General features: G+C 65.4%; 57 protein-coding genes and 1 tRNA gene (1 of these 58 cut by a window edge). 40 read left to right on the top strand and 18 right to left on the bottom strand.

Annotated elements, in window-relative coordinates:
• The 3 genes from AC3WLY_RS20605 to AC3WLY_RS20595 all read left to right on the top strand — a co-directional run.
• Positions 1 to 352, top strand: partial view of a group II truncated hemoglobin gene (locus tag AC3WLY_RS20605; RefSeq protein ID WP_017331548.1) — the 3' portion only. Its footprint begins 59 nt before the window's first position; only the last 352 of its 411 coding nucleotides appear in the window; the start codon falls outside the window, past its left edge; its stop codon occupies positions 350 to 352.
• A gap of 105 nt (positions 353 to 457) precedes the next feature.
• Positions 458 to 1,189, top strand: coding sequence for an alanyl-tRNA editing protein (locus AC3WLY_RS20600; RefSeq protein ID WP_175962873.1), 732 nt, complete (start codon positions 458 to 460; stop codon positions 1,187 to 1,189).
• On the top strand, positions 1,186 to 1,803 hold the full coding sequence (locus AC3WLY_RS20595) for a DUF924 family protein (RefSeq protein ID WP_175962874.1): 618 nt from the start codon (positions 1,186 to 1,188) through the stop codon (positions 1,801 to 1,803). Before AC3WLY_RS20600 ends, AC3WLY_RS20595 begins: the two co-directional genes overlap by 4 nt.
• Before the next feature lie 164 nt (positions 1,804 to 1,967).
• On the opposite strand, the gene AC3WLY_RS20590 is transcribed toward AC3WLY_RS20595, so the two are convergent.
• The 11 genes from AC3WLY_RS20590 to AC3WLY_RS20540 form a co-directional block, all read right to left on the bottom strand.
• Entirely contained in the window at positions 1,968 to 3,860 is a 1,893-nt protein-coding gene (locus AC3WLY_RS20590) for an ArnT family glycosyltransferase (RefSeq protein WP_492310008.1), read from the bottom strand.
• A 228-nt stretch (positions 3,861 to 4,088) separates the two neighbouring features.
• Positions 4,089 to 4,850 (bottom strand): SDR family oxidoreductase, encoded by a 762-nt coding sequence (locus AC3WLY_RS20585; RefSeq protein WP_492310009.1) that lies wholly within the window; start codon positions 4,848 to 4,850, stop codon positions 4,089 to 4,091.
• Positions 4,851 to 4,872: 22 nt separating this feature from the next.
• Positions 4,873 to 5,454, bottom strand: coding sequence for an LOG family protein (locus AC3WLY_RS20580; protein WP_034184865.1), 582 nt, complete (start codon positions 5,452 to 5,454; stop codon positions 4,873 to 4,875).
• The gene (locus AC3WLY_RS20575; RefSeq protein ID WP_492310010.1) at positions 5,451 to 6,209 is read right to left on the bottom strand and encodes a TetR/AcrR family transcriptional regulator; all 759 of its coding nucleotides are present in this window, start codon (positions 6,207 to 6,209) and stop codon (positions 5,451 to 5,453) included. Before AC3WLY_RS20575 ends, AC3WLY_RS20580 begins: the two co-directional genes overlap by 4 nt.
• A 206-nt stretch (positions 6,210 to 6,415) precedes the next feature.
• Entirely contained in the window at positions 6,416 to 6,952 is a 537-nt protein-coding gene (locus AC3WLY_RS20570; protein WP_034184867.1) for a diacylglycerol kinase, read from the bottom strand.
• Positions 6,949 to 7,983 (bottom strand): glycosyltransferase family 4 protein, encoded by a 1,035-nt coding sequence (locus AC3WLY_RS20565; protein ID WP_310138616.1) that lies wholly within the window; start codon positions 7,981 to 7,983, stop codon positions 6,949 to 6,951. Before AC3WLY_RS20565 ends, AC3WLY_RS20570 begins: the two co-directional genes overlap by 4 nt.
• Positions 7,984 to 8,012: 29 nt before the next feature.
• Positions 8,013 to 8,951, bottom strand: coding sequence for a UDP-2,3-diacylglucosamine diphosphatase (locus tag AC3WLY_RS20560; RefSeq protein ID WP_175962879.1), 939 nt, complete (start codon positions 8,949 to 8,951; stop codon positions 8,013 to 8,015).
• Positions 8,952 to 9,175: 224 nt separating this feature from the next.
• Positions 9,176 to 9,682: an RDD family protein gene (locus AC3WLY_RS20555; protein WP_175962880.1), complete on the bottom strand. Its 507-nt coding sequence runs from the start codon at positions 9,680 to 9,682 to the stop codon at positions 9,176 to 9,178.
• A 6-nt stretch (positions 9,683 to 9,688) separates the two neighbouring features.
• Positions 9,689 to 10,450 (bottom strand): DUF3106 domain-containing protein, encoded by a 762-nt coding sequence (locus tag AC3WLY_RS20550; RefSeq protein WP_175962881.1) that lies wholly within the window; start codon positions 10,448 to 10,450, stop codon positions 9,689 to 9,691.
• Positions 10,451 to 10,476: 26 nt separating this feature from the next.
• Complete coding sequence (locus tag AC3WLY_RS20545; protein ID WP_175962882.1) at positions 10,477 to 10,917, bottom strand: DUF3619 family protein; 441 nt, start codon at positions 10,915 to 10,917, stop codon at positions 10,477 to 10,479.
• Entirely contained in the window at positions 10,914 to 11,477 is a 564-nt protein-coding gene (locus tag AC3WLY_RS20540) for an RNA polymerase sigma factor (protein ID WP_175962883.1), read from the bottom strand. Before AC3WLY_RS20540 ends, AC3WLY_RS20545 begins: the two co-directional genes overlap by 4 nt.
• A 355-nt stretch (positions 11,478 to 11,832) precedes the next feature.
• On the opposite strand from AC3WLY_RS20540, the gene AC3WLY_RS20535 reads away from it, so the two are divergent.
• The 6 genes from AC3WLY_RS20535 to AC3WLY_RS20510 all read left to right on the top strand — a co-directional run bounded on the left by AC3WLY_RS20535 (position 11,833) and on the right by AC3WLY_RS20510 (position 18,844).
• Positions 11,833 to 13,596, top strand: coding sequence for an acetolactate synthase 3 catalytic subunit (locus tag AC3WLY_RS20535; RefSeq protein ID WP_175962884.1), 1,764 nt, complete (start codon positions 11,833 to 11,835; stop codon positions 13,594 to 13,596).
• Positions 13,597 to 13,708: 112 nt separating this feature from the next.
• Entirely contained in the window at positions 13,709 to 14,200 is a 492-nt protein-coding gene (ilvN, locus tag AC3WLY_RS20530) for an acetolactate synthase small subunit (RefSeq protein WP_006750445.1), read from the top strand.
• Positions 14,201 to 14,304: 104 nt separating this feature from the next.
• The gene (gene ilvC, locus AC3WLY_RS20525) at positions 14,305 to 15,321 is read left to right on the top strand and encodes a ketol-acid reductoisomerase (RefSeq protein ID WP_047898620.1); all 1,017 of its coding nucleotides are present in this window, start codon (positions 14,305 to 14,307) and stop codon (positions 15,319 to 15,321) included.
• A 127-nt stretch (positions 15,322 to 15,448) separates the two neighbouring features.
• Positions 15,449 to 16,093, top strand: a complete 645-nt coding sequence (locus tag AC3WLY_RS20520) for a phosphatidylserine decarboxylase (RefSeq protein ID WP_034184876.1) — start codon at positions 15,449 to 15,451, stop codon at positions 16,091 to 16,093.
• Between the two features lie 15 nt (positions 16,094 to 16,108).
• On the top strand, positions 16,109 to 16,981 hold the full coding sequence (pssA, locus tag AC3WLY_RS20515) for a CDP-diacylglycerol--serine O-phosphatidyltransferase (RefSeq protein ID WP_072440710.1): 873 nt from the start codon (positions 16,109 to 16,111) through the stop codon (positions 16,979 to 16,981).
• A 318-nt stretch (positions 16,982 to 17,299) separates the two neighbouring features.
• Entirely contained in the window at positions 17,300 to 18,844 is a 1,545-nt protein-coding gene (locus AC3WLY_RS20510) for a 2-isopropylmalate synthase (RefSeq protein WP_047898617.1), read from the top strand.
• 72 nt (positions 18,845 to 18,916) lie between these two features.
• Here the strand turns inward: AC3WLY_RS20510 and AC3WLY_RS20505 are convergent, their stop codons facing one another.
• The 3 genes from AC3WLY_RS20505 to AC3WLY_RS20495 form a co-directional block, all read right to left on the bottom strand.
• Entirely contained in the window at positions 18,917 to 20,467 is a 1,551-nt protein-coding gene (locus AC3WLY_RS20505; RefSeq protein ID WP_492310011.1) for a SulP family inorganic anion transporter, read from the bottom strand.
• Positions 20,468 to 20,504: 37 nt separating this feature from the next.
• Complete coding sequence (locus tag AC3WLY_RS20500; RefSeq protein WP_310138589.1) at positions 20,505 to 21,146, bottom strand: carbonic anhydrase; 642 nt, start codon at positions 21,144 to 21,146, stop codon at positions 20,505 to 20,507.
• Positions 21,147 to 21,527: 381 nt separating this feature from the next.
• Positions 21,528 to 22,040: a hypothetical protein gene (locus AC3WLY_RS20495; protein WP_175962887.1), complete on the bottom strand. Its 513-nt coding sequence runs from the start codon at positions 22,038 to 22,040 to the stop codon at positions 21,528 to 21,530.
• A 169-nt stretch (positions 22,041 to 22,209) separates the two neighbouring features.
• Here AC3WLY_RS20495 and AC3WLY_RS20490 point away from each other — a divergent pair, with 169 nt between their 5' ends.
• The 28 genes from AC3WLY_RS20490 to AC3WLY_RS20355 all read left to right on the top strand — a co-directional run bounded on the left by AC3WLY_RS20490 (position 22,210) and on the right by AC3WLY_RS20355 (position 49,014).
• Entirely contained in the window at positions 22,210 to 23,469 is a 1,260-nt protein-coding gene (locus AC3WLY_RS20490; protein WP_310138585.1) for a branched-chain amino acid ABC transporter substrate-binding protein, read from the top strand.
• Between the two features lie 106 nt (positions 23,470 to 23,575).
• The gene (rpsO, locus tag AC3WLY_RS20485) at positions 23,576 to 23,845 is read left to right on the top strand and encodes a 30S ribosomal protein S15 (protein WP_006398792.1); all 270 of its coding nucleotides are present in this window, start codon (positions 23,576 to 23,578) and stop codon (positions 23,843 to 23,845) included.
• Positions 23,846 to 24,145: 300 nt separating this feature from the next.
• Positions 24,146 to 26,293, top strand: a complete 2,148-nt coding sequence (gene pnp / locus AC3WLY_RS20480; protein ID WP_492310012.1) for a polyribonucleotide nucleotidyltransferase — start codon at positions 24,146 to 24,148, stop codon at positions 26,291 to 26,293.
• Positions 26,294 to 26,441: 148 nt separating this feature from the next.
• Positions 26,442 to 27,461, top strand: coding sequence for an NAD(P)H-quinone oxidoreductase (locus tag AC3WLY_RS20475; protein ID WP_347065425.1), 1,020 nt, complete (start codon positions 26,442 to 26,444; stop codon positions 27,459 to 27,461).
• Between the two features lie 142 nt (positions 27,462 to 27,603).
• Positions 27,604 to 28,359, top strand: a complete 756-nt coding sequence (gene tpiA, locus AC3WLY_RS20470) for a triose-phosphate isomerase (protein WP_492310013.1) — start codon at positions 27,604 to 27,606, stop codon at positions 28,357 to 28,359.
• Between the two features lie 72 nt (positions 28,360 to 28,431).
• Positions 28,432 to 28,809 carry a preprotein translocase subunit SecG gene (gene secG / locus AC3WLY_RS20465; protein ID WP_034184886.1) on the top strand — a complete coding sequence of 126 codons (378 nt, stop codon included), beginning with the start codon at positions 28,432 to 28,434 and terminating at the stop codon, positions 28,807 to 28,809.
• Between the two features lie 111 nt (positions 28,810 to 28,920).
• Positions 28,921 to 29,005: transfer RNA gene (locus AC3WLY_RS20460), tRNA-Leu, on the top strand.
• 154 nt (positions 29,006 to 29,159) lie between these two features.
• Positions 29,160 to 29,519, top strand: a complete 360-nt coding sequence (locus tag AC3WLY_RS20455; protein ID WP_006398798.1) for an NADH-quinone oxidoreductase subunit A — start codon at positions 29,160 to 29,162, stop codon at positions 29,517 to 29,519.
• Between the two features lie 62 nt (positions 29,520 to 29,581).
• On the top strand, positions 29,582 to 30,061 hold the full coding sequence (locus AC3WLY_RS20450) for a NuoB/complex I 20 kDa subunit family protein (RefSeq protein ID WP_006398799.1): 480 nt from the start codon (positions 29,582 to 29,584) through the stop codon (positions 30,059 to 30,061).
• Positions 30,062 to 30,082: 21 nt separating this feature from the next.
• The gene (locus tag AC3WLY_RS20445) at positions 30,083 to 30,685 is read left to right on the top strand and encodes an NADH-quinone oxidoreductase subunit C (protein WP_006478264.1); all 603 of its coding nucleotides are present in this window, start codon (positions 30,083 to 30,085) and stop codon (positions 30,683 to 30,685) included.
• Positions 30,686 to 30,694: 9 nt separating this feature from the next.
• Positions 30,695 to 31,948, top strand: coding sequence for an NADH-quinone oxidoreductase subunit D (locus AC3WLY_RS20440; protein WP_111016514.1), 1,254 nt, complete (start codon positions 30,695 to 30,697; stop codon positions 31,946 to 31,948).
• A gap of 174 nt (positions 31,949 to 32,122) precedes the next feature.
• Positions 32,123 to 32,608 carry an NADH-quinone oxidoreductase subunit NuoE gene (nuoE, locus tag AC3WLY_RS20435; RefSeq protein WP_006756903.1) on the top strand — a complete coding sequence of 162 codons (486 nt, stop codon included), beginning with the start codon at positions 32,123 to 32,125 and terminating at the stop codon, positions 32,606 to 32,608.
• On the top strand, positions 32,605 to 33,915 hold the full coding sequence (gene nuoF / locus AC3WLY_RS20430) for an NADH-quinone oxidoreductase subunit NuoF (RefSeq protein ID WP_034184889.1): 1,311 nt from the start codon (positions 32,605 to 32,607) through the stop codon (positions 33,913 to 33,915). The genes nuoE and nuoF overlap by 4 nt, the downstream gene beginning before the upstream one ends.
• Positions 33,916 to 33,997: 82 nt before the next feature.
• Complete coding sequence (gene nuoG / locus AC3WLY_RS20425; protein WP_492310014.1) at positions 33,998 to 36,328, top strand: NADH-quinone oxidoreductase subunit NuoG; 2,331 nt, start codon at positions 33,998 to 34,000, stop codon at positions 36,326 to 36,328.
• Positions 36,329 to 37,396, top strand: coding sequence for an NADH-quinone oxidoreductase subunit NuoH (gene nuoH / locus AC3WLY_RS20420; protein WP_072440695.1), 1,068 nt, complete (start codon positions 36,329 to 36,331; stop codon positions 37,394 to 37,396).
• 12 nt (positions 37,397 to 37,408) lie between these two features.
• A complete protein-coding gene (nuoI, locus tag AC3WLY_RS20415) occupies positions 37,409 to 37,897 on the top strand; it encodes an NADH-quinone oxidoreductase subunit NuoI (protein ID WP_006478270.1) in 489 nt (162 codons plus the stop codon).
• A gap of 103 nt (positions 37,898 to 38,000) precedes the next feature.
• Positions 38,001 to 38,651, top strand: a complete 651-nt coding sequence (locus AC3WLY_RS20410) for an NADH-quinone oxidoreductase subunit J (RefSeq protein ID WP_034184892.1) — start codon at positions 38,001 to 38,003, stop codon at positions 38,649 to 38,651.
• Between the two features lie 17 nt (positions 38,652 to 38,668).
• A complete protein-coding gene (gene nuoK / locus AC3WLY_RS20405; RefSeq protein WP_004185739.1) occupies positions 38,669 to 38,974 on the top strand; it encodes an NADH-quinone oxidoreductase subunit NuoK in 306 nt (101 codons plus the stop codon).
• A 17-nt stretch (positions 38,975 to 38,991) separates the two neighbouring features.
• Positions 38,992 to 41,046, top strand: coding sequence for an NADH-quinone oxidoreductase subunit L (gene nuoL, locus AC3WLY_RS20400; RefSeq protein ID WP_072440691.1), 2,055 nt, complete (start codon positions 38,992 to 38,994; stop codon positions 41,044 to 41,046).
• Positions 41,047 to 41,064: 18 nt separating this feature from the next.
• Entirely contained in the window at positions 41,065 to 42,555 is a 1,491-nt protein-coding gene (locus tag AC3WLY_RS20395; protein WP_175962895.1) for an NADH-quinone oxidoreductase subunit M, read from the top strand.
• Between the two features lie 39 nt (positions 42,556 to 42,594).
• A complete protein-coding gene (nuoN, locus tag AC3WLY_RS20390; protein WP_262542864.1) occupies positions 42,595 to 44,049 on the top strand; it encodes an NADH-quinone oxidoreductase subunit NuoN in 1,455 nt (484 codons plus the stop codon).
• Positions 44,049 to 44,345 carry a DUF2818 family protein gene (locus tag AC3WLY_RS20385; protein WP_175962896.1) on the top strand — a complete coding sequence of 99 codons (297 nt, stop codon included), beginning with the start codon at positions 44,049 to 44,051 and terminating at the stop codon, positions 44,343 to 44,345. The genes nuoN and AC3WLY_RS20385 overlap by 1 nt, the downstream gene beginning before the upstream one ends.
• Positions 44,346 to 44,385: 40 nt before the next feature.
• Positions 44,386 to 44,976: an NUDIX domain-containing protein gene (locus tag AC3WLY_RS20380; protein ID WP_175749713.1), complete on the top strand. Its 591-nt coding sequence runs from the start codon at positions 44,386 to 44,388 to the stop codon at positions 44,974 to 44,976.
• A 136-nt stretch (positions 44,977 to 45,112) separates the two neighbouring features.
• Entirely contained in the window at positions 45,113 to 45,535 is a 423-nt protein-coding gene (locus tag AC3WLY_RS20375; protein ID WP_043188814.1) for a DUF1178 family protein, read from the top strand.
• 152 nt (positions 45,536 to 45,687) lie between these two features.
• Positions 45,688 to 46,884, top strand: a complete 1,197-nt coding sequence (locus AC3WLY_RS20370; RefSeq protein ID WP_492310015.1) for an acyl-CoA dehydrogenase family protein — start codon at positions 45,688 to 45,690, stop codon at positions 46,882 to 46,884.
• A 24-nt stretch (positions 46,885 to 46,908) separates the two neighbouring features.
• The gene (locus AC3WLY_RS20365) at positions 46,909 to 48,042 is read left to right on the top strand and encodes an acyl-CoA dehydrogenase family protein (protein ID WP_492310016.1); all 1,134 of its coding nucleotides are present in this window, start codon (positions 46,909 to 46,911) and stop codon (positions 48,040 to 48,042) included.
• Positions 48,043 to 48,079: 37 nt separating this feature from the next.
• Positions 48,080 to 48,541: a MaoC family dehydratase gene (locus AC3WLY_RS20360; RefSeq protein WP_034184920.1), complete on the top strand. Its 462-nt coding sequence runs from the start codon at positions 48,080 to 48,082 to the stop codon at positions 48,539 to 48,541.
• Positions 48,538 to 49,014, top strand: coding sequence for a MaoC family dehydratase (locus AC3WLY_RS20355; protein WP_425131091.1), 477 nt, complete (start codon positions 48,538 to 48,540; stop codon positions 49,012 to 49,014). The genes AC3WLY_RS20360 and AC3WLY_RS20355 overlap by 4 nt, the downstream gene beginning before the upstream one ends.
• 47 nt (positions 49,015 to 49,061) lie before the next feature.
• On the opposite strand, the gene AC3WLY_RS20350 is transcribed toward AC3WLY_RS20355, so the two are convergent.
• Both AC3WLY_RS20350 and AC3WLY_RS20345 read right to left on the bottom strand, forming a co-directional pair.
• Complete coding sequence (locus AC3WLY_RS20350) at positions 49,062 to 49,754, bottom strand: glutathione binding-like protein (RefSeq protein WP_072440936.1); 693 nt, start codon at positions 49,752 to 49,754, stop codon at positions 49,062 to 49,064.
• Between the two features lie 257 nt (positions 49,755 to 50,011).
• Positions 50,012 to 50,803 carry an oxepin-CoA hydrolase, alternative type gene (locus tag AC3WLY_RS20345; protein ID WP_492310017.1) on the bottom strand — a complete coding sequence of 264 codons (792 nt, stop codon included), beginning with the start codon at positions 50,801 to 50,803 and terminating at the stop codon, positions 50,012 to 50,014.
• 203 nt (positions 50,804 to 51,006) lie between these two features.
• On the opposite strand from AC3WLY_RS20345, the gene AC3WLY_RS20340 reads away from it, so the two are divergent.
• Positions 51,007 to 51,663, top strand: a complete 657-nt coding sequence (locus AC3WLY_RS20340; RefSeq protein WP_492310018.1) for a glutathione S-transferase family protein — start codon at positions 51,007 to 51,009, stop codon at positions 51,661 to 51,663.
• A 50-nt stretch (positions 51,664 to 51,713) separates the two neighbouring features.
• Here the strand turns inward: AC3WLY_RS20340 and AC3WLY_RS20335 are convergent, their stop codons facing one another.
• Both AC3WLY_RS20335 and AC3WLY_RS20330 read right to left on the bottom strand, forming a co-directional pair.
• Positions 51,714 to 52,886, bottom strand: coding sequence for a pyridoxal phosphate-dependent aminotransferase (locus AC3WLY_RS20335; protein WP_347065354.1), 1,173 nt, complete (start codon positions 52,884 to 52,886; stop codon positions 51,714 to 51,716).
• A gap of 33 nt (positions 52,887 to 52,919) precedes the next feature.
• Positions 52,920 to 53,417, bottom strand: coding sequence for a putative toxin-antitoxin system toxin component, PIN family (locus AC3WLY_RS20330; protein WP_175962905.1), 498 nt, complete (start codon positions 53,415 to 53,417; stop codon positions 52,920 to 52,922).
• 57 nt (positions 53,418 to 53,474) lie between these two features.
• On the opposite strand from AC3WLY_RS20330, the gene yaaA reads away from it, so the two are divergent.
• A complete protein-coding gene (gene yaaA / locus AC3WLY_RS20325) occupies positions 53,475 to 54,257 on the top strand; it encodes a peroxide stress protein YaaA (RefSeq protein ID WP_105393868.1) in 783 nt (260 codons plus the stop codon).
• A 137-nt stretch (positions 54,258 to 54,394) separates the two neighbouring features.
• The gene (locus AC3WLY_RS20320; protein ID WP_492310019.1) at positions 54,395 to 55,549 is read left to right on the top strand and encodes a M14 family metallopeptidase; all 1,155 of its coding nucleotides are present in this window, start codon (positions 54,395 to 54,397) and stop codon (positions 55,547 to 55,549) included.
• The last annotated feature ends 141 nt before the right edge of the window (positions 55,550 to 55,690 follow it).

Genomic DNA, 55,690 nt, shown 5'->3' with positions numbered 1-55,690 from the left:
CGAAGCCCGCGTGCGCGAAATGGTGGACCGCTTCTACGACCTGATGGACCTCGAGCCCGAGTTCGCGCAGATTCGCGCGCTGCACCCGGCATCGCTCGACGGTTCGCGCGACAAGCTGTTCTGGTTCCTGTGCGGCTGGCTCGGCGGGCCCGACCACTACATCGACCGGTTCGGCCATCCGCGGCTGCGCGCGCGGCACCTGCCGTTCCCGATCGCGTCGGTCGAGCGCGACCAGTGGCTGCGCTGCATGGCGTGGGCGATGGAGGATGTCGGGCTGCCCGAGCCGCTGCGCGAGCGGCTCATGCATTCGTTCTACGACACGGCCGACTGGATGCGCAACCGGCCCGGTTGATCGACCGGTACGCCGCTGCCCACGCGCGGGACGATCTGCGTCTGGGCGCGCGCGCCGCGCGGCGCGACACTGGCGGTTTCCCGCAATCGATACGAGGCTCGCCCGATGACGACACAAGCGCTGTTTCGCGAAGACGCGTATCTCACGCGGTGCGACGCGATCGTTCAGGCCGTCGGCGACGACGGCATCCGGCTCGACCGCACCGTGTTTTATCCGCTCGGCGGCGGCCAGGCCGGCGACACCGGCACGCTGACCCTGCCCGACGGCAGCACGATCGGGATCGCCGATACGCGCAAGGCAAAGTTCGACGGCGCGACGCCCGACGACGCCTTGCACGTGCCGGCACCGGGGCAGGAGGCGCGCGTCGCGACGCTCGTGCCCGGCACGCGCGTGGTCGCGGAGATCGACTGGCTGCGCCGCTACCGGCACATGCGCCTGCATACGGCCGCGCACCTGATGTGCGCGGTGCTGCCGTACGCGGTCGACGGCTGCAGCGTGACGGCCGACTATGTGCGGCTCGATTTCGCGACGTCCGAAGCGATCGACCGCGACGACGTCGAGCGGCGCCTCGCCGGCCTGGTCGCCGGCGCGTATCCGGTCACGACCGAATGGATCACCGACGACGAGATGGCCGAGCGGCCCGAACTCGTGCGCACGATGAGCGTGAAGCCGCCGATGGGCCTCGGCCGCGTGCGGCTGCTGCGCATCGAGCAGGTCGACCTGCAGCCGTGCGGCGGCACGCACGTGCGCAACACGTCGGAAATCGGCGACCTGCGCGTCGCGAAACTTGAAAAGAAGAGCGCGCGAACGCGGCGCCTCGTACTGGAGTTTGCATGACGATCGACACCGGGGCGGCGGGCGCGGCGGCGCTGGATCCGCAAGCGCGCGAGATTCTGGATTTCTGGTTCGGCGAACCGGGCTCGGCCGAATTCGGGCAGGAACGCAAGATCTGGTTCAACGGCGGCGCGGCGTTCGACGACGTGCTGCGCACGCGCTACGGCGCGCTGCTCGACGCTGCGTGCGACGGCGCATGCGATCACTGGGCCGGTTCGCCGGAGGGTGCGCTTGCGTTGATCGTCGTGCTCGACCAGTTCTCGCGCAACATCCATCGCGGCACGCCGCGCGCGTTTGCCGCCGATCCGAAGGCACTCGCGCTCGCACGCCGCGTTGTCGCGGCCGGCTGGGATGCGCAACTGCCGAGCGGCCATCACCGCGCGTTCGCGTATCTGCCGTTCGAGCACGACGAGTCGATCGAGAGCCAGCGCGAGGCCGTGCGCCTGTGCGCGGGCATTCGCGGCGAGGCAGGGTGCGAGAGTTATCACCGCTTCGCGTTGCGGCATGCAGCCGTGGTCGAGCGCTTCGGCCGCTTTCCGCACCGGAACGCGATTCTCGGCCGCGAGTCGACCGATGAGGAGACGGCGTTTCTTCGCGAACCCGGTTCGTCGTTCTGATGATCCGGGCGGTCGCATGAGTGACGAGGAGGGGGCAAGCCAGCAGATTCGCGCGGTTGCATTGGCGATCGGCGAAACTGGCCGGCGGCGCTGCTCGGGCGGCCGGTCTCAACCTTTTTGCCGGAGATGAAAGCAGGCAAGACGGCGCGCCGCGCCGTCCTGCGTCACTGCAGGTGCTGTTCGGGCGTGCGCACGTAGACGCGCAGCAGTTCTTCGTTGTCGCCCGGGCGCGCGCCCGTCCAGAACAGTTTCCATTCGCTGCCTGGCGCCGGATCGACGGCCCGCACGCCCTGGACGATCATCCACGTGCAGCGCGTCGTCTTCGCGTCGTCGATCGGCGTGTGCTGGATGCCGGAGAAGTAGTACAGCATCGGCGCTTCCGATTCGCCGAGCCCGTGCAGGCTCGCCATGCAGTCGCCGTCGTTCCATTCGAGCGCGAGATGCGCGTTCAGGTCGTCGAACACCGAGCGGTAGCTCTTCGCGACGTCGAGCCACGGCAGCAGCAGCGTATAGATGAGCCCCCACGCGACGACTGCGCCGGCGCCCCACGACAGCGCGCCGCGCCAGAGGCCCGTCGTGCGCAGCTTCGGCAGCAGCGTCAGCCAGCCGACCGTCAGCGCGAGCGCACCGACCACAAGCGCGGGCTCGATCGGCATCGTCCAGTCGAGCGGCAGCCAGCGGCCGAGCAGCGCGAGATCCGCGCGCGACGCAGCCGGATCGGCCATCACTGCCCAGATGCCCCAGGCGAGTGCGGCGGCCGTACCGAACAGCACGCGGCTGAAGTAATCCCACGCGAGATGCAGTGTGCGCGGAATGCGTTCGATCGCCTGCGCGGCGACCAGCGCGAGCGGTGCGAAGAACGGCAGGATGTAGAGCTGGCGCGACGTTGCGGACACCTGCAGCACCACGAGCCCGACGCCGGCGAACAGCAGGGGCAGCGCGATGCGCGGCGTGCGCCAGTCGCGCCACGCACCGCGCGCGAGCGCGACGATCGCGAGCGGCGCGACCGGGAAGCCGACGAGCAGGAATGCACGCAGGATAAAGAAGGGCTTGTCGTTTTCCGCGCCGAGTTCGGGGACGGAGAAGCCGAAGAAGCGGCCGACGTTGTTGTCCCAGAACCACGTCATGAACAGCGTCTCGGAACGCAGGAACAGCGCGGTCGGCCAGATCAGCGCGAACGGCGCGAACACGAGCGCGGCGACGCCGAGTGCGCGCGCGAACGAGCGGGTGCGGCAGGCCGGGTACAGCACCAGCGCGCCGACGAGCGTGGCCGCGAACACGAGCGGCACGAACAGCCCCTTCGCCATCAGCGCGATGCCGACGCCCGCGCCGAAGACCGGCGCAGCCCAGCGGCCCGACGGCCGGACCGGCAGCCCGTGCCGCATCTGCTGCGCGTGCGCGACGTGCCGCATCACGAGTTCGAGCAGCCCGCAGAAGCCCATTGCCGTGCCGGCGAACAGCGCGACGTCCGTCATCATGTCGTGCATGTGCTTGATGACGACGAGCGTGCCCGCGCTCAGCACGACGGGACCGATCACACGCAGGTCGAACCAGCTGTCGGCGCGGTTGGCGATGCGCGCCGCGCGCGCGATGAAGCCGAACGCGAGTACGGCGAACAGCGCGCTCGCGAGCCGTGCCGCGTCGTGCAACGGCATCACGCGCTGCAGCAGCCACGCGAGGCTGGTCGCGACCCACGCGTAAAGCGGCGGTTTTTCCATGAACGGCAGGCCGGCATTGGTCGGCACGACGAAATCGCCGGTCTCGAGCATGTGCTGGATGATGCCGAACGTGTAGGTTTCGTCCTGTTTCCACGGATCGTGGCCGAGCACGCCGGGCAGCACATACGCGCAGACCAGTGCGGCGGCGAGCAGCCACACGCGCCAGCCGAGCAGGAGCGAGCGGTCGCGCGTGGTGCTGGTCGCGGCGGTCACGGCCATGACGGGCGTGCCGGCGGCTTCAAGCGTCGCGGTGAGGTCGGCGTCGGCGGTTGAACGGGTGTGCGGGGCCGGAGCGGGCACAGACGTGCGTCGCCGGCCGGGCGCTGCGGTTCCAGGCATGGAAAAGATCTCGGGTCGAGTCGAGCCGGTTCGGCGACATGGGCCGGACCGATAAGGGCCGCATCGTGGCGGCAAGAAACAGGCGTTTACGGCGCCTGTCTGGCTGGCCGCTAGTAAATCACGGAACTGTTACGAATGTTTACTGAAGCCGTCACGAAATTGTGGAGATTTGTGGCGCCGTGACGACAGGTCGCTTCGGGTGACGGTTTTGATGTGCCGCGCGTGCGGTTACCGGCCGCCGCCGACGTCGAGCAGGGCGCCCGTCGTGTAGGACGCCGCGTCGCCGAGCAGCCAGACGATCGCTTCGGCGATTTCGTGCGCTTCGCCCGCGCGGCCGAGCGGCGTCTGCGCGCCGAGGCGGGCAGCACGGCCCGGCTGACCGCCGCTCGCGTGGATTTCGGTCTCGATCAGGCCGGGGCGCACCGCGTTGACGCGCACGCCGTGCGGGCCGAGTTCCTTTGCAAGACCGATCGTCAGCGAATCGACCGCGCCTTTCGAGCCCGCGTAGTCGACGTATTCGTTCGGCGAGCCGAGCCGCGAGGCGATCGACGAGACGTTGACGATCGCGCCGCCCTGGCCGCCGCGGTCGGTGGACAGCCGGCGCGCGGCTTCGCGCGCGCACAGGTACGCGCCGAGCACGTTGGTGTCGAACATCCGCCGCAACCGGTCGGCCGGCATGTCGGCGAGCGGCATCGACGGCGCAACGATGCCCGCGTTGTTGACGAGCGCGTCGAGGCGTCCGAACGCGGCCGCGACGGTGTCGAACATCGCGACGACGTCGGCTTCGTTCGCGACGTCGCCCGCGATGACGCACGCACGGCCGCCCGCATCGCGGACGGCCTGCGCGGTGCGTTCGGCTGCCGCCGCGTCGCGCGCGTAGTTGATGCCGACGTCCCAGCCGTGTTCGGCCGCGAGCACGGCGGTCGCGCGGCCGATGCCGCGGCTCGCGCCGGTGACGAGGACGGCCTTGCGGCCGGACGGTGCGGTCATCGTGTGCGGCTCCCTGGGACGGTTACTTCGCTGCGTCGGGCGCCCACTTGTCGCGGGCGGGCGGTTGATAGCGGCGCAGCCGCTCGATCAGTTCGACCGGTTCCGAATCGACGCACAGCGCGTCGAAATAGGCCGGGCGCATGAAACCCTCGTCGACCGTATGACGCAGCAGCGCGATCAGCGGATCGTAGAACGAATCGATGTTGTAGAGCGCGACGGGCTTGCGGTGATAGCCGAGCTGCGCCCACGTATAGACCTCGAAGAGCTCCTCGAGCGTGCCGGCGCCGCCGGGCATCGCGACGAACGCGTCCGAGAGGTCGGCCATCATTTTCTTGCGGTGGTGCATGTCGGGCACGACGTGCAGTTCCGACAGCCCCGTATGGCCGACTTCCTTGTCGACGAGCAGTTCGGGAATCACGCCGACCGCACGGCCGCCGGCCGCCATCACTTCGTCGGCGATCACGCCCATCAGGCCGACACGGCCGCCGCCGTACACGAGCGTCAGGCCGGCACCGACGAGCGCGCGGCCGAATGCGCGCGCGGCGTCGGCATAGACGGGCCGCACGCCGGACGACGAGCCGCAGTAAACGCAGACTGCCTTCATTGCTTGGAATCCTTGGCGGGGGCCTGCCCAACGGCGACCGGCCCGCCGGGGGGGCGCGGCGACCCGTCGCGCGGCGGCAGGTAGTCGGTGAACTGGCGCTTCGGCAGCTTGCCGGAGACCAGGTCGTCGAACAGCTGGCGCGAACGGCCGCGCAGGTACGGCGCCATCACGGAGATCACGTGCATGCTGACCTGGTGCAGTTCCTCGCGAATCGCGTCCTGGTCGTTGTACTTGCGCGGATGCATCACGTACTGATACGACAGCCAGTACGTCGAAATGACGGCCATGTTGGTGGCGATGACTTCGATCTCGGCGGGCGTCGCGACCATCTCGGCGTCGGACACGAGCAGCTCGCACATCTCGCGCGCGAAGCGCACCTTGTGGCTGATGATCTGCTTGAAGTGCGTCTCGAGCGTGCGGTTGCGGGCGAGCAGGTCGTTGAGGTCGCGATACAGGAACCGGTAGGTCCACATGAAATCGGCCATGTACTGCAGGTACGACCAGGTTTCGTCGATCGTCGGACGATGATCTTCGGGAAAGCGCAGCCGCCGTTCGATCTGCTGCTCGAACTGCGCGAAGATGCTGTTGATGATGTCGTCCTTGTTGCGGAAATGGTAGTACAGGTTGCCTGGACTGATTTCCATTTCCTCGGCGATCGTCGTGGTCGTGACGTTCGGCTCGCCGATCTCGTTGAAGAGTTTCAACGACAACTCGAGAATCCGTTCGCGGGTGCGGCGGGGAGGTTTCGCTTCCATGTCGTCCGGCCCTGTGTGTGCCGGACTGGCGGGCGCTGCAATCGATGCTGCGGGATTCGTCCGGCGCGGGTTGCTGTTCTATGTCTGGCGGACGATTATAAACCGGGGTTTCGCCACATCGGGCGCATTTCGTGATCGCGGCCCCGTGCGACGGATGGTGCAGCGCCGCACGCGGGCGATGCGCAACGCGCGCGGCGGGCCGCCGGCTAGAAGCCGAGCCAGTGCGCGACGACCGGGCCGAGCACGAAGCCCCAGGTCGTCACGCACGCGAACAGCGCGACCGTCACGGCCGCGCTGCCGAGGTCCTTCGCGCGTTTGGAAAGTTCATGGCGTTCGAGCGAGATGCGGTCGATCGCGGCCTCGACGCTCGAGTTCAGCAGTTCGACGATCAGCACCAGCAGCACCGAGGCGATCAGCAGCGCGCGCGATGCGGCCGGCACCGGCGCGAACGCGCCGATCGGGAGCATCAGCGCGGCGAGCGTGAGTTCCTGGCGAAACGCGCTCTCCTCGCGGATCGCGACACGAAAGCCGTTCAGCGAATGCTTGAGCGCGTACCATGCGCGCGTGATGCCGCGGTGGCGCTTGTACGGATTCGGCGGCAGCGGCGTCAGTTGATCGTCGGGGCCGAGCGGCTCGGACGCGTGCGCATCCGTGTCGCCATGCGGCTCTTCCTCGTCGAACGGGCGATGCCGTTGCTGTGTCGCGGCGGGGGGAGGGGTCTTGTCGTTCAGGTCTCGTTTCAAACGGCGGCACCTTCGGCTGGCGAGTACGCGGTTTTCGGCAGCGGCTTCAGATGCGATGCGAACTGCTCGGACGCCGCGCGCCACGAGAAGCGTTCCGCCCACGCGCGCGCGGTCGTGCGTTCGATCTTCAGCGCTTCGAGGCAGGCTTCCTGCAGGTCCTCGTGCATCGCACCGGCGTCGCCGCCGCTGAGCACGTCGATCGGGCCCGTGACGGGATACGCGGCAACCGGCGTGCCGCACGCGAGCGCCTCGAGCAGCACGAGGCCGAACGTGTCGGTGCGACTCGGGAACACGAACACGTCGGCCGCAGCATACACCTTCGCGAGTTCGGCCTGCGACAGCACGCCGAGATAGTTCGCCTCCGGATAGCGCGACTTCAGCTCGGCGAGCGCGGGGCCTTCGCCCGCGACCCATTTCGAGCCGGGCAGGTCGAGACGCAGGAACGCCTCGACGTTCTTTTCGATCGCGACACGGCCCACGTACAGGAAGATCGGCCGCGCGGTGTTGAGCACCTTCGACTCCATCGGGCGGAAGATGTCGAGATCGACGCCGCGGGTCCACAGCACGACGTTCGTGAAGCCGAACTTCTCGAGGTCTTCCTTGACGACCGGCGTCGGCGCCATCACCGCAAGCGACGGGCCGTGGAACCAGTGCAGGAAGCGGTAGGTCGCGGCCAGCGGAATGCCGAAGCGCGCCTGCACGTATTCCGGAAAGCGCGTGTGATACGCGGTCGTGTACGGCAGTTTGCGCGAGCGCGCGTAGCGTCGCGCGGCGAGGCCGAGCGGGCCTTCGGTCGCGATGTGCAGCGCGTCCGGTGCGAACGCGTCGATCCGTGCGCGCAGCTTGCGGTACGGCAGGATCGACAGGCGAATCTCGGGGTAGGTCGGGCAGGGCACCGTGCGGAATTCCAGCGGCGTCAGCAGTTCGACGCGGTGGCCGAGCGCCGCGAGTTCGCGCGACGTGCTCTTCAGCGTGCGCACGACGCCGTTGACCTGCGGTTCCCACGCGTCGGTGACGATCATGATCTTCATCGCGGCATTGTCCTGTAAGTAGGGTTGTGTCAGGCAGTGGCCTTGGCCTTGCGCGACGTGGTCTCCGACGGTGCGGTGCGCATCACCGTCCAGTAGACGATCTTCAGTTCGCCTTCCATCGTTTCGACGAGCGCGGACAGGCTTTCGACCCAGTCGCCGTCGTTGCAGTACAGCACGCCGTCGATATCGCGGATCTCCGCCTTGTGAATGTGACCGCACACGACGCCGTCGCAGCCGCGGCGGCGCGCCTCGTCGGTCATCACGGTCTCGAATTGCGAGATGAAGTTGACCGCGTTCTTGACCTGGTGCTTCAGGTACTGCGACAGCGACCAGTACTGGAAGCCGAGCCGGCTGCGGATCCGGTTGAACCAGCGGTTCAGCACGAGGATCAGCGTGTAGAGCGTGTCGCCGAGATACGCGAGCCATTTCGCGTGCTGGATCACGCCGTCGAACAGGTCGCCGTGCACGATCCACAAACGTTTGCCCGCGAGCGTCGTGTGGAACGCCTCGCCGCGCACCTGGATATCGCCGAACGCGAGGTCGCAGAACTGCCGCGCGCCTTCGTCGTGGTTACCGGGGATGTAGACGACCTGCGTGCCCTTGCGCGCCTTGCGCAGGATCTTCTGCACGACGTCGTTGTGCGCCTGCGGCCAGTACCAGCCTTTCTTCAACTGCCAGCCGTCGATGATGTCGCCGACGAGGTACAGGTATTCCGAATCGTTGTGACGCAGGAAGTCGAGCAGGTACGGCGCCTGGCATCCGCTCGAGCCGAGGTGGATGTCGGACAGCCAGATGGTGCGGTAGCGATGCGCGGACGGGTCGGGGTCGTCGTGCCGCGTGGCGTGTACGGCAGGTGGTTCTTGCGACGCCAGGCCATCGGATGCGCCCGAGCCTGACAGGAAAGCGGTGGCGGCGCGAGCGCCGAGCGGGTGACGGAACAGGGAGGTCGCGGACGGTTTCTGGCCCATGCATGACTCGCGCCGGTTGACATTACCGGCATTCCGCCATGCGGGCGTGACTGTGCCGTGACAGTCACGAGACGTTCTTATTACGACCTATGCAGGGTGTTTAGCAGTGAATGAAAGGCGTTGTGTAATCTGCCGCACCGAACGGTCGGCGGTTGTCCGGCAGGCGCGTCGGGCGACGCGGGAAAGGCTTGGACGAACTGATTTCGTCTGGCGAATGCGGCGCGTCAGCGCGGCATGGCGACGACGCGCGTGCGCGCGATCCGGTCGTGCGGAAACTGGCGGCCGGCGTGCAGCCGGGCGGCGCCGGCCCACGCGACGATCCACGCGGCGGTGAGCGCCAGCGTGACGGGCACCGACAGGCCGAGGAGCGGATGCAGCGCGAGCGGCGGCAGGAACCACAGCCAGCCGAGCGCATAGCGCACGAGCGCATGGCCGGCGCTCAGCGGCCGGCCGCTCGACGATTCGAGCCGCAGCCGCCAGGTCTTCATCGGCAGCGTCTGGCCGCCGTGGGTCCAGAACCAGACGAAATACGCGCCGACGACGAGCGCGATCCACGCGGCGAGCAGGTTGTGATGGACGAGGCCGTTGCGCTGCTGCGTCGCGAGACTGAACGCGAGCCCCGCGAAGAACACGACGCCGAACAGCAGCACGCCTTCGTAGAGCAGCGCGGCGAGGCGCCGCCGCACCGACGGCGCGGCGGCCGGAGTCTTGGGTGCGCGGGCGTTCGCCACGGCCGCTCAGGAGCCCCTGAACAGCGAAGGTGCGTCGGCGGGCGACACCGGTGCCACCGCAGCGGGCACCGACGCGGCGCCGGCCGTCGACGACGCGGGCACCGGCGGCACGGAGGCGCTGGCCGAGGCGGGCGCCGGTGCGGGGGCTGCACCGCTTGCCGGGTGCTCGTGCGAATTGACGAGGCGGCGAACGTCACGGTCGGCGACGGTCGGCGGCGCGCTGACGACGCTCGGCCGGCGGCGGCGCTCGGCGGCCGCGAGACGTTCCTTCTGTTCCTCGGGGAGTTGCTGGTAGGCCTTCCACGCGCGCTCGCGCGCCTGCGCGGAAAGCTCCTTCGCGCTCTGGTAGTTCTCGCGCGCGACGCGGCGCTGCTCGGGCGTCATCCGCGCCCATTCGGACATCCGGTCCTGCAGGCGCTTTTGATCATCGGGCGTCAATTTCGCGAAACGTGACGCGATCTTCAGCCATTTGCGCTTGCGGGCGTCGCTGAAGCCGTCCCACTGGTCGGCGAACGGCGCGAGTGCCGCGTGCTGCGCCGGCGTGAGGCGCGCCCACGACAGCGGACCGGTGGCGGCCGGCAGCGGCAGTGGCAGCGGCGGGAGGTCGGCGGTCAGCCCGGTCGCGGCCGATGCGGGCGCGGCAGGGCTGGTGGCCGCGACGGTAGTCGTCGCGGGGGGCGGGTGGAATCGCGAATACGTGGCGACGTAGGAAACGGCGATCGCGATCACGCATCCGAAAAATACGGCCAGGCCGCGCTTCTGACTCACCCGTGCGATCCCCTCGTTATTGTCTGTTAGCGAGCGTGCGAAAGATACGCGTTGAACCCGTGATCGAGATACGCGTTGAGCGGCAGGTCGTCGCTGAGCATCGCCGCGTCGATGTCGGCGAGTTCGGCGGTGCGCTGCATGTCTTCCCAGTAGGCGATGCCGATGAGCCCCGCGAGCAGCAGTGCGAGCGGCCACGCGCGCAGCAGGCGGCGCGCGAACGACGCGTACGGGCGGCCGGCCTGCGGGAGGCTCGTGGGCGCCGGGCCGTAGGCGCCGGCCGCGCCGGCGAAGGCCGGCACGAACACCGGCGCGGTCGCGGGCTCGGGCTTCTTGCGCGCGAGCGCAGCCCGGCGGGCGACGGCCAGCCGATCGGTGGTCGCGGCAGGCAGTGCGGCCGCGCGCTCGTCCAGCGCGCGGCGCACCTTCAGCGCGAATTCGTGTTCTCGGTTTGCGGGAGCGGAGCTCATAGCGTGATTCCTTTGGCCTTGAGCGCTTGCGCCAGGGTGTGGGTGGCTCGTGAGCAGTGCGTCTTGACGCTGCCTTCGGAGCACCCCATTGCGGCGGCAGTCTCGGCGACATCCATATCTTCCCAATAACGCATCAGGAACGCTTCCCGTTGACGCGCCGGAAGTTTCTGGATTTCTTCGTCGATCAGGGCCAGAACCTGCTCTCTTTCGAGGCGGTGCTCGCTGCTCTCGACGCCCGCGTTGTCGTTCGCGGATTCGAGCGTTTCGAGCGGGTCGAAGTCTTCGTCGTCGGTGTTGTTCAGCGACGAGAAGAGCGTGACCCAGGTGTTGCGGACCTTCTGCCGACGGAACCAGTCGTGGATCGCGTTCTGCAGGATCCGCTGAAAAAGCAGCGGCAGCTCCGCCGCCGGCCGGTCGCCGTATTTTTCGGCCAGCTTGATCATCGCGTCCTGCACGATGTCGAGCGACGCATCGTCGTCACGCACCGCGTACGCAGCCTGCTTGAACGCGCGCCTTTCGACGCCCGCCAGAAAGTCGGCGAGTTCCTTGTCTGATGCCATTCCGTGAAGGTATGCGCTGCGGACCGCTGCGTGGTGTAAAAGGTCGAAAAATTTCGTAAAACCCGCGGATGCTAACAAATTTTCGCTCTGGTTGGCACCGGGTTGGGCGCCGCGCGTTGCGCGCGAGCCGCGACGGTGGGGTGCCGGGCGGCGCGCATGATGCGGTGCGGGATATTTTGCTTGACGACCTAATCACGACCCGCTATCGTCAGCGATTCGCAACATGAAGTGATGGTCTCATTTGAGGCTGGCCCAAGAAGCCCGCCCTTCAAACTGGACGCGCCGCTTGAACCCGAGCCACAAGCCCGGCAGAGAGCACCCGATCAATTTTTTGCCGAAAATTCGAAAGGTCAAAATGAACATGCCCAGCGCGGAATTCTCCACGTCGGAACCCCTTTCCCCTCCCGATAGCGACTCCATCGGCGCCACCGTGCTCATGAAGGCACTGGCCGACGAGAACGTCGAATTCATCTGGGGCTACCCCGGCGGCTCGGTTCTCTATATCTACGACGAGCTTTACAAGCAGGACAAGATTCAGCACGTGCTGGTGCGCCATGAACAGGCGGCCGTGCACGCAGCCGATGCGTATGCGCGTTCCACCGGCAATGTCGGCGTCTGCCTCGTGACGTCGGGCCCGGGCGTCACCAACGCGGTGACCGGCATCGCGACGGCGTACATGGATTCGATCCCGATGGTCGTGATCAGCGGCCAGGTGCCGACTGCCGCGATCGGCCAGGATGCATTCCAGGAGTGCGACACGGTCGGCATCACGCGTCCGTGCGTGAAGCACAACTTCCTCGTGAAGGACGTGCGCGAGCTCGCGGAAACCGTCAAGAAGGCGTTCTATATCGCCCGCACCGGCCGTCCGGGCCCGGTGCTGATCGACATCCCGAAGGACATCTCGAAGACGCCGTGCCAGTACGAGCCGGTCAAGAGCGTGTCGCTGCGTTCGTACAACCCCGTCACGAAAGGCCATTCGGGCCAGATCCGCAAGGCCGTGTCGCTGCTGCTGACGGCGAAGCGTCCCTATATCTACACGGGCGGCGGCATCATCCTCGCCGACGCGTCGCGCGAACTGAACCAGTTCGCGGACCTGCTCGGCTACCCGGTCACGAACACGCTGATGGGCCTGGGCGGCTATCGCGCGTCGGACAAGAAATTCCTCGGCATGCTCGGCATGCACGGCACCTACGAAGCGAACATGGCGATGCAGCACTGCGACGTGCTGATCGCGATCGGTGCCCGCTTCGACGACCGCGTGATCGGCGACCCGGCGCACTTCGCGTCGCGTCCGCGCAAGATCATCCACATCGACATCGACCCGTCGTCGATCTCGAAGCGCGTGAAGGTCGACATCCCGATCGTCGGCGACGTGAAGGAAGTGCTGAAGGAGCTGATCGAGCAACTGCAGACGGCCGAGCATGGCCCCGACACCGAGGCGCTCGCGCAATGGTGGAAGGACATCGAGGGCTGGCGCGCGAAGGACTGCCTGAAGTTCGACCGCGAAAGCGAGATCATCAAGCCGCAGTACGTGGTCGAGAAGGCGTGGGAGCTGACGGACGGCAATGCGTTCGTGTGCTCGGACGTCGGCCAGCACCAGATGTGGGCCGCGCAGTTCTACCGCTTCAACAAGCCGCGTCGCTGGATCAACTCCGGCGGCCTCGGCACGATGGGCTTCGGCCTGCCGGCAGCGATGGGCGTCAAGATGGCGCACCCGGACGACGACGTGTTGTGCATCACGGGCGAAGGCTCGATCCAGATGTGCATCCAGGAACTGTCGACCTGCCTGCAGTACGACACGCCCGTGAAGATCATTTCGCTGAACAACCGCTACCTCGGCATGGTTCGCCAGTGGCAGCAGATCGAATACAGCAAGCGCTATTCGCATTCGTACATGGATGCGCTGCCCGATTTCGTGAAGCTCGCCGAAGCGTACGGCCATGTCGGCATGCGGATCGAAAAGACCTCGGATGTGGAGCCGGCGCTGAAGGAAGCGCTGCGCCTGAAGGATCGCACCGTGTTTCTCGACTTCCAGACCGATCCGACCGAAAACGTCTGGCCGATGGTACAGGCCGGCAAGGGCATCACCGAGATGCTGCTCGGATCGGAAGATCTGTAACGGCGCGACGCGCGCTTGAGCCCGATGCGGCCGCCTTCACGAAGGGCGGTGCGGCACGCGGCGGCGCGCGGCGCGAGTGAATCGACACGGACACATTCTGGAAGAAGCGAACATGAGACACATCATTTCCGTCCTGCTGGAGAACGAACCGGGCGCGCTGTCGCGCGTGGTCGGTCTGTTTTCCGCACGCGGCTACAACATCGAAACCTTGACGGTGGCGCCGACCGAAGACCAATCGCTGTCGCGGCTCACCATCGTTTCCATTGGCTCCGACGACGTGATCGAACAGATCACGAAGCATCTGAACCGCCTGATCGAGGTGGTGAAAGTGGTGGACCTGACCGACGGTGCACACATCGAACGCGAGCTGATGCTGATCAAGGTACGTGCAGTGGGCAAGGAGCGCGAAGAAATGAAGCGGATGTCGGACATTTTCCGCGGCCGCATCATCGACGTGACCGAAAAGACCTACACGATCGAATTGACGGGCGCGAGCGACAAGCTCGACGCATTCATCCAGGGGCTGGACGCGAGCGCGATCCTCGAGACCGTGCGCACCGGCAGCTCCGGCATCGGACGCGGCGAGCGCATCCTGAAGGTTTGATGCCGAAAATGCCGAAGAGGCACGCCGGGTGCGCCGTCATGTCCCGGCCCGCAGTACTCCATCCGAACGAATTGTTGAATTTTTGAATTAGCGAAGGAACCATCATGAACGTTTTCTACGACAAAGACGCCGACCTCTCCCTCATCAAGGGCAAGCAAGTCACGATCATCGGCTACGGCTCGCAAGGCCATGCACACGCGCTGAACCTGAAGGAAAGCGGCGTGAACGTGACGGTCGGCCTGCGCAAGGGCGGCGCGTCGTGGAGCAAGGCCGAAAACGCCGGCCTGTCGGTCAAGGAAGTCGCGGAAGCGGTGAAGGGCGCGGACGTCGTCATGATGCTGCTGCCGGACGAGCAGATCGCCGACGTGTACGCGAAGGAAGTGCATGCCAACATCAAGCAGGGCGCGGCACTGGCGTTCGCACACGGCTTCAACGTCCACTACGGCCAGGTGATCCCGCGCGCCGACCTCGACGTGATCATGATCGCGCCGAAGGCACCGGGCCACACCGTGCGCGGCACGTACTCGCAAGGTGGCGGCGTGCCGCACCTGATCGCGGTTGCGCAGAACAAGTCGGGCGCGGCACGCGACATCGCGCTGTCGTACGCGGCAGCGAACGGCGGCGGCCGTGCAGGCATCATCGAGACGAACTTCCGTGAAGAAACCGAAACCGACCTGTTCGGCGAGCAGGCCGTGCTGTGCGGCGGTACCGTCGAGCTGATCAAGGCAGGTTTCGAGACGCTGGTCGAAGCAGGCTACGCGCCGGAAATGGCGTACTTCGAGTGCCTGCACGAACTGAAGCTGATCGTCGACCTGATCTACGAAGGCGGCATCGCGAACATGAACTACTCGATCTCGAACAACGCCGAGTACGGCGAGTACGTGACGGGCCCGCGCGTCGTCACGGAAGAGACGAAGAAGGCGATGAAGCAGTGCCTGACCGACATCCAGACGGGCGAGTACGCGAAGAGCTTCATTCTCGAGAACAAGGCAGGCGCTCCGACGCTGCAATCGCGCCGCCGCCTGACGGCCGAGCACCAGATCGAGCAGGTCGGCGCGAAGCTGCGCGCGATGATGCCGTGGATCGCGAAGAACAAGCTCGTCGACCAGACGAAGAACTAAGCACCGCGTGCTGTTCCGGCCCTTCGAGTGGAGGGTCGGCATCAAAAAGCCGTCCGAAGGCAGCAGTGCCCCGGGCGGCTTTTGTTATGCTACGGGCTTTGCAATTCACCGAACACAGAACGAATCCATGAACTATCCTCATCCGATCATCGCGCGCGAAGGCTGGCCGTTCATCGCGATTGCTGCCGTCATCGCGCTGTTGATCCACGCCGTCGGGGGCTTCGGCTTCGCGTGGCCGTTCTGGCTGCTGCTCGCCTTCGTCGTCCAGTTCTTCCGCGATCCGCAGCGTCCGATCCCGGCGCAGCCGAACGCGGTGCTGTGCCCGGCGGACGGCCGCATCGTCGCGGTCGAGACCTCGCAGGATCCGTACGCGAACCGCGAAGCGCTGAAGATCAGCGTGTTCATGAATGTCTTCAACGTCCATTCGCAGCGTTCGCCGGTCGATGGCGCGATCACGAAGGTCGAGTATTTCCCGGGTGCGTTCCTGAACGCGGCGATCGACAAGGCGTCGACCGAGAACGAGCGTAACGCGGTCGTGATCCAGACGGCGAGCGGCAAGACCGTCACCGCCGTGCAGATCGCGGGTCTCGTCGCCCGCCGGATTCTCTGCTACGTGCGCGCCGGCGAACCGCTGTCGCGCGGCCAGCGCTACGGTTTCATCCGCTTCGGTTCGCGCGTCGACGTGTACCTGCCGATCGGCAGCCGCGCGAAGGTGTCGATCGGCGAGAAGGTCTACGCGTCGTCGACGATCCTCGCCGAGCTCGAACAGTAAGCGGCGGGGCGCACGATGGCCGCATTCAAACCGCGCCGGCCGCGCAACGGCACCAGCCAGACGCCACGCCCGTTCCGCCGCAACAAGGGGATGGCGCCCGATCCGGTGCCCATCGAGAGCCGCCGCGCTTCGCGCCAGCGGTTCCTGAAGACGCGCGGCATCTACCTGCTGCCGAACGCGTTCACGACCGCCGCGCTGTTCTGCGGTTTCTTCGCGGTCGTGCAGGCGATGAACGTGCGTTTCGAGATCGCCGCGATCGCGATTTTCGTCGCGATGGTGCTCGACGGGATGGACGGGCGCGTCGCGCGCATGACGCATACGCAGAGCGCGTTCGGCGAGCAGTTCGACAGCCTGTCGGACATGGTGTCGTTCGGCGTCGCACCCGCGCTCGTGATGTACGAGTGGGTGCTGAAGGATCTCGGTCGTTGGGGCTGGCTCGCCGCGTTCGTCTACTGTTCGGGCGCCGCGTTGCGCCTCGCCCGCTTCAATACGAACATCGGCGTCGTCGACAAACGCTTCTTCCAGGGGTTGCCGAGCCCGGCCGCCGCCGCGCTGATCGCGGGCTTCGTATGGCTCGCGACCGACAACCGCGTGCCGATGAAGCTCGGCTGGCTGCCGTGGGTCGCGTTCGTGCTGACGATCTATGCGGGCGTGACGATGGTGTCGAACGCGCCGTTCTACAGCGGCAAGGCGCTTGACGTGCGGCACCGCGTGCCGTTCGCGGCGATCCTGCTCGTCGTCGTCGCGTTCGTGCTCGTGTCGTCCGACCCGCCGCTGATGCTGTTCTGCCTGTTCGTGCTGTACGGGTTGTCCGGCTACGTGTTCTGGGCCTACATGGCGATCCGCGGGCGCGCGAATCCGGCGCGCTCGTCGCAGCGCGATCATTGACCCGATGCGCGATCTGCCCGGAAACGGCGGCCTCGGGGCCGCCGTTTTCATTTGCCCCTTTTTCGAGCGGGGCCGCCGGACTGCCGGGGTGCCGTCCGATTGCGCGCCCAACGGAATGTCGCTATAGTCTTCGGCATGACTGTATTTACCCGCCTCTCCCTCCTTCTAGCCGGCGCGCCGCTACGCGCGCTAGCGTTGGCGCGCCTGCCGCGCTGACCGTTCTCGCCCTCCGTCAAGCCTCGTCTGTTGTTGAGCGTCGCCAGCGGTGGCGCGATCTCATTACGTTTGACTTCCGTATAAAAAGCCCTGGAGCCCCCCATGACAGACAAGCTGATCATTTTCGATACGACGTTGCGTGACGGCGAGCAATCGCCCGGCGCGTCGATGACGAAGGAAGAGAAAATCCGCATCGCGAAGCATCTCGAGCGGATGAAGGTCGACGTGATCGAGGCCGGCTTCGCGGCCAGCTCGAACGGCGATTTCGACGCGATCCACACGATCGCCGGTCTCGTGAAGGACAGCACGATCTGCTCGTTGGCGCGGGCCAACGACAAGGACATCCAGCGCGCGGCCGACGCGCTGAAGCCGGCCAACAGCTTCCGGATCCACACGTTCATCGCGACGTCGCCGCTGCACATGGAGAAGAAGCTGCGGATGACGCCCGACCAGGTGTTCGAGCAGGCACGCCTCGCGGTGCGTTTCGCGCGCAAGTTCACCGACAACGTCGAATTCTCGCCGGAAGACGGCAGCCGCTCCGACCTGGATTTCCTGTGCCGCGTGCTGGAAGCCGTGATCGCCGAGGGCGCGACGACGATCAACATCGCCGATACGGTCGGCTACGGCGTGCCGGAGCTCTACGGCAACCTCGTGAAGACGCTGCGCGAGCGCATTCCGAACTCGGACAAGGCGATCTTCTCGGTGCACTGCCATAACGACCTCGGGATGGCCGTCGCGAACTCGCTCGCGGGCGTGAAGATCGGCGGTGCGCGTCAGGTCGAGTGCACGATCAACGGTCTCGGCGAGCGCGCGGGCAACACGTCGCTCGAAGAGATCGTGATGGCCGTGAAGACGCGCAAGGATTACTTCGGCCTCGACGTCGGCATCGACACCACGCAGATCGTGCCGACGTCGAAGCTCGTGTCGCAGATCACCGGTTTCGTCGTGCAGCCGAACAAGGCGGTGGTCGGCGCGAACGCGTTCGCGCACGCGTCGGGCATCCACCAGGACGGCGTGCTGAAGGCGCGCGACACCTACGAGATCATGCGCGCGGAAGACGTGGGCTGGTCCGCGAACAAGATCGTGCTCGGCAAGCTGTCGGGGCGCAACGCGTTCAAGCAGCGCCTGCAGGAGCTCGGCGTGTCGCTCGACAGCGAAGCGGAACTGAACGCCGCGTTCATGCGCTTCAAGGATCTGGCCGACCGCAAGGCCGAGATCTTCGACGAGGACATCATCGCGATCGTGTCCGAGGAATCGGCATTCGCGCACGAGCAGGAACACTTCAAGTTCGTGTCGCTGTCGCAGCGTTCGGAAACGGGCGAGCAGCCGCAGGCGAAGATCGTGTTCGCGGTCGAAGGCAAGGAAGTGACCGGCGAGGCGCGCGGCAACGGTCCGGTCGATGCGACGTTCAACGCGATCGAGGGCGAAGTCGGCAGCGGTTCCGAACTGCTGCTTTACTCGGTGAACGCAATCACGACCGGCACGCAGGCGCAGGGCGAAGTGACCGTCCGGCTGTCGAAGAGCGGGCGGATCGTCAACGGCGTCGGCACCGATCCGGACATCGTTGCCGCGTCCGCCAAGGCGTACATCTCCGCGCTGAACAAGCTGCATTCGAAGGACGACAAGCTCAACCCGCAGCGCTCGTAAGCGCCGCGCGCTGCGCATCACCGAAACGCCCCGTGCGGCCCTGCGCCGCCGGGGCGTTTTTGCATCTGCCGCTTATTCGGCGGCCGGTGCGCGGAACAGCCAGCGGCGCGCGGCCGGGCGGGGCGCCGGGCTGCGTCGGCGGAACTCGACCGCGATTCCGCGCCGCGGCGCATCGGCGACGAACGCGTCGAGCAGTTCGAGCACGTCGTGATCGATGTAGTCGGCGCGCGTCGCGTCGATGATGACCGCCGCCCGGTCCGGAATGTGCCGCAGGTGGTGCTTGACCTGCACCTTGCCGAGAAACGACACGTCCTTGCGGAACGACAGCAGGAAGTGATCGTCGTGTTGCGCGAGCGTGACGGGGCTCTTCAGGTTCGCGGCGGCGACCGCCAGCACGCTGCATGCGAGGCCGAGCGCGATGCCGAACAGCAGGTCGACCGCGAGCACGCCGGCGATCGTCGCGGCGAACGGCACGAACGCGGCCGGCCCCTGCTTCATCACCGAGCGGAACAGCGCCGGTTTCGCGAGCTTGAAGCCCGTGTGGATCAGGATCGCGGCGAGGCTCGCGAGCGGGATCAGGTTGATCAGGCCGGTGAGCGCGAACACGCTCGCGAGCAGCAGCATCCCGTGGACGATTGCCGACATCCGGCTTTGCGCGCCTGCATTGACGTTGACCGAACTGCGCACGATCACCGACGTGATCGGCAGGCCGCCGAACGCGCCCGCGACGAGATTGCCGACGCCCTGGGCCTTCAGTTCGCGGTCGGGCTGGGTCGGCCGGCGCTTCGGGTCGATCTGCTCGACCGCTTCGAGGCTCAGCAGCGTCTCGAGGCTCGCGACGACCGCGAGCGTGATCGCGACGCGCCACACGTCAGGATTGACGAGCTGCGCGAAGTTCGGGCCAAGCTCCGCGTGCTTGAGCGATGCCGCGAAAGCCGCGAACGATCCGAGCTCGGGCAGCGTCACGCGATGGGCGGCGCCCGGCGCGACCGACGGCGCGACGAGGCCCAGCACGAGCGTCGCGCCGATGCCCAGCACGACGACCGCGAGCGGTGCGGGCACCGAACGCACCAGCGCGAAGCGGCGCAGCGCGGGCGTGTCCCACGCGGCCAGCAGTGCGAGCGATGCGAGCGCGATGGCCGTGGCGGCCCACGCGACCGGCAGGCTCGGCCAGTTCGCAAACGATTGCGCGCCCGAGCCGCCGATGCCGAACGCGAACGGAATCTGCTTCACGATCAGCAGCAGGCCGATTGCGGCGAGCATGCCCTTGATGACGGGCGACGGCACGTAGGCGGCGAAGCGGCCGGCGCGCAGCATGCCGAATCCGAACTGCAGCACGCCGGACAGCAGCACCGCGAGCAGGAATGCGGAGAAGCTGCCGAGTTGCGCGATCCCTTCGACGACGATCACGACGAGGCCGGCGGCCGGCCCGCTGACGGACAACGACGAGCCGCTCAGCAGTGCGACGACGATGCCGCCGACGATGCCGGATACGAGCCCGGCGAACGGCTCGACGCCGGATGCATTGGCGATGCCGAGACAGAGCGGCAGTGCGACGAGGAAAACGACGATGCCGGCGACGACGTCGCGCGGCAGGGTGGACAGGCGCTCGTTCAGTTTCATGATTGGGGCGATTTCGTTGGCATAGGAGACGGGGGAATCAGCCGAGCGCGGCGGCCGTAGCGGCCTGCGCGGGCTCGACATTGGCGGGCGGCGTCGCGTAGCCGGAATCGAGTTCCTGCAGGCGGCCGTCGGCGAGCGAAAAGATCCAGCCGTGCACGAGCGGCGGCCGTTCCCGGCCGCGCACGATCGGCGACGCGCGCAGCAGCCGTACCTGTTCGAGCACGTTCAGCTCGGCGAGGCGGTCGGCGGCGGCCGTGTCGTCGAGCCCGTCGAGCGTGTCGCGATGGCGCCGCGCGAGCGCGCAGAGCGGTGCGATGCGGCGCGCGACGTGCGGCAGCTCGGACGGCGGCGGCAGCAGAGACGCGCGCACGCCCCCGCACCCGTAGTGCCCGCATACGATCACGTGGTCGACCTGCAGTACGCGCACCGCATACTCGAGCACGCTGGCGGAATTGTCGTCGTCGGGATGGAACAGGTTCGCGATGTTGCGATGGACGAACAGTTCGCCGGGCGCGCTATGCGTGATGGTTTCGGCCGGCACGCGGCTGTCGGCGCAGCCGATCCACAGCACGCGCGGATTCTGGCCGCGCGCGAGCGCGTCGAAGAAACCGGGCGTGTGTTCGCGCGTCTCGCGGGCCCAGGCAATGTTGGCAACCAGCATGCTCTTGGGGCGGTTCATGAGGACTCCTTTATGACAAAGGCAAATAAATATCGGCCGAAATAGCGCAATAAGATTCTTTCTGAACTGAAAGGTTCAATTTCGACTGATATTAGGGGTATGCCCTAGCACTCCGGGGGCATTGAAACAAATTGTTTCAAATTGGTTTGGTGTAGTGCATTGCGTGCACCAACCCAACGCATGACATGCGTTGCGCATGCCTGTTTCCGCGTGAAGGCCCGCATGACGGGGATTTCAGCGTGCTGCCATCGGAATGCCATCGATCGGAAAAGATTTCCGTCGTATTTCCTGAATTAATCGGACGGCGGAAAAAAGGAGTGGCCATTCGCGCAATAATTCGTGAATGGCCATTGTGAAAATTGCGCGCAAATGCGTAATCGGTCAGAACAGGTTGCGGCGATCGGGATCGTGCAGCGGGTCCGGCGTTTTCTGCGTGATGCGCAGGATGCCCTGCGGATCGAAGTAGAAGCTGTACATCATGTACCAGACGTTGTCCTCGAGATACCGGTACGTCCACACCTCGCGCTTCATCAGCGGGAAGTAGGACGTCTCGACGGGGCGCCCGAAATTGACGAGGACATCGGTCTTCGTCCACTTGCCGATCTCCGCACGATAGAACTCGCTCGGCTGCAGCACCTGGCGCACGTTGACGATCTTGTGGGACGCGTCGACGTCGGCCGCGATCGTGACCTCGCCCATCGGCTGGGTCGGCCACATCAGGCGCTTGCCGCCGCCGGGCAGGTCGTAGATCTCGCGCGGCGGACCCATGCGCGCGACGATCGCCGACTCGTCCTGGCCCGCCTGGTATTGCTGCCACGGTTGCGCACAACCGGCCAGCAGCGCGGCGGCACAGGCGAGCAGCACCGGCAGGCGCGCGGGAATGCGTATGCGCATGGGGACTCTCCAGAATACGGAAACAGGTTCCGTTTTATCACGGACGGCGCGCGACGGCACATCGCGTCGAAAAAATCGGTACGGATCGCCGGCGCTGTCGCGCTTGCGGCCGGCAGGGGCGCCGGCCTATGATCCGCGCTTCTCGGGCAGATCGAAGGGCAGGTAGCCGATGCAGGGGTGGAAGCGGTGCGCGCTCGCGTTGAGCGCGGGGTGGATGCTGGTGTCGTCCGCGTTTGCCGGCGGCGAGCCGGTGCGGATCGCGCTGATCGAAGGGATGTCGGGCCCGTTCGCGAACGCCGGCGCGGCGGTCGAGCGCAACCTGCGCTTCGGCGTCGAGCAGGTCAACGCGTCGGGCGGCGTGAAGCTGCGCGACGGCGCGCATCCGCTCGAGCTCGTCGTGCTCGACAGCAAGGGCAGCCCGGAGGAGGCACTCGTGCAGTTGCGCGCGGCCGCGGACCGGCATATCGGTTTCGTCGCGCAGGGCAACAGTTCGGCCGTCGCGGCCGCACTCGTCGCGGCGCTCGACAAGCTGAACGCACGCGACCCGGACAAGCGGATGCTGTTCCTCAACTATTCGGCCGACGATCCGGCGCTGACCGACGCGCGCTGCAGTTTCTGGCATTTCCGCTTCGACGCGCACGCGGGGATGCGGATGGCCGCGCTCGCGGACGTGATGGCGCGCGACCGCGCGCTGCGCAAGGTCTATCTGCTGAACCAGGACTACAGTTTCGGCCGCGACGTCAGCGCGCTCGCGCGGCAGACGCTGGCCGCGCGGCGCCCGGACGTGACGATCGCCGGCGATGAATTCCACCCGATCGGCCGGATCAAGGATTTCTCGCCGTATATCGCGAAGATCCGCGCGAGCGGCGCGGACGCCGTCGTGACCGGTAACTGGGGCAACGACCTCACGTTGCTCGTGAAGGCGGCGCGCGAGCAGGGGCTGAATGCGAAGTTCTATACGTTCTACGGCAACAGCCTCGGCGCGCCGGCCGCGCTCGGCGATGCGGGCGTCGGGCGGGTCGTCGCCGTGGCGGACTGGCACCCGAACGCGGGCGGCGCGAAATCCGACGCGTTCTACCGTGCGTTCCGGGCCCGTTTCCCGGCCGCGCAGGACGACTATCCGGTACGGCGAATGAGCGTGATGATCGAGATGCTGGCCGCCGCGATGAACCGCGCGGGGTCGGCCGACCCCGTCGCGGCCGCGCGTGCGCTCGAGGGCTTGTCGTTCGACGACGGCTTCCACGCGTCGCGGATGCGCGCGCAGGATCACCAGTTGATCCAGCCCCTTTACGTGATGGAGATGGACAAGGCCGGCACGCCGGGCGTGCGCTTCGACAACGAGGGTTCGGGCTACGGTTTCCGGACGGTGCTGGCGGTACCGGCGCAGCGCACGGAAATGCCGTCTGCCTGTTCGATGACGCGCCCGTGACAGGGGCGGTGGGAACGGTGTGGAGTTGTGTTACAATGCCCGCCGGTTGTAAGTCACGGCACGGCCATTCTTCCGTGTCCGCCTGTTCAGTTAGAAAGGAAATCACATGTCTGTTGCAGATATCAAGAAGTCGGAAGTCGTTGCTCAGTTCGCCCGCGGTACCAACGACACGGGGTCGCCCGAAGTCCAGGTCGCACTGCTGACCGCACGTATCGTCGAACTGACGGGTCACTTCAAGACCCACGCGAAGGATCACCACAGCCGCCGCGGCCTGCTGCGCATGGTTAGCCGCCGCCGCAAGCTGCTCGACTACCTCAAGGGCAAGGATGCCGACCGTTACCGCGCACTGATCGAGAAGCTGGGTCTGCGTAAGTAATCGAGGCGATTGCCGCCAGCAAGATGCCTGTGTCAGTCCGCTGATACAGGCATTTTGTTTTTGCGCGGTGCGAGCGTCACACGCACCGCAGGCTGTCAGGCACGTTCAGGCACGTTCGTGCCGGGCTGCCGCAACGGCTGATGCCGGGGTCGGGATTTGTGTCATTCCAGCGCGTCGCTGCCCGAGCGCCGCGCTGGAATGGCATAAAAAACACACCTTGCTCCGGGTGATTCGGTCGGGACGCCGCCGCGCGGGATGGCCGGCGCGGCGAATGAAATGCATGAATTCAAAGGAGCAACCATGTCCATGTTCAACAAGGTCGTGAAGGAATTCCAGTGGGGCCAGCACAAGGTGCGCCTCGAAACCGGTGAAGTCGCTCGCCAGGCAAGCGGCGCCGTGATCGTCGACGTCGAAGACACCGTCGTGCTGGCAACCGTCGTCGGCGCGAAGTCGGCGAAGCCGGGTCAGGATTTCTTCCCGCTGACCGTCGACTACCTCGAAAAGACCTACTCGGCCGGCAAGATCCCGGGCGGCTTCTTCCGCCGCGAAGGCCGTCCGTCGGAGCACGAGACGCTGACGTCGCGCCTGATCGACCGTCCGCTGCGCCCGCTGTTCCCGGAAGGCTTCTACAACGAAGTCCAGGTCGTGATCCACGTGCTGTCCGTGAACCCGGAAATCCCGGCGGACATCCCCGCGCTGATCGGCGCATCGGCTGCGCTCGCCGTGTCGGGCCTGCCGTTCAACGGCCCGGTCGGTGCCGCGCGCGTCGCGTACATCGACAACGCCTACGTGCTGAACCCGACGCGCGACCAGCTCAAGGCGTCGAGCCTCGACCTCGTCGTCGCGGGTACGGAACGCGCGGTGCTGATGGTCGAATCGGAAGCCGACCAGCTGTCGGAAGAAGTGATGCTGGGCGCCGTGGTGTTCGGTCACGAGCAGATGCAAGTGGCGATCGACGCGATCCACGAACTGGTGCGCGAAGGCGGCAAGCCCGAGTGGGACTGGCAGCCGGCGCCGAAGAACGAGGCGCTGATCGCGCGCGTGACCGAGCTGGCGCAGAACGACCTGCTCGCCGCTTACCAGCTCCGCGACAAGCAGGCTCGCTCGACGAAGCTGAAGGAAGTCTATTCGGCGACTTCGGCGAAGCTCGAGGAAGACGCGCTGGCGGCCGGCACGGTTGCTGCCGACAAGGCCACCGTCGGCAACGTCCTGTTCGACATCGAGGCAAAGATCGTCCGTTCGCAGATCCTGAACGGCGAGCCGCGCATCGACGGCCGCGACACGCGCACCGTGCGCCCGATCGAGATCCGCACCGGCGTGCTGCCGCGCACCCACGGCTCGGCGCTGTTCACGCGTGGCGAAACGCAGGCGCTGGTCGTCGCGACGCTCGGCACGAAGGGTGACGAGCAGATCATCGACGCGCTCGAAGGCGAGTACCGCGAGCGCTTCATGCTCCACTACAACATGCCCCCGTTCGCGACCGGCGAAACGGGCCGCGTCGGCTCGCCGAAGCGCCGCGAAATCGGCCACGGCCGCCTCGCGAAGCGTGCGCTGGTCAAGTGCCTGCCGAGCGCCGACGAATTCGGCTACTCGATCCGCGTCGTGTCGGAAATCACCGAGTCGAACGGTTCGTCGTCGATGGCATCGGTGTGCGGCGGCTGCCTCGCGCTGATGGACGCCGGCGTGCCGATGAAGGCGCACGTCGCGGGCATCGCGATGGGCCTGATCCTCGAAGGCAACAAGTTCGCGGTGCTGACCGACATCCTCGGCGACGAAGATCACCTCGGCGACATGGACTTCAAGGTGGCCGGCACGGAGCAAGGCGTGACGGCGCTGCAGATGGACATCAAGATCCAGGGCATCACGAAGGAAATCATGCAGGTCGCGCTTGCGCAGGCGAAGGAAGGCCGCATGCACATCCTCGGCAAGATGACGTCGGCGGTCTCGGGCGCGAACACGCAACTGTCGGAATTCGCGCCGCGCATGATCACGATCAAGATCAACCCGGAAAAGATCCGCGACGTGATCGGCAAGGGCGGTTCGGTGATCCGCGCGCTGACGGAAGAAACGGGCACGACCATCGACATCTCGGACGACGGCGTCGTGACGATCGCGAGCACGAACAGCGACGGCATGGCCGAAGCGAAGAAGCGCATCGAGAACATCACGGCAGAGATCGAAGTCGGCCAGGTGTACGAAGGCACGGTGCTGAAGCTGCTCGATTTCGGCGCGATCGTGAACCTGCTGCCGGGCAAGGACGGCCTCCTGCACATCTCGGAAATCGTCAACGAGCGTGTGAAGGACATCAACGACTACCTGAAGGAAGGCCAGCCGGTCAAGGTCAAGGTGATCCAGACGGACGAGAAGGGTCGCGTGCGTCTGTCGGCAAAGGCGCTGCTGAATGAAGCAGCGGCAGCGTCGCAGTCGGACACGCCGCCGCAGCAGTAAGCGGGCAGGCGGACCAACGGCCGGCAGTGCGAAAGCGCGCCGGCCGTTTTTTCTGTAGCATCGTTGTGCGGCGCAACAGCGCCGGCGACGCGCCCGTGCCGCGCGCACGGGCGCGCCATCCGATTCCGATCCTGGAGCCACCGTCACCATGAAAGCCATCGAAATCACCGAATTCGGCGCCCCCGACGTGCTGAAGCTCGCGGAGCGTCCGCGCCCCGAACCGAAGCGCGGCGAGGTGCTGATCAAGGTGGCGGCTTCCGGCGTGAACCGGCCCGACGTATTCCAGCGCAAGGGCGCCTATGCGCCGCCGCCGGGCGCGTCGGATCTGCCGGGCCTCGAGGTCGCGGGCGAGATCGTCGGAGGCGACCTGTCCGATGCCGCGCTGAACCCGTTCGGCCTGAAGCTCGGCGATCGCGTGTGTGCGCTGCTCGCGGGTGGCGGTTATGCCGAGTATGCGGTCGCACCGCTGCCGCAATGCCTGCCGGTGCCCGACGGGCTCACCGATATCGAGGCCGCGTCGCTGCCTGAAACGTTCTTCACCGTATGGAGCAACGTGTTCGACCGTGCGCAGCTCGGCGCGGGCGAGGGCGGCGAGCAGGAAACGCTGCTCGTGCAGGGCGGCTCGAGCGGCATCGGCGTGACGGCGATCCAGATCGCGCATGCGCTCGGTTTTCGCGTGTTCGCGACGGCCGGCACCGCCGACAAGTGCCGTGCGTGCGAGGCGCTCGGCGCCGAGCGCGCAATCAACTACAAGACCGAAGACTTCGTCGAGGTCGTGAAGTCGCTGACGCACGATCGCGGCGTCGACGTGATCCTCGACATGGTGGCGGGCTCGTACGTGCCGCGCGAGCTGTCCGCGCTCGCGGACGGCGGCCGTCTCGTGCTGATCGCGCTGCTCGGTGGCGCGAAGGCCGACGTCAACCTGAGCGAGATCCTGCGGCGCCGGCTGACGGTCACGGGTTCCACGCTGCGGCCGCGCCCGGTCGAGTTCAAGGCGCGCATCGCCGCGCAACTGAAGGCGCGCGTGTGGCCGCTGATCGCAGACGGCCGCATCAAGCCGGTGATCTATCGTGTGCTGCCGGCCGCGGACGCCGCGCAGGCGCACGCGCTGATGGAAAGCAGCGAGCACACCGGCAAGATCGTGCTCGATTGGGGTACGAACGCCTGACGGCCCGTGCGGCCGGGCTTGACATGCGCGGTTTGACCGGTTCAAGCCGTGCGCAGTAAAATCGCGGGTTTGCTTCGCCAGATCAAACCTGACGGCCGGTTCCCGGCGCGTTAATGACACAAGCGGTGACGAGACATACACGATGTCGAAACAGAGAACTAAGCGGGTGATCGGCAACTGGAAGATGCACGGCCGGCTGGCCGGCAACCAGGCGTTGCTGAACGAAGTGGTGCAGGGCGCGGGCGCGGTGGCGGCCGAAACGTCGGTCGGCGTGTGCGTGCCGTTCCCCTATCTCGCGCAGGTTCAGGCGCAGCTCGACGGCGGCCGTGTCGCCTGGGGCGCGCAGGACGTGTCCGCGCACGAGCAGGGCGCGTTCACCGGCGAAGTGGCGGCCGCGATGGTTGCGGAATTCGGCGCACGCTATGCGATCGTCGGCCATTCGGAGCGTCGCGCGTATCACGGCGAGCGCAACGAGACGGTCGCGGCGAAGACGCAGCGCGCGCTCGCGGCCGGTCTCACGCCGGTCGTGTGCGTCGGCGAGACGCTCGACGAGCGCGAGTCGGGCGCGACCGAGCAGGTCGTCGGTGCGCAGCTCGACGCGGTGCTGGCCGTGCTGACGGCCGACGAGGCTGCGCGCATCGTCGTCGCGTACGAGCCGGTCTGGGCGATCGGCACGGGCAAGAGCGCGACGTCGGCGCAGGCACAGGACGTGCACGCGTTCCTGCGTGCGCGTCTCGCGGCAAAGGGGGCGGCGGACGTGTCCGTGCTGTACGGCGGCAGCGTGAAGCCGGACAACGCGGAAGAGCTGTTCGCGCAGCCGGACATCGACGGCGGCCTGATCGGCGGCGCGTCGCTGAAGGCGGACGATTTCCTGGCGATCTGCCGGGCCGCGCGTTGAGCGGTCTGCGATCGAATTGAACCATGACGGCGGCCGGTCGATCCGGTCGCCCGATCCAATCGGGTGGGTGTGATGCTGTTATTCAAAACGCTGATTATTGTGGTGCAGGTGCTGTCTGCACTCGGTGTGATTGGTCTCGTGCTGCTGCAGCACGGCAAGGGTGCCGACATGGGCGCTGCATTCGGCAGCGGCGCGTCGGGCAGCCTGTTCGGTGCGACGGGCTCGGCGAACTTCCTGTCGCGCACGACGGGCATTCTCGCGACGATCTTTTTTATCGCGACGCTCGCGCTGACGTACCTTGGTTCGTACAAGTCGACGCCGTCGGCAGGCGTGCTCGGCGCGGCTGCGACCGCACCGGCGTCGGCGCCTGCAGCGTCGGCGCCGGCTGTTGCGGCATCCGCTGCCGCGGGTTCGGCTGCAAGCGCGCCGGGTCAGGATGTTCCGAAATAAAAAGTTAAAATTTTTGCGTCTGTGCGTTGAACAATTCTAGAAGTCAGGTTAGAATTTAAGTCTTGAAGCGATTCGCGGGAAACAAGCAGGACGACCCGAGTTGCATGCAGTGCCGACGTGGTGAAATTGGTAGACACGCTATCTTGAGGGGGTAGTGGCGAAAGCTGTGCGAGTTCGAGTCTCGCCGTCGGCACCAAAGTTACTCAATGCCAGCCGCTTCCAGTGGCTGGCATTTTTCATTTCTGGGGTGTGCTTGCGGTTGTCTTGCGATCGCCTGCACTCCGAAATGATTCCTTCCGCCGGATAGTGGTATTCTCCGGACGCTCAGAACCAACCGATAGAGGATTGCCTTGAACCTCGCAGCCTATTACCCCGTCTTGTTGTTCCTCCTCGTGGGCACTGGTTTAGGTATAGCGCTGGTCAGCATCGGCAAGCTCCTTGGTCCCAACAAGCCGGACGTCGAGAAGAACGCACCGTACGAGTGCGGCTTCGAAGCCTTTGAAGACGCCCGGATGAAATTCGACGTCCGGTATTACCTCGTCGCCATCCTGTTCATCATCTTCGATCTCGAAACCGCATTCCTGTTTCCGTGGGGCGTCGCGCTCCGGGACATCGGCTGGCCGGGTTTCATCGCAATGATGATTTTTCTGCTCGAATTCCTGCTGGGCTTTGCCTATATCTGGAAGAAAGGCGGGCTCGACTGGGAGTGATGGGTTAATCGCCGGTTTGCATGGGCGGCCACGCTCGGTCGCTCGTCTGGAGTGGAAAGCAAATGAGTATCGAAGGGGTCTTGAAGGAAGGGTTTGTCACCACGACGGCTGACAAGCTGATCAACTGGACGCGTACCGGCTCGCTGTGGCCGATGACGTTCGGGCTCGCGTGTTGCGCCGTCGAGATGATGCATGCGGGCGCGGCCCGTTACGATCTGGACCGGTTCGGCGTCGTGTTTCGTCCGAGCCCGCGTCAGTCGGACGTGATGATCGTCGCCGGCACGCTCTGCAACAAGATGGCGCCCGCGCTGCGCCGCGTGTACGACCAGATGGCCGAGCCGCGCTGGGTGATCTCGATGGGGTCGTGCGCGAACGGCGGTGGTTACTACCACTACTCGTACTCGGTGGTCCGCGGCTGCGACCGGATCGTGCCGGTCGACGTCTACGTGCCGGGCTGCCCGCCCACGGCCGAGGCGCTGGTCTACGGCGTGATCCAGCTTCAGGCGAAGATCCGCCGCACCAATACCATCGCCCGTCAATAAAGCCCCGAGCGTCCCCTCAATATGGCAAGCAAAATCGAGACCCTCAAGGCAAACCTCGAAGCCGCGCTCGGCGCGCGCGTGGTGAGCCTCACCGAAGCGATCGGTGAACTGACGCTCGTCGTGAAGGCGAGCGATTACCTCGAAGTCGCAAAAACGCTGCGCGACGATCCGAAGCTCCGTTTCGAGCAGCTGATCGACCTCTGCGGCGTCGACTACCAGACCTTCGGCGACGGTGCCTACGACGGCCCGCGTTTCGCGGCCGTGTCGCACCTGCTGTCGGTCACGAACAACTGGCGCCTGCGCCTGCGCGCGTTCGCGCCGGACGACGACCTGCCGATCGTGGCATCGCTGGTCGACATCTGGACCTCCGCGAACTGGTACGAGCGCGAAGCGTTCGACCTGTACGGCATCGTGTTCGAAGGCCACCCCGACCTGCGCCGCATCCTCACCGACTACGGCTTCATCGGCCACCCGTTCCGCAAGGACTTCCCGGTGTCGGGCTACGTCGAAATGCGTTACGACCCGGAAGAAAAGCGGGTCGTGTACCAGCCGGTGACGATCGAGCCGCGCGAAATCACGCCGCGCGTGATCCGCGAGGATCGCTATGGCGGTCTGAAACATTAAGGGGGCGTCATGGCAGAAATCAAGAACTACACGCTCAACTTCGGCCCGCAGCACCCGGCAGCGCACGGCGTGCTGCGCCTCGTGCTCGAGCTCGACGGCGAAGTCATCCAGCGTGCCGATCCGCACATCGGCCTGCTGCACCGCGCGACCGAAAAGCTCGCGGAATCCAAGACCTTTATCCAGTCCGTGCCGTACATGGATCGTCTCGACTACGTGTCGATGATGGTCAACGAGCACGGCTACGTGCTCGCGATCGAAAAGCTGCTCGGCATCGACGTGCCGGAGCGCGCGCAGTACATCCGCGTGCTGTTCGACGAGATCACGCGCGTGCTGAACCACCTGATGTGGATCGGCGCGCACGCACTCGACGTCGGCGCGATGGCCGTGTTCCTGTACGCATTCCGCGAACGCGAAGACCTGATGGACGTGTACGAAGCGGTGTCCGGCGCGCGGATGCACGCGGCGTACTATCGTCCGGGCGGCGTCTACCGCGACCTGCCTGACGCAATGCCGCAATACAAGGCGTCGAAGATTCGCAACGAGAAGGCGCTCGCGAAGATGAACGAAGCGCGCAGCGGCTCGGTGCTCGACTTCATCGACGATTTCTTCACGCGCTTCCCGAAGTGCGTCGACGAATACGAAACGCTGCTCACCGACAACCGGATCTGGAAGCAGCGTCTGGTCGGGATCGGCGTGGTCAGCCCCGAGCGTGCGCTGCAGATGGGCATGACGGGCCCGATGCTGCGCGGCTCGGGCATCGCGTGGGACCTGCGCAAGAAGCAGCCGTACGAAGTGTACGATCGCATGGATTTCGACGTGCCGGTCGGCGTGAACGGCGATTGCTACGACCGCTATCTGGTGCGCGTCGAAGAAATGCGCCAGTCGATCCGCATCGCGAAACAGTGTATTGAGTGGCTCCGCAAGAATCCGGGCCCGGTGATGACGGACAATCACAAGGTTGCACCGCCGTCGCGCGTCGGCATGAAGACCAACATGGAAGACTTGATTCACCACTTCAAGCTCTTCACCGAAGGTTTCCATGTGCCGGAAGGCGAAGCGTACGCGGCGGTCGAGCATCCGAAGGGCGAGTTCGGCATCTACCTCGTGTCGGACGGTGCCAACAAGCCGTATCGCCTCAAGATTCGCGCACCGGGTTTCGCGCACCTGGCGTCGCTCGACGAAATGGCGCGCGGTCACATGATCGCCGACGCCGTCACGATCATCGGTACGCAGGACATCGTGTTCGGCGAGATCGATCGCTAATGGTTGCGCCGCCCGTTTGCTCCGGGCGGCGAGCGGTAAGTCACACGCGATGCGCGCTGAACCGGCGCGACTTCGCAAGCTGTCAACAGAGTGAGCGCCAGGTCTGCCGTCCATGCACCCCAAGTGTGCGGCAGGTTCTTCGTTCGGTAGGAATTGAAAGAGTCGTGTCTGAAAATGATCTCAGCTGAAGGCCTGAAGGAAATCGATCGAGCGTTGACGAAGTATCCCGCCGATCAGAAACAGTCCGCCGTGATGTCGGCGTTGGCCGTTGCTCAGGAAGAGCACGGCTGGCTGTCGCCCGAACTGATGCAGTTCGTTGCGGACTATCTCGGCATGCCGGCCGTCGCCGTGCAGGAAGTCGCGACGTTCTACACGATGTACGAGCTCAACCCGGTCGGCAAGCACAAGATCACGCTCTGCACGAACCTGCCGTGCCAGCTTGGCCCGCACGGCGGCGCGGAAGCGACTGCCGACTACCTGAAACAGAAGCTGGGCATCGGCTTCGGCGAGACCACGCCCGACGGCAAGTTCACGCTGAAGGAAGGCGAATGCATGGGCTCGTGCGGCGATGCGCCGGTGCTGCTGGTGAACAATCACAGAATGTGCAGCTTCATGAGCCGCGAGAAGATCGACCAGCTGCTTGAGGAGCTCTCGAAATGACGTCCCTCCACGACCGTCACATCAAACCGCTGATCCTCGCTGGTCTGAACGGCGAGAACTGGCATCTCGAAGACTACGTCGCGCGCGGCGGCTACAAGCAGCTGCGCCGCATTCTCGAAGAAAAGATTCCGCCCGAGCAGGTGATCGCCGACGTCAAGGCGTCGGGCCTGCGCGGCCGTGGCGGTGCGGGCTTCCCGACCGGCCTGAAGTGGAGCTTCATGCCGCGCCAGTTCCCGGGGCAGAAGTATCTCGTCTGCAACTCGGACGAAGGCGAGCCGGGCACGTTCAAGGATCGCGACATCCTGCGCTGGAACCCGCACGCGTTGATCGAAGGCATGGCCATCGGCGCATACGCGATGGGCATCACCGTCGGCTACAACTACATCCACGGCGAAATCTTCGAAGTGTATCGACGCTTCGAGGCCGCGCTCGATGAAGCGCGCGCCGCAGGCTTCCTCGGCGACCACATCATGGGCTCCGAATTCTCGTTCCAGCTGCACGCGCACCACGGTTACGGCGCGTACATCTGCGGCGAGGAAACGGCGCTGCTCGAGTCGCTCGAAGGCAAGAAGGGCCAGCCGCGCTTCAAGCCGCCGTTCCCGGCGAGCTTCGGCGTGTACGGCAAGCCGACCACGATCAACAACACCGAGACGTTCGCCGCGGTGCCGTTCCTGCTGTCCATCGGGCCGCAGAATTATCTCGAGATCGGCAAGCCGAACAACGGCGGCACGAAGATTTTCTCGGTGTCGGGCGACGTCGAGCGTCCGGGCAACTACGAAGTGCCGCTCGGCACGCCGTTCGCGACGCTGATGGAGCTCGCCGGCGGAATGCGCGGCGGCAAGAAGATCAAGGCCGTGATTCCGGGCGGTTCGTCGGCACCGGTGATCCCGGGCGACATCATGATGCAGACCGATCTCGACTACGATTCGATCGCGAAGGCGGGCTCGATGCTCGGTTCCGGCGCGGTGATCGTGATGGACGAGACGCGCTGCATGGTGCGCTCGCTGCTGCGTCTGTCGTACTTCTACTACGAGGAATCGTGCGGCCAGTGCACGCCGTGCCGCGAAGGCACCGGCTGGCTGTATCGCGTCGTGAACCGTATCGAGCACGGCGAAGGCCGCCAGGAAGATCTGGACCTGCTGAACTCGGTTGCCGAGAACATCATGGGCCGCACGATCTGTGCACTCGGCGATGCGGCGGCGATGCCGGTACGCGGGATGCTCAAGCACTACTGGGACGAATTCGCGTACCACGTCGAGCACAAGCACTGCATGGTCGGCGGCCACGCGCACGCGGCTGCGGCCTGAAGCGAACCCGGTTGCGGAATTTGAGCGCACGGTCGGGCGAAGGCGCGAACGGGCGGAAATAGGTTAAGGACCATTCACCATCATGGTTGAACTTGAAATAGACGGCAAGAAGGTCGAGGTGCCCGAAGGCAGCATGGTGATCCAGGCTGCGCACAAGGCGGATACGTACATTCCTCACTTCTGCTATCACAAGAAACTGTCGGTTGCGGCCAACTGCCGGATGTGTCTCGTCGAAGTCGAGAAGATGCCGAAGGCCGTGCCTGCCTGCGCGACTCCCGTGTCGGCCGGCATGATCGTCCACACGCAGTCCGACAAGGCTGTGAAGGCGCAGCAGTCGGTGATGGAATTCCTCCTCATCAATCACCCGCTCGATTGCCCGATCTGCGATCAGGGCGGCGAATGCCAGCTGCAGGATCTGGCGGTCGGCTACGGCAAGTCGTCGTCGCGCTACTCGGAAGAAAAGCGCGTGGTGTTCCACAAGAACGTGGGCCCGCTGATCTCGATGGAAGAAATGTCGCGCTGCATCCACTGCACGCGCTGCGTCCGCTTCGGCCAGGAAATCGCCGGCGTGATGGAGTTCGGCATGCTGGGCCGCGGCGAGCACTCGGAAATCACGACGTTCGTCGGCAAGACGGTCGACTCCGAGCTGTCGGGCAACATGATCGACCTGTGCCCGGTCGGCGCGCTGACCAGCAAGCCGTTCCGCTACAGCGCCCGTACGTGGGAACTGTCGCGCCGCAAGTCGGTGAGCCCGCACGATTCCGTCGGCGCGAACCTCGTCGTGCAGGTGAAGAACAACCGCGTGATGCGCGTGCTGCCGTTCGAGAACGAAGCGATCAACGAATGCTGGATCTCGGACAAGGACCGCTTCTCGTATGAAGGCCTCAACAGCGAAGAGCGCCTGACGAAGCCGATGCTGAAGCAGGGCGGCCAATGGATCGAAACCGATTGGCAGACCGCGCTCGAATATGTCGCGAAGGGCCTGAAGGGCATCGCCGCGGATCACGGCGCGAACGCGCTGGCGATGCTCGCGAGCGCGCACAGCACCGCTGAAGAGCTGTTCCTCGTGAAGCAGCTCGCACACGAACTGAAGACGCCGAACGTCGATTTCCGTCTGCGTCAGCAGGATTTCTCGGCGCCGGTCCAGGGCGCGCCGTGGCTCGGCATGCCGATCGCCGACCTGTCGAACGTGGACGCCGCGTTCGTCGTCGGTTCGTTCCTGCGCCGCGACCACCCGCTGTTCGCCGCGCGCCTGCGCCAGGCCGCGAAGAACGGCGCGAAGCTGCACTTCCTGCACGCGACCGGTGACGACGCACTGATCCCGACCGCGCAGCGCATCGTCGCCGCGCCGTCGGCATGGCTCGACGAGCTGGCCGGCATCGCCGCGGCTGTCGCGCAACTGCGCGGCGTCGCGCTGCCCGACACGCTCGCCGGCGTTACCGCATCGCCGGCCGCTCAGGCGGTCGCGCAGTCGCTCGCGAACGGCGAACGCCGCGCGGTGCTGCTCGGCAACGTCGCGGTCCGCCATCCGGAATTCGCGAAGCTGCACGCGGTCGCCCAGTGGATCGCCGACAACACCGGCGCGACGTTCGGCTTCCTGACGGAAGCGGCGAACACGGTCGGCGCACACGTCGTCGGCGCGCTGCCGGGCGAAGGCGGCCTGAATGCACGCGAAGCGTTCGCGCAGCCGCGCAAGGGCTACGTGCTGCTGAACGTCGAACCGGAATTCGACACCGCCGATCCGGCGCAGGCGCTTGCCGCGCTGAACCAGGCGGAGATGGTCGTCGTGATGTCGCCGTTCAAGCACGGCCTCGACTACGCCGACGTACTGCTGCCGGTTGCGCCGTTCACGGAAACGTCCGGCACGTTCGTCAACGCGGAAGGCACCGTGCAGAGCTTCAACGGCGTCGTGCGCCCGCTCGGCGACACGCGTCCGGCCTGGAAGGTGCTGCGCGTGCTCGGCAGCCTGCTCGGCCTGCCGAACTTCGAATACGAGACGGCGGAAGAAGTGCGTCTCGCGGCGCTCGGCGATGAAGGCGTCGCGGGCCGTCTGTCGAACCAGACGTCGGTCACGCCGACGCGCGTCGCGGCGAATGCCGCGAACGGCGGCTTCGAACGCCTGGCCGATGTGCCGATCTATCACGCCGACGCGCTCGTGCGCCGCGCAGGTGCACTGCACCTGACGGCCGCCGCGAAGGCGGCGAATGCCGCAGCCCTGCCGGCCGCGCTGTTCGACAAGCTGGGCTTGAAGGAAGGCGACGCCGTGCGCGTGCGCCAGGGCGAGCGTGCGGTGCAGTTGCCGGCCGTGCGCGACGCGAATCTTGCGGAGACGGTCGTTCGCGTGTCGGCGGCGACGCCTGCCGGCGCAGCGCTCGGCAGCCTGTCCGGTGAACTGGTGGTGGAGAAGGCGTAAATGAGCTTGTTCGATACGATCAACGCGGGCGGAGCCCAGCTTCTCGGCTTCGCGTGGCCGACGGTGTGGGCAATCGTGCGCATCCTCGTCGTCTCCGTCGTCATCCTGCTGTGCGTCGCGTACCTGATTCTGTGGGAACGCAAGCTGATCGGCTGGATGCACGTGCGTCTCGGCCCGAACCGCGTCGGCCCCGGCGGCCTGCTGCAGCCGATCGCCGACGTGCTGAAGCTGCTGCTGAAGGAAGTCATTCAGCCGAGCGCCGCCAGCCGCTGGCTGTACCTGATCGCGCCGGTCATGACCGTCGTGCCGGCATTCGCCGTGTGGGCCGTGATCCCGTTCCAGGCTCAGGCCGTGCTCGCGAACATCAATGCGGGCCTGCTGTACGCGATGGCGATCTCGTCGATCGGCGTGTACGCGGTGATTCTCGCGGGCTGGGCGTCGAACTCCAAGTACGCGTTCCTCGGCGCGATGCGCGCCGCGGCGCAGATGGTCTCGTACGAAATCTCGATGGGCTTCGCGCTGGTGCTCGTGCTGATGACGGCCGGCAGCCTGAACATGTCGGAAATCGTCGGTTCGCAACAGCACGGCTTCTTCGCGGGCCACGGCGTGAACTTCCTGTCGTGGAACTGGCTGCCGCTCCTGCCGGCGTTCGTCGTCTACTTCATCTCGGGCATCGCCGAAACGAACCGTCACCCGTTCGACGTGGTGGAAGGGGAGTCGGAAATCGTTGCCGGTCACATGATCGATTACTCGGGCATGGCGTTCGCGCTGTTCTTCCTCGCCGAGTACATCAACATGATCGTGATCTCGGCGCTGGCTGCGACGCTGTTCCTCGGCGGCTGGGATGCACCGTTCGAGTTCCTGTCGTTCATTCCGGGCATCTTCTGGCTGGTGCTGAAGGTCTTCGCACTGCTGTCGGTGTTCATCTGGGTTCGCGCGACGTTCCCGCGCTACCGTTACGACCAGATCATGCGTCTGGGCTGGAAGGTGTTCCTGCCCGTCACGGTGATCTGGGTGGTCGTGGTCGGCTTCTGGATGATGTCGCCGCTCAACATCTGGGTGAAGTAATCGGACGAAATCATGACGGCAATCCAACACTTCTTTAAGACTTTCTTCCTGACCGAACTGCTGAAGGGGCTCGCGCTGACCGGTCGTTACACGTTCAAGCGCAAGTTCACCGTGCAGTTCCCGGAAGAGAAGACCCCGATCTCGCCGCGTTTTCGCGGGCTGCATGCACTGCGCCGCTACGAGAACGGCGAAGAGCGCTGCATCGCGTGCAAGCTGTGCGAGGCCGTGTGCCCCGCCTTGGCGATCACGATCGAATCGGAAACGCGCGCGGACAACACGCGCCGCACGACGCGCTACGACATCGACCTGACGAAGTGCATCTTCTGCGGTTTCTGCGAAGAGAGCTGCCCGGTCGATTCGATCGTCGAGACGCAGATTCTCGAGTACCACGGCGAGAAGCGCGGCGACCTGTATTTCACGAAGGAAATGCTGCTCGCGGTGGGCGATCGCTACGAGAAGGACATCGCCGCGGCGAAGGCTGCCGACGCGCCGTATCGTTGATTGTGTTTGCAGTGCCGGCCCGCAGCACGGGCCGAGCCGCCGCGACGGGTGCGGGCGTCCCGCAAGCCGCGCCTGACTATGGCCTAACGATGAACCGGTAATCATGGAATTCACGACCGTACTGTTCTACATCTTCGCGCTGCTCCTGGTGGTATCAGGGCTGAAGGTGATCACTTCGCGCAACCCGGTGGCGTCTGCGCTTTTCCTTGTGCTGGCGTTCTTCAACGCCGCCGCGATCTGGATGCTGCTGGAAGCGGAGTTCCTCGCGATCCTGCTGGTGCTGGTCTACGTGGGCGCCGTGATGGTGCTGTTCCTGTTCGTCGTGATGATGCTGGACATCAACATCGACTACCTGCGCCGCGACTTCAAGCGCTTCGTACCGATGGCGACCGTGGTCGGCGCGATCATCGTGATCGAGACCGCGCTGATCCTGTGGCGCGGCTACGGCGACACGCATACGGTACACGCGATGGCGACGGGCGAGATGGCCAACTGGTCGAACACGCGACTGATCGGCAAGGTGATCTACACCGACTACATCTTCGCGTTTGAAATCGCCGGCCTCGTGCTGCTGGTCGCGATCATTGCCGCGATCGGGCTGACCGAGCGCAAGGGCAAGGACAGCAAGCGCCAGCGCGTGTCGGATCAGGTCAAGGTGCGCCGCAACGACCGCGTGCGCCTCGTGAAGATGGAAGCGGACAAGCCGGAGCCGGAAACGGCGCAGAGCGAAGCCGGTACGAGCACCAACGGCTAAGCGGAGGAAAGAAAACCATGTTGACTCTTGCTCACTACCTCGTGCTCGGCGCGATCCTCTTTGCGATCGCGATCGTCGGGATCTTCCTGAACCGCCGCAACATCATCATCATCCTGATGGCGATCGAACTGATGCTGCTGGCGGTGAATACCAACTTCGTCGCGTTCTCGCACTACCTCGGCGATGTGCACGGCCAGATCTTCGTGTTCTTCGTGCTGACGGTCGCCGCAGCGGAAGCCGCGATCGGCCTCGCGATTCTGGTGACCCTGTTCCGTAAGCTCGACACGATCAATGTCGAGGATCTCGATCAGCTCAAAGGTTAATTTCAGGCAACGCTGTTATGTCAACGACACTCAATGAAAACCTGCTGCTGGCGATTCCGCTCGCTCCGCTGGCCGGCTCGCTGATTGCGGGGCTGTTCGGGAACGCAGTCGGGCGCAAGGGCGCACACCGGATCACGATCCTCGGCGTGATGATCGCGTTCCTCCTGTCGGCGAAAGTCTTCGTCGACGTGATGGGCGGCGCGAGCTTCAACGCGACCATCTACGAATGGATGCGGGTCGGCTCGCTGAAGCTCGAGGTCGGCTTCCTGGTCGATTCGATGACCGCGATGATGATGGTCGTCGTGACCTTCGTGTCGCTGATGGTGCACATCTACACGATCGGCTACATGTCGGAAGAAGACGGCTACCAGCGCTTCTTCTCGTACATCTCGCTGTTCACGTTCTCGATGCTGATGCTCGTGATGAGCAACAACTTCCTGCAGCTGTTCTTCGGCTGGGAAGCGGTGGGTCTGGTGTCGTACCTGCTGATCGGCTTCTACTTCACGCGTGAGAGCGCGATCTACGCGAACATGAAGGCGTTCCTCGTGAACCGCGTGGGCGACTTCGGCTTCCTGCTCGGCATCGGCCTGCTGCTCGCATTCGCCGGCTCGATGAACTACGGCGAAGTGTTCGCGAAGCGCGCGGAGCTCGCGAGCCTGCACTTCCCGGGCACCGACTGGGGCCTGCTGACCGTCGCCTGTATCTGCCTGTTCATCGGCGCGATGGGTAAATCGGCGCAGTTCCCGCTGCACGTGTGGCTGCCGGACTCGATGGAAGGCCCGACCCCGATCTCGGCGCTGATTCACGCGGCGACGATGGTGACGGCCGGCATCTTCATGGTGTCGCGCATGTCGCCGCTGTTCGAGCTGTCGGACACCGCGCTGTCGTTCGTCACGGTGATCGGCGCGATCACGGCGCTGTTCATGGGCTTCCTCGGCATCATCCAGAACGACATCAAGCGCGTGGTCGCGTATTCGACGCTGTCGCAGCTCGGCTACATGACGGTCGCGCTCGGCGTGTCCGCGTACCCGGTCGCGTTGTTCCACCTGATGACGCACGCGTTCTTCAAGGCGCTGCTGTTCCTCGGCGCGGGCTCGGTGATCATCGGCATGCATCACGACCAGGACATCCGCAACATGGGCGGCCTGCGCAAGTACATGCCGATCACGTGGATCACGTCGCTGATCGGCTCGCTCGCACTGATCGGCACGCCGTTCTTCTCGGGCTTCTACTCGAAGGATTCGATCATCGAGGCCGTGAAGGAATCGCATCTCGCGGGTTCGGGCTTCGCGTACTTCGCAGTGGTCGCAAGCGTATTCGTGACGGCGCTGTACTCGTTCCGCATGTACTTCCTCGTGTTCCACGGCGAAGAGCGCTTCCGCAACCCGAAGCATCCTGAATCGCCGATGGGCATGGCGGCCGCGCACGGTCACGACGATCACGGCCACGGCCATGGTCATGACGACCACGCGCACGAACCGCACGAGACCCCGTGGGTCGTGTGGCTGCCGCTCGTGCTGCTCGCGATTCCGTCGGTGATCGTCGGTGCGATCGCGATCGGCCCGATGCTGTACGGCAGCTTCTTCGAACATGGCGTGGCATTCGACAAGGTGATCTTCATCGGCGAAAACCACCCGGGCCTCGAAGAGCTGGGCAAGGAATTCCACGGCTGGGCCGCGATGGGCCTGCACTCGCTGACGACGCTGCCGTTGTGGCTCGCGATCGCCGGCGTCGTGGTCGCATGGTTCCTGTACCTGAAGCGTCCTGAGCTGCCTGCCGTGATCCGCCGCGCGTTCGGCCCGATCTACACGCTGCTCGACAACAAGTACTACATGGACAAGATCAACGAGGTGGTGTTTGCCAAGGGCTCGGTCGCGATCGGCCGCGGCCTGTGGAAAGAGGGCGATGTCGTGGTGATCGACGGCCTCGTCAACGGCAGCGCCCGGTTCATCGGCTGGTTCGCCGGCGTGATCCGCTTCCTCCAATCCGGTTACATCTATCACTACGCGTTCGCCATGATCATCGGCATGCTGGGGCTCCTGACCCTGTTTGTAACGCTCGGCGGCAAATAAGGCGAGGGGACAAGAACAATGCACGCTTTTCCGATTCTCAGTACCGCGATCTGGCTGCCGATCGTTTTCGGCCTCCTCGTGCTCGCGGTGGGTAACGACAAAAATCCGGGGCTGGCGCGCTGGCTCGCGCTGATCGGCTCGCTGCTCGGCCTTGCGGTCACGATTCCGCTGATCACGGGCTTCGACGCGAGCACGGCCGCGCTGCAGTTCGTCGAGCAGTCGACGTGGATCGAGCGCTTCAACATCTCGTATCACCTCGGCGTCGACGGCATCTCGATGTGGTTCGTCGTGCTGACCGCGCTCATCACCGTGATCGTCGTGATCGCGGGCTGGGAAGTGATCACCGAGCACGTATCGCAGTATCTCGCGGCCTTCCTGATCCTGTCCGGGATCATGATCGGCGTATTCTCGGCGGCCGACGGCCTGCTGTTCTACGTGTTCTTCGAGGCGACCCTGATCCCGATGTACATCATCATCGGCGTGTGGGGCGGCCCGAACCGCGTGTATGCGGCGTTCAAGTTCTTCCTGTACACGCTGGCCGGCTCGCTGCTGATGCTGGTCGCGCTGATCTACCTGTACACGGAAACGCATTCGTTCGACCTCGCGACGTGGCAGAACGCGAAGATCGCGATGACGCCACAGATACTGCTGTTCATCGCATTCTTCCTTGCGTTCGCTGTGAAGGTGCCGATGTGGCCGGTGCACACCTGGCTGCCGGACGCGCACGTGGAAGCGCCGACGGGCGGTTCGGTCGTGCTGGCGGCGATCATGCTGAAGCTCGGCGCATACGGTTTCCTGCGCTTCTCGCTGCCGATCACGCCTGACGCGAGCCACTTCCTGGCACCCGTCGTGATCACGCTGTCGCTGATCGCGGTGATCTACATCGGCCTCGTCGCGATGGTGCAGGCCGACATGAAGAAGCTGGTCGCGTATTCGTCGATCGCACACATGGGCTTCGTCACGCTCGGCTTCTTCATCTTCAACCAGCTCGGCGTCGAAGGCGCGATCATCCAGATGATTTCGCACGGCTTCGTGTCGGGCGCGATGTTCCTCTGCATCGGCGTGCTGTACGACCGCGTGCACTCGCGCGAGATCGCCGATTACGGCGGCGTCGTCAACGTGATGCCGAAGTTCGCGGCATTCGCGATGCTGTTCTCGATGGCCAACTGCGGCCTGCCGGGTACGTCGGGTTTCGTCGGCGAGTTCATGGTGATTCTCGCGGCCGTCCAGTACAACTTCTGGATCGCATTCGGCGCGGCGTTCACGCTGATCCTCGGCGCTGCATACACGCTGTGGATGTACAAGCGCGTGTACTTCGGCGCGGTGGCGAACGATCACGTCGCCAAGCTGAAGGACATCGGCCGTCGCGAATTCCTGATGCTGGCCGTACTCGCCGCGTTCACGATGCTGATGGGCCTGTATCCGAAGCCCTTTACCGACGTGATGCACGTTTCCGTCGAAAACCTCCTCTCCCACGTCGCGCAGTCCAAGCTGCCGCTGGCCCAGTAATCGCGAGCGGAGGAAATCAAGATCATGCAAAACGCTCCTATGAATGTCCTGTTGCCTGACGCGCTGGTGATGGCCGCCATCGTCGTCGCATGGCTGAACGACACCTTTACCGGTGCTTCCGGCCGCCGGCTGACCTATCTGATCGCAGTCGTATCGTCGGTCGTCGCCGGCGTGTGGTTTGCGGTGCAGGCGCTCGACCCGCAGCAGTACTACTTCTTCTCGAAGATGGTCGTCGTCGACTCGTTCGCGAGCATGATGAAGGCCGTCGTGTCGTTCGGTTTCGCGGTCTCGCTCGTCTATTCGCGCAAGTACCTCGAAGATCGCGACATGTTCCGCGGCGACGTGTTCCTGCTCGGCATGTTCTCGCTGCTCGGCCAACTGGTCATGGTGTCGGGCAACAACTTCCTGACGCTGTACCTCGGTCTCGAACTGATGTCGCTGTCGCTGTACGCGGTCATCGCGCTGCGCCGCGACGCCCCGCAGTCGAGCGAAGCCGCGATGAAGTACTACGTGCTGGGCGCGCTTGCGTCGGGCTTCGTGCTGTACGGCATCTCGATGCTCTACGGTGCGACCGGCTCGCTCGAGCTGGGCGAGGTGTACAAGGCGGTCGGCGGCAACACCGACGCAGCCGTGCTGATGTTCGGCGTGATCTTCATCGTCGCCGGTATCGCGTTCAAGCTCGGCGCCGTGCCGTTCCACATGTGGGTGCCGGACGTCTACCAGGGCGCACCGACCGCGATGACGCTGTTCGTCGGCGGCGGCCCGAAGGTTGCCGCGTTCGCGTGGGGCCTGCGGTTCCTGGTGATGGGCCTGCTGCCGCTCGCGCAGAACTGGCAGACCGCGCTCGTGATCCTCGCCGCGCTGTCGCTGATCGTCGGCAACATCACGGGTATCGTCCAGCGCAACATCAAGCGGATGCTCGCCTACTCGGCGATCTCGAACATGGGCTTCGTGCTGCTCGGCCTGCTCGCGGGCATCGTGAAGGGCGACGCGGCGGCACCGGCGAACGCATACAGCTCGGCGATGTTCTACGCGATCGTCTACCTGATCACGACGCTCGGCTCGTTCGGCGTGGTGATGCTGCTCGCGCGCCGCGATTTCGAAGCGGAAACGATCGACGACTTCAAGGGCCTCAACAAGCGCAGCCCGGTGTTCGCGTTCGTGATGATGGTCATGATGTTCTCGCTGGCAGGCATCCCGCCGACCGTCGGTTTCTACGCGAAGCTCGCCGTGCTCGAGGCAACCGTCAACGCGGGCCTCACGTGGCTGGCCGTGCTGGCCGTGATCACGTCGCTGTTCGGCGCGTTCTACTACCTGCGCATCGTGAAGCTGATGTACTTCGATGCACCGCAGGATTCGACGCCGATCTCGGGCGATATCTGCAAGCGCACGATCCTCGTGCTGAACGGCCTGGCGGTCGTCGTGCTCGGCCTGATCCCGAGCCCGCTGCTGACGGCGTGCCTGCAGGCGATTCGTCACACGCTGCCGCTGTAATGTCGGCAGCCGGCTGGTTTATCGTGTTGTTGGCGCTCGTGTGCGCCAACCTGCCGTTCCTGAACCAACGCCTCTTCGCCGTCGTGCCGTTCGGCGCGACGAAGAAGAGTGCGTGGGTGCGGATCGGCGAGCTGATCGTGCTGTACTTCGTGGTCGGCGCGCTCGGCTTCTGGCTCGAGTCGCGCGCCGGCAACCGCTTCGAACAGGGCTGGCAGTTTTACGCGATCACGTTCAGTCTTTTCATCGTGTTCGCGTTTCCCGGCTTCACGTTCCAGTATCTCGTCAAACGACGCTGACGGCTCCGGCCGTCCGTCGCGCTCAATCTTGGAGCCGCCGATGGCCGAACTACCCAATCACGACGCCGCACTGACCGAAACCTGCCTCGAAAGCGAGGCGATCTTCGACGGCTCGTTCCTCAAGCTCAAGCGCGATACCGTTCGTTTGCCGGACGGCAAGAAGGCCACGCGCGAATACGTCCAGCACCCGGGCGCGGTGATGGTGATCCCGCTGTTCGACGACGGCCGTGTGCTGATGGAAAGCCAGTATCGCTACCCGATCGGCAAGGTAATGGCCGAATTCCCGGCCGGCAAGCTCGATCCGGACGAAGGCGCGCTTGCGTGCGCGGTGCGCGAACTGCGCGAGGAAACGGGGTATACGGCGCGCGAATACGTGTTCCTGGCCCGCATTCACCCGATCATTTCCTATTCGACCGAATTCATCGACCTGTATCTCGCGCGCGGGCTGACGGCCGGCGAGCGCAAGCTCGACGAAGGCGAATTCCTCGAAACCTTCACCGCCACGCAAGCCGACCTGCAGGAATGGGTGCGCACCGGGCAGATCACCGACGTGAAGACGATCATCGGCACGATGTGGCTCGACAAGGTGCTGTCCGGCACCTGGCCGCTCGGGCCGGTCCTGACGCCCTGAGCGCGGCGTCGGCGGCGAGTGGGGCGCCGCGTTACAATCCGATTACGCGGCGTTTTCGCGTCGCGCGATCGGGATTTAGCACGATCGTTCACAAAACCGCTTTTTACGCTACACTCGTCACACGCCCTGATTCAGCATGAAGGTCCTCGATTTACAGTGCCCGCACGGTCATCGGTTCGAAGGCTGGTTCGCTTCCGCCGATGAATTCGAAGCGCAGTTGTCCCGCAAGCTGGTCGAATGTCCGGTATGCGGGACGACCGAGGTCAATCGTCTGCCGTCGGCGCCGCGCCTGAATCTGTCAGGCGCGACGCAGGCCCAGCCGGCCGATCCGCGTGCGCTGCAGGCGCAGGTGATGCGCGCGCTGCGCGAGGTGCTGGAGAAGACCGAGAACGTGGGCGAACGCTTCGCCGAGGAAGCGCGGCGCATCCATTACAACGAGGCGCCGGCACGCAGCATCCGTGGCGTCACGACGCCGGAAGATGCGCAATCCCTGGCCGAAGAAGGCATCGACGTGATGCCGCTACCGATTCCTGCCGCGCTGAAAGAACCGCTGCAATGACGTACGCAGTGGGTCCTTGCCGGGCCGGACGGGCGCGGCGAGCCTTGCATGGAGCCTGAGTAAGCGCTAAAGCGCTAACTCTGGTCGACCGCGAAGCATGGGACCAGAGTAAGCGCTAAAGCGCTAACTCTGGTCGACAGGAGACACTGCGCATGGATCTGGATTATTCCCCCGCCGACGACGCGTTCCGCGTCGACGTCCGCACCTGGCTCGAGGCCAATCTGCCTCACGCATTGCGCGCCAAAGTACTCGATCACAAACGACTCGACCGCGAGGATTTCGCGAGCTGGCACCGGATTCTCGGTCAGCGCGGCTGGTCCGCGCCTGCGTGGCCGGCCGAATACGGCGGCCCGGGCTGGAACGCGACGCAACGGCACATCTGGGACGAGGAATGCGCGCGGATCGGCGCGCCGATCGTGCTGCCGTTCGGCGTGTCGATGGTTGCGCCGGTGCTGATGAAATACGGCAGCGAAGCGCAGAAACGCCATTATCTGCCGCGCATTCTCGACGGCTCCGACTGGTGGTGCCAGGGCTACTCGGAGCCGGGTTCCGGGTCCGACCTCGCGTCGTTGCGCACGCGCGCCGAGCGTCAGGGCGACCACTACGTCGTCAACGGCCAGAAGACTTGGACGACGCTCGGCCAGTACGCGGACATGATGTTCTGCCTCGTGCGCACCGATCCGGCCGCGAAGAAGCAGGAGGGCATCTCGTTCCTGCTGATCGACATGAAGACGCCCGGCATTACGGTGCGTCCGATCATCACGTTCGACGAAGACCACGAGGTCAACGAGGTGTTCTTCGAGGACGTGAAGGTGCCGGTCGAGAATCTCGTCGGCGACGAAAACCGCGGCTGGACCTACGCGAAATACCTGCTTGGCCATGAGCGCACCAGCATCGCGCGTGTCGGCGCGTCGAAGCGCGAACTCGCGTTCCTGAAGCGCGTGGCGTCGAACCAGCGCAAGAACGGCAAGCCCTTGCTCGCCGACCCCGTGTTCGCCGCGAAGGTCGCGGCGCTCGAAGTCGAGCTGATGGCGCTCGAGGTGACGGTGCTGCGCGTCGTCAGCCGCGAGACGAGCGGCAAGGGGCCGGGCCCCGAGGCGTCGATGCTGAAGATCAAGGGTACCGAAGTGCAGCAGGCGCTCACCGAGCTGATGTTCGACGCGATCGGCCCGCTCGCCGCACCGTTCGACGTGCCGTTCCTCAATGGCGAACGCGAGCACAGCATCGCGGGCGACGACGATGCGGCACCGCTCGCCGCGTACTACTTCAATTACCGGAAGACGTCGATCTACGGCGGTTCGAACGAGATCCAGAAAAACATCATCGCGCAGATGATTCTGGGTCTGTGAACAGGGACGCGAGCGGAGACAACCATGGATTTCAGCTTTACCGATGAGCAGCAGCAGTTCGCCGACGCGCTGCGCCGTTATCTCGGCGAGCAATACGGCTTCGATGCGCGCCAGGCGATCGTGCGCAGCGACACGGGCGTGTCGGATACGCAATGGAGCGCGTTCGCCGAACTGGGGCTGACCGCGCTGCCCGTGCCGGACGCGCAGGGCGGTTTCGGCGGCAGCCCGGTCGACATGCTGGTTGCGATGCAGGAGCTCGGCCGCGCGCTCGTGATCGAGCCGTACTGGGCAACGGCGGTCGGCGTCGAGGCATTGCGCATCGCCGGCTCCGGCGTAGGCGACGATGCCGCACTGCTGGAGGCGGTTGCTCAGGGGCAGAAGCGGCTGGCGGTCGCATTCCACGAACCGCATGCGCGTTATGACCTGTTCGAGCTCGACACGCACGCACGCCAGCAGGGCGGCACACATCGGCTGACCGGCGCCAAGTCGGTCGTTCAGCACGGCGCACAGGCGCATGCGTGGATCGTGCCTGCGCGCGTCGACGGCGGCGGCATCGGCCTCTTTGTCGTCGAACGCGATGCGGCGAACGCGACGGTGGTCGACTACCGGACCATCGACGGTCAGCGTGCGGCAACGATCGAGTTCAACGAAACGCCGGCCCGACTGCTGACGGGCGGCGCGCGCGACGCGGCGGCGCTCGAGCAGATTGCCGATTACGCGACGTTCCTGCTGTGCGCGGAAGCGGTCGGCGCGCTTGACGAACTGAATCGCGCGACGGTCGAATACACGAAAACGCGCGAGCAGTTCGGCGTGCCGATTGCGCGTTTCCAGGCGCTGCAGCACCGGATGGTCGACATGCTGATCCATGCCGAGCAGGCGCGTTCGCTGACCTACCTGGCCGCGGTGCGCTATGCGGGCGGCGATGCCGATGCGCGACGCAAGGCCGTGTCGGCCGCGAAGGCGCGCGTCGGCGCGGCCGCGCGCTTCGTTGGCCAGCAGGCCATCCAGTTGCACGGCGGCATGGGCGTGACCAACGAGGTTGCCGCCGCGCACCTGTTCAAGCGGCTGTCGATCATCGAGACGACGCTCGGCGACACCGATCATCATCTTGCCCGCATCGCGGCGCTGCCCGATTTCGCGCAGGCCGACGCGGCATGACGGCGACGCGCGAGCGCGTCAGACAAGGGGGCACACAGTGGGTATCAGTTACGAAGATCTGGTGGTCGGCAGCACCATCGAAGTGGGCAGCTACACGTTCGAGCCCGACGACATCAAGGCGTTCGCGCAGCGCTACGACCCGCAGCCGTTCCACCTCGACGAGGAGGCCGCGAAGGCGTCGCCGTTCGGCGGATTGGTCGCGAGCGGCTGGCACACGTGCTCGGTGTTCATGAGCCTGCTCATCAAGAAGCTCGGGCCGGACTCGACCAGCATGGGCTCGCCCGGCATCGACTCGATCCGCTGGCTCAAGCCGGTGCGCGCCGGCGACACGATCACGATGCACCAGAAGATCCACGACAAGCGCGTCTCGGAGAGCAAGCCCGATCGCGGCATCGTGTCGACGGAGTGGATCGGCATCAACGGTAGCGGCGAGACGGTGATCACCGTGCATAGCAAGGTGATTTTCGGGTTGCGCGATCCGCGAGGCACGAACGCATGACCGACGTGACATTGCCGTTGATCGCGTCGGCGCAGGCGTTACAGGCACGTGTCGGCGTGGAGCCGCTCGCGAGCGGCTGGGTCGCGATCGACCAGCATCGCGTCGACGGTTTCGCCGACGCGACCGGCGATCATCAATGGATTCACGTCGATCCCGAACGCGCGCGGCGCGAGTCGCCGTTCGGCGGGCCGATCGCGCACGGGTTCCTGACGCTGTCGCTGATTCCCGCGTTGATGACCGATGCGATGCGCTTCGAGCAGAAGATGGGCGTGAACTACGGACTGAACCGCGTGCGGTTCCTGAAGCCGGTGCCGGTCGGTGTGCGCGTGCGCGCGCTGTTCGCGGTGAAGGAAACCGCCGAGGTCGCGCGGGGCGGCGTGCAGGTGACATGGTCGGTGTCGATCCAGGCCGAGCGTCCCGACGCTCCGTTGCTTGTTTGCGCGGCGGAATTCATCACGCGGCATTACTTCTGACGCGCGGGGCGGCAGGCACGGATGCCGCTCCGCCCGTCACGCACGGGTCAGTGCTTCGCGTATTGCGTCGCGCCGAACAGCACCTCGCGTGCCTTGTCGTCCTGCAGCGCCTTGCGCATCGACGCGAGTACTTCGACGCCGCGCTGCACGGCCGGTCGCGCGGCGATTGCCTCGTGCCAGCGCTTCACGTTCGGCAACTCGTCGAGCACGATGCCCTGGTTCTGCCACGAGCGCGTCCACGGGAACGTCGCAATGTCCGCGATCGTGTACGCGTCGCCCGCGAGATATTCGGATTCGCCGAGGCGCTTTTCCATCACGTTGTACAGGCGCTTCGCTTCGTTCGTATAGCGGTTGACTGCGTATTCGATCTTTTCCGGCGCGTACAGCCGGAAATGGTGCGCCTGCCCCAGCATCGGGCCGATACCGCCCATCTGGAACATCAGCCACTCGAGCGTCGCATAGCGGGCGGCCGGATCGGTCGGCAGGAACTTGCCGGTCTTCTCCGCAAGGTAGATCAGGATCGCACCCGATTCGAACAGAGAGATCGGCTTGCCGCCGGGGCCGTCAGGATCGACGATCGCCGGAATCTTGTTGTTCGGGCTGATCTTGAGGAACTCGGGCTTGAACTGGTCGCCTGCGCCGATATCGACCGGAAGTGCACGGTAGGCGAGGCCCGTTTCCTCGAGCATGATGTGTACCTTGTGGCCGTTCGGGGTCGCCCAGCTGTAGACGTCGATCATCGTCAACTCCTTGGTTGCATGCGCGAAAACGGCGCCGGCAGCGCGCCGCGACAGGCGGTCATTAGAGCATGGTTCGACGCGGGCTGCTGGCGACGGAAACATGCCCGCCGATGCGTACGCGCAGGCAAACGGGAGATGATCGCCGACGTGCCGACAGTTCCCGGTCGAGCACGGCGGGCGCGCACGGTTCGTGCGGACGGAGGATCCGGTTGTCGAGCCGGTAGTCGCCGTGCACGATCGTCGTCGGCCGACGCGGATCAGCGCTTGTAGCGGGGCTGGCGTTTCTCGAGAAAGGCGGTGATGCCTTCGAGCCCGTCCGCGTGATGCAGCGAGGCGACGAAATGATCGCGCTCGGTACCGAGATGCGGTTCTAGCGGCTGAGTCGTCGCAACGTCGAGGAGTGACTTGATGCGCGTGAGTGCGTTCGGCGAGATGCCGGCGAGTGCGTCTGCCCATACAAGCGCGTCGTTCAGCGCTGCTCCGGGAACGGCGAGCCGGTTGACCACGCCGAGCGCATGCAGGCGTTCGGCCGCGACCGGCTTGCCTTCGAACAGGATCTCGGCCGCGATCGCACGCGGCAGCGCGCGCGCGAGGAACCACGAGCCGCCGCCGTCGGGCGTCAGGCCCACGCGCGCGTACGACATCACGAACTTCGCATCGTGCGCGGCGACGATCAGGTCGCACGCAAGCGCGAGCGAGAAGCCCGCGCCGGCCGCCGCGCCTTCGACCGCCGCGATCACCGGCTTCGTCGACTCTCGAATCGCCGTCACCCATGCCCCGAGCTGATCGATGCTGTCGGCCTGGTAGGACGGATCTTTCGAGCGGTTGTCGAGCAGCCGGTTCAGGTTGCCGCCTGCGCAGAAGAAGCGGTCGGCCCCCGTCAGCACGACCGCGCGAATCCCGGGATCGCGTTCGGCAGTGGCGAGCGCTTCGACGCCGGCCGCGTACATGTCGGGATGCAGCGCGTTGCGCGCACCGGGGTTGGATAGCGTGAGGACGAGAGTCGAATCGCTCTCGGGCGGACGCGAGGCCAGCAGTTCAGCACTCATGCGAGCGTGTCTCCATCGGATGGCAAGGCCGCGGCGCCGCGCGCGTTGCGTGGACGGGGCGGCGCTGCCGCCGCAGCGGATGTAATGTTGTCGTGACGGACAGTGAAACTGTTTTAGACTAGCACGAACGTGCTTTTCAGCGCGATGAATCCCGATGCGGCCGGCATCGTTGCGGCCGCGCTCCCGCAAGGAAGGAGACTCCGATGCTACAGCTGTGCGGTATTCCGTTGTCCAACTATTACAACAAGGTGAAGTTCGTCCTGCTCGAGCACGACATTCCGTTCGAGGAGTCGGTGTGCGGTTTGCCGATCAGCGATCCGGCCCATCTCGCCGATTCGCCGCTCGGCAAGATCCCGTTCCTGAAGACCGAAGAGGGCGCGCTGTTCGAGTCGCAGGTGATCATCGAGTACCTGGCGGCGCGCTATCCCGAGAAAGCCATTTTCCCGGCGAGGCCGTTCGCGGCTGCGAAGGTGCGCGAGCTGGTCGAGACGCTCGAGCTGTATCTCGAATGGATGGCGCGCGAGGTCTATACGGAAGCGTTTTTCGGCGGCAAGGTCAGCGACGGGATGAAGGCGCACGTCGAGAAGCGCCTGCCGCGCGCGATCGATGCGTTCAAGCAGATGACGCAGTTTTCGCCGTATGTGCTCGGCGAGTCGTTCAGTCTCGCGGACATCGCGGCATCGATCCATCTGCCGGTGATCGGGATGGCGACGAAGGCCGTGTTCGGACACGACTTCCTGCTCGATGCGGGCATCGACTGGAAGGCTCACGCGAAGAAGGTCGGTGAGCGTGCCGCCGCGCAGCGCGTGGCAGCCGATCGCAAGGCGTATGTCGACGCGACGAGCGGCGCGCGTTCGTAGGCGCGATTCTCCGGCGGGCGGCGGGGCGGCGCGTGGCCGCCCGCGTGGGACTACAGTCGGACGAGCCGTTCGAGTGCGGATGCGAGCGTGCTTTCCTGCTTCGCGAAACAGAAACGCACGACACCCGATTCGTGCGGCTCGTGATAGAACGCCGACACCGGAATGGCGGCCACGCCGATCTCCGACGTGAGCCACTTCGAGAATTCCGCTTCGGGCAGGTCGCTGATCGCCGAGTAATCGACGCACTGGAAGTACGTGCCCGTGCATGGCAGCAGCTTGAAGCGCGTGCGCTCGAGGCCTGCGCGGAAGAAGTCGCGCTTCTTCTGGTAGAAGCCGGCGAGTGTCAGGTACGGTGCCGGGTCGCGCAGGTAATCGGCGAGCCCGATCTGCATCGGCGTATTCACCGTGAATACGTTGAACTGGTGGACCTTGCGGAATTCCGCGGTCAGCGCGGCAGGCGCCGCGACATAGCCGACCTTCCAGCCCGTCACGTGATAGGTCTTGCCGAAGCTCGACACGATGAAGCTGCGTGCGGCGAGTTCCGGATAGCGCGCGACGCTCTCGTGGCGCGCGCCGTCGTAGACCATGTGCTCGTAGACCTCGTCCGACAGGATCAGCACGTTGGTGCCGCGTACGATCTCCTCGAGCTTGCGCATGTCCGCCTCGCGCCACACGGTACCCGTCGGGTTATGCGGCGTGTTGATCAGGATCATGCGCGTTTTCGGCGTGATCGCGGCCGCGAGACGGTCGAACGGGATCGCGTAGTCGGGCGCCTCCAGCGTGACGAATACCGGCTTGCCTCCTGCGAGTTCGATCGACGGCAGGTAGCTGTCATAGGTCGGTTCGACGACGATCACTTCGTCGCCCGGATGCACCGCGCACAGGATTGCCGTCAGCAGTGCCTGCGTCGCACCGGCCGTCACCGTGATCTCGGTGGCCGGATCGTAGCGCCGGCCGTAGACGTGCGCGATCTTGTCGGCGATCGCGTCGCGCAGCGGTGCGACGCCGGCCATCGGCGGATACTGGTTGTGCCCGTTGCGCATCGCGGTCGCGACCGCATCGACGATGCGCGGATCGCAATCGAAATCCGGGAAGCCCTGGCCGAGGTTCACGGCGCCTTTTTCGGCGGCAAGCGCGCTCATGACCGTGAAGATCGTCGTGCCGACGTTCGGCAGGCGCGAGGGGAAAACGGGAGTCGTTGGCATGTCTGAAGGAGCGTTCATCGATACGGTCGAAATCGGGTGCCGCCGCGTGCGTCAGGCCGGCGTGGCAGAAGTGATCGGTGCGGCGTCGAGCGCGCAGGCTTCGGCAAACGGCGCGGGTTGCGCGATCCGGAAACCGAAGTCGCGTGCAGTGCGCTTCGCGAGCTTCAGCAGCGCACGGTCTTTCGACACGAGCCACTCGGCCTGCGCGGCGCGGGCGAGTTCGAGAAACTTCTGGTCGTCGCGATCCTTGCACTTCGGCAGCGGCGGCGCGTCGGCGTCGACGGGCGGCGGCTCGACGAGGCTCGCGAGGCGGGCGACGGTCGCGAGCGCGGCGGCCTTGTCGATCGCACGCGCCTGGAACTGCGGATAATCGAGCACGTACTCGAGTTCGGTCAGGCAGCGGCCGTCGATCACGGCGGCAAGCGCGCCGCGTTCCAGTGCGGCCCGGATCGGGCGCGTAGCGGGGTCGTCGAATACGAGGATGTCGATCCAGACGTTCGAGTCGAGCACGACGCGGTGCGCGACGTGCGGGGCGAGGGAGCTGGTCATTCGTTACAATCGGTGGTTTTCGTCTGACCGCAAGGCACGGCGTGCCAGCGAGCCTCTATGATAATCGTTCTCTCTCCCGCCAAATCCCTCGACTACGATACGCCCGCGCACGTCCAGTCTTACACGAAGCCTGCATTCGTCGACGACGCGTCCGAACTGATCGACGGCCTGCGCAAGCTTTCGCCGCAGGACATCGCAACGCTGATGGATATCTCCGATCCGCTCGCGCGCCTGAACTTCCAGCGCTACGCGGACTGGTCGCCGACCTTTACGCCGGCCAATGCGAAGCAGGCCGTGCTGGCGTTCAACGGCGACGTCTACGAAGGATTCGATGCGAAATCGCTGTCGTCCGCCGATCTCGACTATGCGCAGCAACACGTGCGCGTGCTGTCGGGCCTGTACGGGCTGCTGCGCCCGCTCGACCTGCTGCAGCCGTACCGGCTCGAAATGGGCACGCGCTTCGCGAACGCGCGCGGCAAGGATCTGTACGCGTTCTGGGGCGACCGCATCACGCGGGCGCTGAACGAGCAGCTCGAGACGCGCAGCGGCTCGGCGCGCGTGCTGGTCAACTGCGCGTCGACCGAATACTTCAAGTCGGTCAAGCCGAAACTGCTGGCAGCGCCTGTCATCACGCCGGTGTTCGAGGACTGGAAGGGCGGCCGCTACAAGATCATCAGCTTCCATGCGAAGCGCGCGCGCGGCCTGATGGCGCGTTTTATCGTCGAGAACCGTATTACCGAGCCGAAGGCGCTGAAGGCGTTCGCGACGGAAGGCTATGCGTTCGACGCGGCTGCGTCGAACGATTCGACTTACGTATATCGCCGGCGAGTCGGCGAGTGACCATGCCGGCCGTTCACGAGATGGCCGGCGCATGCATGAGGCCGGGCAAGCGGTACACCGCCCGTTCCGGACGACCGCTTTGCATGGGACCGGAGCAAGTGCTGAAGCATTAACTCAGGTCGACACTGGAGAAACAGATGACCCTTTCGATCACCAGCAATTTCGACGCAGGCGCAATCGACGTCGTGTCGTGCGACAGCCCCGCTGCGATTCGGCTGCGCGTGCGCGGCGACAGCCGCTCGGAATTCGCGCAATGGTTTTACTACCGTTTGACGGGCGCGCGCGGCGAGCGGTGCGTGATGACGTTCGAGAATGCCGCCGAATGCGCCTATCCGTCCGGCTGGCGCAACTACAGCGCGGTGGCGAGCTACGACCGGGTCGACTGGTTCCGCGTGCCGACGACGTTCGACGGCAAGACGATGACCATCGACCATACGCCGGAGTTCGACAGCATCTACTACGCGTATTTCGAACCGTACTCGGAAGAGCGTCACGCGGCATTTCTCGGCGCCGTCCAGCAGTTGCCGCAGGCGAGCGTCGTCGAACTCGGCCGCACGGTCGAAGGCCGCCCGATGTCGCTGCTGACGCTCGGCACGCCGGAAACCGACGGCGCGCCGAAGAAGAAAGTGTGGATCATCGCGCGTCAGCATCCGGGCGAGACGATGGCCGAGTGGTTCGTCGAAGGCCTCGTCAAGCGGCTGGCCGGATGGGGCGACTGGGCCGGCGATCCGGTCGCGCGCAAGCTCTACGATCGCGCGACGTTCTACGTCGTCCCGAACATGAATCCGGATGGCAGCGTGCATGGCAACCTGCGCACCAATGCGGCAGGTGCGAACCTGAACCGCGAATGGATGATGCCCGATGCCGAGCGCAGCCCCGAGGTGCTGGCCGTGCGCGACGCGATCCACGCGATCGGCTGCGACATGTTCTTCGACATTCACGGCGACGAGGATCTGCCATACGTGTTCGTCGCCGGTTCGGAGATGCTGCCGAGCTTTACCGAGCAGCAGGGCAAGGAGCAGACCGCGTTCATCGACGCGTTCAAGGTCGCGAGCCCCGACTTCCAGACCGAGTATGGTTATGCGGCGAGCAAGTACAAGGAGGACGCGCTCAAGCTCGCGTCGAAGTACATCGGCCATCAGTTCGGCTGCCTGTCGCTGACGCTCGAGATGCCGTTCAAGGACAACGCGAACCTGCCCGACGAGCGTGTCGGCTGGAACGGTGAGCGCAGCGCGGCGCTTGGCGCAGCGATGCTGGCCGCGATCCTGGTGCACGTCGACACGTTCGCGTAAGCGTATCGTCGTCGCATCAAAAAAGCCGGGGCATCCTGAGATGCCCCGGCTTTTTTGCTGCTGTTGACCCGTCCTGAAATAGGTTGACACTTTTTCGCCCAAGCGAAGAGGTGCCAAGTGAAACAAGGGATCAAGCGGACG

It is taken from the genome of Burkholderia sp. FW306-1C-G01B (genome assembly GCF_058781685.1).
The sequence above is the reverse complement of the archived record's forward strand: the minus strand, read 5'-3'. Positions and strand labels throughout refer to the sequence as shown.

Coding starts and splice junctions, on each gene's coding strand:
- AC3WLY_RS20580 (WP_034184865.1), bottom strand. CDS start 5,454: ATGAAGGCAGTCTGCGTTTACTGCGGCTCGTCGTCCGGCGTGCGGCCC.
- nuoF (WP_034184889.1), top strand. CDS start 32,605: ATGACGTCCCTCCACGACCGTCACATCAAACCGCTGATCCTCGCTGGT.
- pssA (WP_072440710.1), top strand. CDS start 16,109: ATGGCCGCATTCAAACCGCGCCGGCCGCGCAACGGCACCAGCCAGACG.
- AC3WLY_RS20585 (WP_492310009.1), bottom strand. CDS start 4,850: ATGACCGCACCGTCCGGCCGCAAGGCCGTCCTCGTCACCGGCGCGAGC.
- AC3WLY_RS20370 (WP_492310015.1), top strand. CDS start 45,688: ATGGATCTGGATTATTCCCCCGCCGACGACGCGTTCCGCGTCGACGTC.
- AC3WLY_RS20540 (WP_175962883.1), bottom strand. CDS start 11,477: ATGGCATCAGACAAGGAACTCGCCGACTTTCTGGCGGGCGTCGAAAGG.
- AC3WLY_RS20340 (WP_492310018.1), top strand. CDS start 51,007: ATGCTACAGCTGTGCGGTATTCCGTTGTCCAACTATTACAACAAGGTG.
- AC3WLY_RS20345 (WP_492310017.1), bottom strand. CDS start 50,803: ATGAGTGCTGAACTGCTGGCCTCGCGTCCGCCCGAGAGCGATTCGACT.
- AC3WLY_RS20535 (WP_175962884.1), top strand. CDS start 11,833: ATGAACATGCCCAGCGCGGAATTCTCCACGTCGGAACCCCTTTCCCCT.
- nuoG (WP_492310014.1), top strand. CDS start 33,998: ATGGTTGAACTTGAAATAGACGGCAAGAAGGTCGAGGTGCCCGAAGGC.
- nuoH (WP_072440695.1), top strand. CDS start 36,329: ATGAGCTTGTTCGATACGATCAACGCGGGCGGAGCCCAGCTTCTCGGC.
- AC3WLY_RS20520 (WP_034184876.1), top strand. CDS start 15,449: ATGAACTATCCTCATCCGATCATCGCGCGCGAAGGCTGGCCGTTCATC.
- AC3WLY_RS20450 (WP_006398799.1), top strand. CDS start 29,582: ATGAGTATCGAAGGGGTCTTGAAGGAAGGGTTTGTCACCACGACGGCT.
- AC3WLY_RS20510 (WP_047898617.1), top strand. CDS start 17,300: ATGACAGACAAGCTGATCATTTTCGATACGACGTTGCGTGACGGCGAG.
- nuoI (WP_006478270.1), top strand. CDS start 37,409: ATGACGGCAATCCAACACTTCTTTAAGACTTTCTTCCTGACCGAACTG.
- AC3WLY_RS20505 (WP_492310011.1), bottom strand. CDS start 20,467: ATGAAACTGAACGAGCGCCTGTCCACCCTGCCGCGCGACGTCGTCGCC.
- AC3WLY_RS20410 (WP_034184892.1), top strand. CDS start 38,001: ATGGAATTCACGACCGTACTGTTCTACATCTTCGCGCTGCTCCTGGTG.
- AC3WLY_RS20560 (WP_175962879.1), bottom strand. CDS start 8,951: ATGGGCCAGAAACCGTCCGCGACCTCCCTGTTCCGTCACCCGCTCGGC.
- AC3WLY_RS20320 (WP_492310019.1), top strand. CDS start 54,395: ATGACCCTTTCGATCACCAGCAATTTCGACGCAGGCGCAATCGACGTC.
- ilvN (WP_006750445.1), top strand. CDS start 13,709: ATGAGACACATCATTTCCGTCCTGCTGGAGAACGAACCGGGCGCGCTG.
- AC3WLY_RS20600 (WP_175962873.1), top strand. CDS start 458: ATGACGACACAAGCGCTGTTTCGCGAAGACGCGTATCTCACGCGGTGC.
- AC3WLY_RS20495 (WP_175962887.1), bottom strand. CDS start 22,040: ATGCGCATACGCATTCCCGCGCGCCTGCCGGTGCTGCTCGCCTGTGCC.
- tpiA (WP_492310013.1), top strand. CDS start 27,604: ATGTCGAAACAGAGAACTAAGCGGGTGATCGGCAACTGGAAGATGCAC.
- AC3WLY_RS20375 (WP_043188814.1), top strand. CDS start 45,113: ATGAAGGTCCTCGATTTACAGTGCCCGCACGGTCATCGGTTCGAAGGC.
- AC3WLY_RS20475 (WP_347065425.1), top strand. CDS start 26,442: ATGAAAGCCATCGAAATCACCGAATTCGGCGCCCCCGACGTGCTGAAG.
- yaaA (WP_105393868.1), top strand. CDS start 53,475: ATGATAATCGTTCTCTCTCCCGCCAAATCCCTCGACTACGATACGCCC.
- AC3WLY_RS20595 (WP_175962874.1), top strand. CDS start 1,186: ATGACGATCGACACCGGGGCGGCGGGCGCGGCGGCGCTGGATCCGCAA.
- AC3WLY_RS20500 (WP_310138589.1), bottom strand. CDS start 21,146: ATGAACCGCCCCAAGAGCATGCTGGTTGCCAACATTGCCTGGGCCCGC.
- pnp (WP_492310012.1), top strand. CDS start 24,146: ATGTCCATGTTCAACAAGGTCGTGAAGGAATTCCAGTGGGGCCAGCAC.
- AC3WLY_RS20380 (WP_175749713.1), top strand. CDS start 44,386: ATGGCCGAACTACCCAATCACGACGCCGCACTGACCGAAACCTGCCTC.
- AC3WLY_RS20545 (WP_175962882.1), bottom strand. CDS start 10,917: ATGAGCTCCGCTCCCGCAAACCGAGAACACGAATTCGCGCTGAAGGTG.
- AC3WLY_RS20490 (WP_310138585.1), top strand. CDS start 22,210: ATGCAGGGGTGGAAGCGGTGCGCGCTCGCGTTGAGCGCGGGGTGGATG.
- AC3WLY_RS20565 (WP_310138616.1), bottom strand. CDS start 7,983: ATGAAGATCATGATCGTCACCGACGCGTGGGAACCGCAGGTCAACGGC.
- secG (WP_034184886.1), top strand. CDS start 28,432: ATGCTGTTATTCAAAACGCTGATTATTGTGGTGCAGGTGCTGTCTGCA.
- AC3WLY_RS20330 (WP_175962905.1), bottom strand. CDS start 53,417: ATGACCAGCTCCCTCGCCCCGCACGTCGCGCACCGCGTCGTGCTCGAC.
- AC3WLY_RS20350 (WP_072440936.1), bottom strand. CDS start 49,754: ATGATCGACGTCTACAGCTGGGCGACCCCGAACGGCCACAAGGTACAC.
- AC3WLY_RS20335 (WP_347065354.1), bottom strand. CDS start 52,886: ATGAACGCTCCTTCAGACATGCCAACGACTCCCGTTTTCCCCTCGCGC.
- AC3WLY_RS20355 (WP_425131091.1), top strand. CDS start 48,538: ATGACCGACGTGACATTGCCGTTGATCGCGTCGGCGCAGGCGTTACAG.
- AC3WLY_RS20440 (WP_111016514.1), top strand. CDS start 30,695: ATGGCAGAAATCAAGAACTACACGCTCAACTTCGGCCCGCAGCACCCG.
- nuoL (WP_072440691.1), top strand. CDS start 38,992: ATGTCAACGACACTCAATGAAAACCTGCTGCTGGCGATTCCGCTCGCT.
- AC3WLY_RS20395 (WP_175962895.1), top strand. CDS start 41,065: ATGCACGCTTTTCCGATTCTCAGTACCGCGATCTGGCTGCCGATCGTT.
- nuoN (WP_262542864.1), top strand. CDS start 42,595: ATGAATGTCCTGTTGCCTGACGCGCTGGTGATGGCCGCCATCGTCGTC.
- nuoE (WP_006756903.1), top strand. CDS start 32,123: ATGATCTCAGCTGAAGGCCTGAAGGAAATCGATCGAGCGTTGACGAAG.
- AC3WLY_RS20575 (WP_492310010.1), bottom strand. CDS start 6,209: ATGGAAGCGAAACCTCCCCGCCGCACCCGCGAACGGATTCTCGAGTTG.
- AC3WLY_RS20365 (WP_492310016.1), top strand. CDS start 46,909: ATGGATTTCAGCTTTACCGATGAGCAGCAGCAGTTCGCCGACGCGCTG.
- ilvC (WP_047898620.1), top strand. CDS start 14,305: ATGAACGTTTTCTACGACAAAGACGCCGACCTCTCCCTCATCAAGGGC.
- nuoK (WP_004185739.1), top strand. CDS start 38,669: ATGTTGACTCTTGCTCACTACCTCGTGCTCGGCGCGATCCTCTTTGCG.
- rpsO (WP_006398792.1), top strand. CDS start 23,576: ATGTCTGTTGCAGATATCAAGAAGTCGGAAGTCGTTGCTCAGTTCGCC.
- AC3WLY_RS20385 (WP_175962896.1), top strand. CDS start 44,049: ATGTCGGCAGCCGGCTGGTTTATCGTGTTGTTGGCGCTCGTGTGCGCC.
- AC3WLY_RS20445 (WP_006478264.1), top strand. CDS start 30,083: ATGGCAAGCAAAATCGAGACCCTCAAGGCAAACCTCGAAGCCGCGCTC.
- AC3WLY_RS20590 (WP_492310008.1), bottom strand. CDS start 3,860: ATGCCTGGAACCGCAGCGCCCGGCCGGCGACGCACGTCTGTGCCCGCT.